This is a genomic window from Janibacter cremeus (assembly GCF_029395675.1).
Classification (GTDB): domain Bacteria; phylum Actinomycetota; class Actinomycetes; order Actinomycetales; family Dermatophilaceae; genus Janibacter; species Janibacter cremeus_A.
Window position 1 is genome coordinate 2,104,243 of record NZ_CP115184.1, and the last position, 57,671, is coordinate 2,161,913.

Here is a 57,671-nt window from a genome sequence, read left to right on the forward strand (position 1 = left end):
GGATGGCGTGCCAGCATCACCTGCAGGTGCTCGGCCACCTTGTTCTCCCCCTGGTGGAGCTTGGTCAGGGCGTACTCGAGACCGGCCTTCATGACGTCACCTTCTCGATGCGTGCGACTCCCAGCTTGAACATGGGCTGCTTGGACACCGGGTCCCAGTCGGTCACCGTCGTCTCGTTGGCCGCGCGCCCGTCGGCCTCCGACGGTGGCCCGGTGGGGTGGTCGGTGTCCCAGTAGCCGTAGTGGAACGGCACGAAGGCGACGCCGGGACGGCAGTCGCCGAGCCGCACCTCTCCGCGCATCGCGCCGCGCGGCGTGCTGACCTGCACCCGGTCCCCTTCCGCGACACCGATCTCGGTGGCGTCGGTCTCGGACAGCTCCACCCACACCCGTGGGGCGGCGTCGTTGAGCTCCGGCGCCCGGCCGGTCTTGGTGCGGGTGTGGAAGTGGTAGATCGTGCGCCCGGTGGTCAGGTACATCGGGTACTCGTCGTCAGGCTCCTCGTGCGGCGGCAGGTAGGTCGCCCCCTTGAGCACGGCCTTCCCGTGGGGATTGAGCGCCTTGTAGTCGGTCGGCTGGACCGAGGCGCCGGTGACCAGGTCACGCCCGTAGGTCTCGCACAGCGCCGGGGCGGCCCAGAAGCCGCCGTCCTCGTAGAGGCGCTCGGTCCCGTCCGGACGCTCCTCCGTGCACGGCCACTGGATGCCGCCGCGCTCACGCAGCAGGTCGTAGGACATCCCGCTGTAGTCGCAGGGACGACCGGCGCTGCACCGCTTCCACGCCTCGAAGGCCGACTCGGGGTCGTGCCAGGTGACCAGCGGGCCGCCGTCGCGGTCGGTCAGCTCCATCCGGGCGGCGAAGTCGAGGAAGATGTCCAGGTCCGGGCGGGCCTGCCCGGGCGGGTCCACCGCACGCTCGGTCAGGTGGACCGTGCGGTCGGTGTTGGTGAAGGTCCCGGTCTTCTCACCCCACCCGGCGGCCGGCAAGACGACATCGGCGAGCGCGGTGGTCTCGGTGGGGAAGATGTCCTGGACGACGACGAAGAGGTTCTCGTCCGAGAGGATCGAGCGGATCCGGGCGAGCTCGGGCAGCGAGACCGCCGGGTTGGTCGCCGAGATCCACAGGAAGGTGATCGTCCCCTCCTGCATGTGGTGGAACATCTCCATCACGTGCGTCGGCGGGCTGTGGTGCGGCACCTGCATCATGTCGACGTTCCAGATCTCGGCCAGCTGCCGGATGTGCTCGTCGTTCTGCCAGTTGCGGAAGGCGGGCAGATCACCGTCGGCGCCGCACTCCCGGGTGTTCTCCGCAGTCGGCTGCCCGTTCATCTGCAGCACCCCGCAGCCGGGACGAGCGAGCATCCCCCGCAGGAGCACGAGGTTGTTCACCTGCACCGCGGTCGCCGTGGCCTGGTGCGACTGGTACACGCCCTGCAGGACGGTCGCGAGCAGCCTCTCGGCACCACCCACCAGCTCGGCCGCGGCGACGATGTCGGTGGCCTCCAGGCCACACACCTGCGCCGCCCACTCGGGGGTGCAGTCGGCGACCTCGTCGGCGAGGGTGCCGTACCCGACGGTGTGCTCCTCCACGAACGCGTGGTCGACGTGGTCGCGCTCGATCACCTCGTGCAGCAGGGCGTTGAGCAGCGCGAGGTTGGTGCCCGGCCGCGGCGCGAGGTGGACCGTCGCGTGCTCGGCGACGACCGTGCGACGCGGGTCGACGACGAGCAGCCTCGGTGGGTCCTCGCCGGCCAGGCGGTCCAGGATGCGCATCCACAGCACGGGCTGGGTCTCGGCGACGTTGTGCCCGAAGAGGGCGATGACGTCGGCGTGGTCGATGTCGGCGTAGCTCGCCGGCTGGCCGTCGCTGCCGAAGGTCTCCTTCAGCGCCTCCCCCGCGGTCGCCGTGCACAACCGGGTGTTGCCGTCCAGGTGGTCGGTCCCGATCCCGGCACGGGCGATCGTGGTCAGCGTGTAGTACTCCTCGGCGAAGAGCTGACCGCTGGTGTAGAAGCTGATCGCCCGGGGCCCCTTCGACTCCAGCTCCCGGCGGCAGCGCTCCACCACGCGCCCCATGGCCGTGTCCCAGTCGGTCGGGACGAGCTCACCCCCTTCGCGCACCATCGGCGTGGTGAGCCGGTCACGGGAGCTGCCCGACTCCCAGCCGTGCAGGGACTTGATGTCCAGCCGACCCCGGTTGACGCGGTCCGTGGCCCTGCCGCGCACGCCGACCATGCGCCCGTCCATCACCGCGATGTCCATCGCGTCCCCGTTGGAGTCCAGGATCGAGGCGGCGGGCACCCACTCCTGCACGTCCTCCGCTCGTACGCCGTCCGTGAAGTACTCGTCCACCCGTTCGGGCCACATGTGCCCCCTGGCGAAGGGGGTCCGTCGACCCCATGGGTCCTCGATCCGTGTCCGGTCCATCACGCGGCTCCCTCCGACTGGCCTGCACTGACCTCGTCGGCCCTACCCCGTGGGCGCCGTTTGATGCCTGCTTCGGTGCTCAGAGGTCCGTGCGGTGGAAGTTGGCGAAGGAACGGCTCGCGGTCGGGCCGCGCTGTCCCTGGTAGTGCGAGCCGTAGGCCGCGGAGCCGTACGGGTTCTCTGCCGGGCTGGACAGGCGGAAGAAGCACAGCTGGCCGATCTTCATCCCCGGCCACAGCCGGATCGGCAGGGTCGCGACGTTGCTCAGCTCGAGAGTGACGTGCCCGGAGAAGCCGGGGTCGACGAAGCCGGCGGTCGCGTGGGTGAGCAGGCCGAGTCGGCCGAGCGAGGACTTGCCCTCCACGCGTGCCGCGAGATCGTCGGGCAGGGTGACCGTCTCCAGGGTCGAGCCGAGGACGAACTCCCCCGGGTGCAGCACGAAACCCTCGGCCGGATCGACCTCGATCAGGCGGGTCAGGTCCGACTGGTCCTGCGCCGGGTCGATGACGGGGTACTTGTGGTTGTCGAAGAGGCGGAACCACTTGTCCATGCGCACGTCGACGCTGCTGGGCTGGACCATGGCGGGGTCCCAGGGGTCGAGCGCGACCCGTCCACCATCGATCTCGGCGCGGATGTCCCGGTCGGAGAGCAGCATGTGGCGACCCTAGCGCCAGTGTGTCGGCGCGGGCCGCGCGGGGATCGAGGGCACGGTCAGCAGCGACCGGGTGGACGATGGGTCCATGACAGAGCCCGCGCTGCTCGAGCGCACGTCCCGCCGCGGACTGCTCGCCCTGACCGCCGTGACACTCGGCTCCGGGATCGCCCTGCTCGACGCGACGATCGTGGGGATCGCCCTGCCGACGATCGGACGTGACCTGGACGCGGGCCTCAGCGGGCTGCAGTGGATCAACAACGGCTACGTGCTCACCCTCGCCTCGCTGATCCTCGTCGGCGGCGGACTCGGTGACCGGTGGGGTCGGCGCCGGATGTACCTCGTCGGGATGGTCTGGTTCGCCCTCGCCTCGCTGGGGTGCGCCCTGGCACCGAGCACGGAGTGGCTGGTCGCCGCGCGGATGCTGCAGGGGGTCGGCGCGGCACTGCTGACCCCCGGCGGGCTGGCGATCATCCAGAGCTCCTTCCGGCCGAAGGACCGGCCCTGGGCCATCGGCACCTGGGCGGGGGTCTCGGGTATCGCGACGGCCATCGGGCCCTTCCTCGGCGGCTGGATCCTCGATCACCTCACCTGGCACTGGATCTTCGCGGTCAATGTGCCCCTGTGCGCTCTCGTCATCGGCCTCGCGCTCGTCGCGGTGCCGGAGTCGCGTGACGTCGAGTCGGCCGGTTCCTTCGACCTCGCCGGGGCGGGGACCACGGTGGTCGCGCTGGGGGCCCTCACCTGGTTGCTCACCAGCGGGTCGGGGGCGAAGGGGGCCTCCCTCGCCGTCGCGGGCACGGCCCTCCTCCTCGCGGTGATCGGCTTCGTCGTTGCCGAGACCCGGGCCCGCCGTCCCCTCGTGCCCTTCTCCCTGTTCACCTCGAGGGTGTTCGCCGCGGCCAACCTGATGACCTTCCTCGTCTACGGGGCGCTCGGGGCGATCCTCTTCGTCCTCGTCATCCAGCTGCAGACCTCGTCGGGGTGGTCGCCGCTGGCCTCTGGCCTGGCGACCCTGCCGGTCACCGGGCTGCTCCTGCTGCTCTCCCCTCGCATGGCCGAGCTGGCCGACCGCACCGGGCCGCGGCTGCCGATGAGCGTCGGCCCCCTGACGTGCGCCGTCGGGGTGCTCGTCCTCGCGGGTGTCGGCCCGGGGACCGGCTGGGGGCTCGTGCTGACGGGGACGACGGTCTTCGCCCTCGGCCTGGCCGCGTTGGTCTCACCGCTGACCGCGGCGGTCCTCGCGGCCGCACCGGACCGTCTGGCGGGCTCGGCCAGCGGGATCAACAACGCCGTCGCCCGCACCGGCACCCTGCTGGCGGTCGCGGCGATCCCACCGCTGGTCGGGCTGACGGGGGACGACTACACCGACCCGGCCGCGCTGACGGAGGGGTACCGGTTGGCGACCTTCGTCATCGCGGGTCTGCTGCTGCTCGGTGGCGGCGTCAGCTGGGTCGGCCTGCGCCCGACCCGGCCGTGACCGTCGCCAGACAGTCACCATGGCCATGAAATCGAGGGAGGACGCAGGAATTCCTGCGTCCTCCCTCGATAACTGCGTCGGGAGTGCCGGGGACGCGGTCGCCCCACCCCCAACCGACGGTGGGCAACGGGAGCCGGCCCGGGGCCGAGGGCTACGACCGGTTGCGTCGCGCGATCGCCGTCGAGAGCACGGCGGCGAAGCCCGTCCACGCCGCGTAGGGCACCAGGGCCCAGCCGGTCCGTCGCCCGGATGCCGCCGCGCGGCGGGCCAGGTCGGCCGAACTGGCCGCGAGCGCGCCGGCCTCCGCGGCCGCCAGGGCGGGCCTGCGCACACGCCAGAAGAGCACGCTCCACCCGGTGTTGAGCACCAGGTTCAGCCACAGCGCCCGTCGGTAGCGCGCCGCCTCGGCCACCTTCCCCTCCTCCTCGAGGCGGGTCACGGTGGCGACCGAGGTCACGGCGATGCTGCCGTACAGCGGGGTCCACACCAGGGGGAAGGCGAGGGCCGGCGGCTGCCACGGCGGCAGGTCCAACGACCGGTACCAGCGGCTGCCCGGCTGGGTCGCCGCGGCACCCACGGCCGCGCTGGCGACGGTGGCTGCGGTGATCGTGAGCGCGTCGCGCAGCGCGTGGTCGGGCCGCGCCCCGCGCATCGCCATGCGCACCGCCTCGTCGAAGCCGATGAGTCCCTCGGCCGGCTCCCCCACGTACTCGTCGAGGTCCCACTCCCGTCGCACGACCTCGTGGATCAGGCTGCCGACGAGCGGCTTGGCGACGTCGGCCTCGACGGGGGTGATCAGTCCGACCCAGTGGCTGGCGAGCCACGGGGTGAGCACCGGCACCCCGACGACGAGGCGCCGCCGCAGCCCGTTGACCGCGGCGAAGCGCTGGATCATCTGCTCGTAGGTGAGCACCTCCGGTCCACCGATGTCGAAGGTCCGGTTCACGTCGGCCGGCAGCCGAGCGGCCCCGACGAGGTAGTGCAGGGCATCGTCGACGGCGATCGGCTGGATCCGGTTGCGCAACCACTGCGGGGCGACCATCGCCGGCAGCCGCTCGGTGAGGTACCGCAGCATGTCGAAGGAGACGGACCCGTCACCGAGCACGACCGCGGCCTGCAGCACCGCCGTCGGGACCGGTCCGCTCAGCAGCACCTCACCGACCTCGACCCGGGAGGCGAGGTGCAGCGAGAGGTCGGCGCCCTCGGGGTGCAGACCACCGAGGTAGACGATGCGACCGACCTGCTCGTCGGCCGCCGCCGAGGCGAACCCCGCGGCCATCTCGCGGTCGCGCCGGGCGAGGTCACCCCCGCCGTCCATGGAGTGCACCAGGTAGTAGGCGACGTCGACCCCGGACAGCGCGGCGCGCAGGTCCTCACCGGAGGTGACATCACCCTCGACGACCTCGACCCGGTCGGCCCACTCCTTGGCGCGCAGCCGCTCCGCGGACCGGGTGAGCACGCGCACCGTCCAACCGTCGTCGAGCAGCCGGGGCACGAGCAGGCCGCCGATGTAGCCGGTGGCTCCGGTGACGAGCACCGTGCCCCGGGCGAAGGGGGTGGGATCGGACTGGTTCATGGGTTCACCTCAGGAGGTCGAGGGCGGGCGGGAGGAGCAGGAGCATCGAGCTGGACCAGATGACGTGCGTGATGATCGGGGCGAGCACCCCACCGGTCACCCGGCGCTGGGCGGCGGTGATCACCCCGAGCACGAGCGCGGCGACGGCCAGCATGAGGTTGCCGGTGGCTGCCGTGGCGAGCCCGTAGACCACCGTCGTGATGGCGATCGGGTGGCGGCGTCCGACGGAGGCGAAGAGCGCGCCGCGGAAGAACAGCTCCTCGCCGACACCGTTGACGACCGTGATCGCCCAGACGAGCCAAACCGACCCGTAGCGAGCGTGGGCCAGCACGGCGTCGACCCGATCGGCCAGCCAGGGGACCTGACCGACGACGACCGCCCCCGCGAGGAAGATCGCGACGGCGAGCAGGGCCAGGGCGACCGGCTGCACCAGGGGCCGCGCGAAGCCGCCCTCGCGGGTGCGTGCCCACCCCACGTGCAACCGGCCGGCCGACAGGCCCCCGACGATCCAGACAGCGGCCAGGGCCAGGGCTGCGATGTAGAAGGAATCGTCTCCCGGCGGGATGCGCAGCGCCACGGCGAGGATGACGGATCCGACCACGAGGGTCACCGCGGTCACGACCCGTCGCCGCCGCACGAGTGCGGGCGGCTCGTGGTGGTCCCGGGGCACGGGCGCGACGAGCGCCGCCGCCGCGAAGGCCCGCAACTCACGGATGGGACGCGTCATGACTCCACCCTCTCACCGGCCCGCACCTCAGTGAGGGTGAGCGATCACGACGAGCGTGCCATGCGCGCCGTGATCGCCGCCCACACCCGCACCGGCAGGACCCGGGCGATCTTCATCGTCACGGCCATCCGTCGGGGGAAGACGATCTCGGGCTTGTCCGCCTCCAACCCGTCGGCGATCTCCGTGGCGGCCTCGTCGGCGTCGATGATGAAGGGCATCGGGAAGGAGTTGGTCGCGGTCATGTCCGTGCGCACGAAGCCGGGGCACACGGTGGTGACCCGCACCCCCTTCGTCGACAGCGATGCGCGCATCGACTCGAGCAGGTTGATCTGGGCCGCCTTGGTGGAGGCGTAGGCCTCCGCCCCCGACAGTCCGCGGTAGCCGGCGACCGAGGCGATGCCCACGAGGTGCCCGCTGCGCCGCGCGACCATCTCCGGCACGGTCGCGTCGATGACGTTGTTCAGCCCTAGGAGGTTGATCTCGACGTGCTTGGCGAACTCGTCGGCCTGCCAGTCGGTCGCCGTGAAGGTCTGCCAGTGCCCCACGCTCCAGATGACCGTGTCGATCCGGCCCAGGGCATGGCGCACGTCCACCGCGGCCGCGTGCGTCGACTCGCGGTCGGTCGCGTCGAGCGCCACCGTGGGGAAGCGGCTCCGGGCGACCTCGTCGAGCTGCTCGGGGCGTCGGGCGCTGATGGCGACCAGCGCACCGCGGCGGTGGAGCTCCTCGGCCAGGGCGGCGCCGATGCCGCTAGAGGCACCGACCAGCCAGATGCGCTGGCCCACGAGGCTGCTCATCGGGTCTCCTGTCGTTCGAGTCGGATCTGGGCGACGTCGATGTAGTCGGCGGCGAAGCCGGCCTCGCAGTAGGCGAGGTAGAACTCCCACTTGCGCCGGAAGGTCTCGTCGAAACCGCTTGCGGCGATGGTCGGCCACTCCTGCAGGAACGTCCGACGCCATCGTCGCAGCGTCTCCGCGTAGTCGCGACCGAACCGGTGGGTGTCCGTGATCCGCAGCGAGGTGTGCTCCCTCGTCGTCTCCTCGATGGCCCGCTCGGAGGGGATGAGCCCCCCGGGGAAGATGTGCTTCTGGATCCAGCCGTAGGAGTGGCGCGTCGCCCGGTAGCGCTCGTGCGACATGAGGATCGCCTGGATCGCTGCGACCCCGCCGGGGGCCAGGAGGTCGTCGATCGCGCGGAAGTACGTCGGCCAGTACTCCTCCCCGACCGCCTCGATCATCTCGACGCTGACGATGGCGTCGAACTCGCCGGTGACCTCGCGGTAGTCCTGCAGGCGCACCTCGATGCGCTCGGTCAGCCCCGGCTCGTCCCCGTCGGCGGCAGCGATGCGCTCGCGGGCGAGGGCGGCCTGCTCGTGGGAGAGGGTGATCGAGGTGACGGTGGCCCCGCGACGGGCCGCGGCGATCGCGAGGGACCCCCAGCCGGTACCGATCTCCAGCACGCGTGAGCCGGCGGCGACGTCGGCCGCGTCGAGCACGGCCTCGATCTTCGCCCGCTGCGCCTCCGCGAGGGTCTGCTCGGCCAGCGGGCGGCTCCGGTCGAAGAGGGCCGAGCTGTAGCTGAGGGTCTCGTCGAGGAAGGCCTCGAAGAGGTCGTTGCTGAGGTCGTAGTGCGCCTCGATGTTCTTCCGCGAGCCGACGAGGGTGTTGCGCGTGCCGGTCGGGATGCGGCGGTCGACGACGCGGCGCATCCGGTGCAGCACCGGCGGCACGAGGCTCGTCACCCGCTGCGCGAAGGGCAGGAGGGCGTCGGCCAGGTCGGTGCCCGGAGCCGCGTCCCAGTCCCCGGCCATGTACCCCTCCCCGAAACCGATCTTCGGGTGGTGGGCCATCCGCTCGAAGAGGGCCGTGGGGTGCAGGATCCGCAGCGTCGGGGCATCGACGTCGCGTCCTCCGCCGAGGGTGGTGCCGTCGGGCATGGTCACCCGCACGGGCGCGCGGTCGAGCACGGCGGTGACGACCGGCCGCGCGATGTGGGCCCGCAGGCACCACGGGCGAAGGGCGGGACGGCGCAGGCAGATCGGTTGGTTGACGGTGGGCACGACTGCAGTCATCGGACGTACTCCTGGGAGTGGGGGCGGCGGGGCTGGATCGGGAGTCTGCGGGCCCACAGCCGGATGCCGTGGGCGCGGATCAGGGCGCTGACGCGCCAGGTCATGAGCAGGTGCCGCGTTGCCGTGCGCACGACGGCGGCGTCGGTGGCCGGGAGAGGGACACCCGTGGTGGTGGCGGTGAGGACCCGCTCGCCGTCCCGGTCGAGGCCGACGGTGACGGCCACCCGGTCGGGGCCGAGCGTCAGGCTGACCGCGTACTCCCCACTGGTGTCGTTGAAGGGTGAGACGTAGAAGGCCTTGTCCGTGCGCGCCCGACCGGCGGTGTCGACGTCGAGCAGGTACGCGTGCCGCTCGCCGTAGGTGTTGTGCACCTCGAAGATGCAGGCCCGCAGACCGCCGTCCGGCGCGAGGCACCAGAAGACGGTGAGCGGGTCGAACACGTGCCCGAGCACGCGGGCGTTGGCGAGCATGACGACCCGGTCACCGGCCTCGAGCGTCACGCCCCGGCGGGCCAGGAAGCGCTCGACGTCGCCGCGGATCCCGCCACCCAGCCGGCCCCCGTCGAGATGGTCCCGCGCCTCGATCCGGGTCAGCGCGCGCAACGGCCACCCGTGCCGCGGTAGGTCGTCGACGTCGACGAGCCACTGGTACTGCCGGTTGGTGAAGGCGTGCCTCAGCGGTGTGCGACGGGTGTGGCTCACCGTCCCGATGACGAGGCTCGGCAGGGTCGGCAGCCCCCTTCGCACGTGCTTGGGCTCCTGCGACATCACCACGTCACCCCGAGCCGCTGCGCCGCCTCGACCCCGGAGCGGCAGCCGTCCTCGTGGAAGCCCCACCCGAGGTGCGCGCCGGCGAAGGCGAGCCGGTCGCCGCCGGCGCCGCGCAGTCGGGTGGCGGCCGCGACCGCCTCCCGGGTGAAGACGGGGTGGGCGTAGTTCATCCGGGCGACCACGTCCCCTTCGTCGATGGGGGTCGGGGAGTTGAGCGTGACGATTAACTGGTCCCCCTCCTCGTCGTGGCCGTGGAGGCGGTTCATCCAGTAGCTCACCCGCGGCTCGGTGGCGCCGCCGCAGGTGGCGCTGCGGTAGTTCCAGGAGGCGCGCGCCCGTCGGGCGGTCGGCAGGTGGCGGGTGTCGCGGTGCAGCACGGTCGCGTTGCGGGTGTAGCGGATGGCGGCGAGGTCCTCCTTCTCCTGCGGTGTCGCGTCGGCGAGGAGGGCCAGCGCCTGGTCGGCGTGGGTGGCCAGGACGACTTTGTCGAAGGCGGTGTGCCCGGCGGCGGTGCGCACGTCGACCCCGTCGGCGTGCCGGGTCACGGACGTCACGGTCGCGTTGGTCCGCACGTCACCCAGGCGCGCAGCGAGCGCGTCGACGTAGGTGGCCGACCCGCCGGTGACGGTGCGCCACGTCGGGGACCCGGTGATGCTGAGCATGCCGTGGTGCTCGAGGAAGGCGAAGAGGTGCCGGGCCGGGTAGTCCAGGGAGTCGTCGTCCCCGGACGACCACACGCACGAGACGAGCGGGAGCGCGAAGTGGGCGATGAAGTGGTCCGAGAAGCCGCCCCGCTGCAGGAACTCGCCCCACGTCGGGTCGTCGGCGTCGTCCGTGGACGCCCCCTCCCCCGGTCCGGCCAGGAGCGCCCGGGCGGCCCGATGGAAGCGCGGGATCTCCAGGAGCATCCGCAGGAACCTCGGATCGAGCAACCGTCGCGGCTGGGCGAGGACGGCGCCGGCCCCGCGCCCTCCGGCCCAGGACAGTCCGCACCCGTCGCACGTGATGGACATGCTCATCTCGGTGGGCTGCGTCGGGACGTCGAGCTCGCGGAAGAGGCGCAGCAGGTGCGGGTACGTCCGCTCGTTGTGGACGATGAAGCCGCTGTCGACACGCACCTCCGTCCCCGCACTCGTGGGCACGGTGTGGGTGTGCGCATGGCCCCCCAGACGCGTGTCGGACTCGTAGAGGGTGACCTCGTGGGTCCGGGAGAGCACGTACGCCGCGGTGAGCCCGGAGACCCCGGCGCCGATGACGGCCGCGGTCGGCCGCGCACCGCTGGACCGGGTGGAGGTGTCGTGGAGATCGGTCACGTCGGGTGCTCCTGCACTGGGTGCCTGCTGGGACGGAAGGGGGTTTCACCAGTGGTTCGGCGCCCGTCCCGTCAAAGGATTGTTTAACCTTTGTCCAAACGTTAGAGTCGTTCCTGCACCTCTGTCAAACGTTTGTCTAAGGATGGCCAGCATGAGGATCACCCGAACGATCACCGTCGACGGCACGGACCCGGCGGCCGTGTACGCCTACCTCAAGGACTTCACGAACAGCGAGCAGTGGGACCCCGGCACCGTGGAGACGACCCTGGTCGAGGGCGACGGCGGGGTGGGCAGCAGGTACCACAACCGCTCGGTCTTCCGGGGCAAGGAGACCGAGTTGACCTACGAGACCGTCGACCTCCAGCCCGATCGCCTCGTCGTCATGCGGGGAGAGAACCGGACGGTCGTCGCCGTGGACACCATGTCCATCAGCCCCGGACCCGACGGGACGGGTACCGTGCTCGTCTACGAGGCGAACTTCACGTTCAAGGGCCTCGCCAAGCTGGCCACCCCCTTCCTGCGCGGCCAGCTGACGACGCTCGGTGATGACGCCGAGGCCGCTCTCGACCGAGAGCTGCCACAGCTCTGAGAGGCCCGAGGACCACCCGGATGTACACGATCAAGCGCGCAGCCGAGCTCACCGGTGTGCCGGCAGCCACGCTGCGCGCCTGGGAGCGGCGCTACGACATCGTCGAGCCCCGGCGCACCGACGCCGGGTACCGGATCTACGACGAGGAGTCCCTCGACCGCATCCGCGAGATGGCCGCCCTCCTCGCCGACGGGTGGAGCGCGAGCAACGCTGCGGCAGAGGTGTCCCGCCGACGCTCGACCGCCGGCACGTCGGCGGCGGCACGACCCCCTTCGCCCGCTGTCCCGTCGTCCGCCGGCGCGGACACACCACCCCCGGCCCCGACCGACGGACCGACCGCGACGGCCCGCCTGATCGAGGCGGCGACCTCGCTGGACCCGGCAGCGGTCGCCCGGGTGCTGGACGAGCGGTTCTCGCGCACCTCCTTCGAGCTCGTCGTCGACGACTGGCTCATGCCGGCCCTCGAGGAGGTGGGGCGCGCGTGGTCCGAGGGGCGGATCTCGGTCGCCGGTGAGCACCTCGTCTCGCACGCGGTGCTGCGACGCCTGGCCGCCGCCTATGACGCGGCAGGGAGCCGCCCCGGCAGCCCGTCGGTCATCATCGGCCTGCCCGCCGGGGTGCACCACGAGCTGGGTGTCTTCGCCTTCGCCGTGGCGCTGCGTCGCCTCGGGGTCAACACCGTCCACCTCGGTCCCGACCTCCCGTCACCGGCGTGGAGCACGGCCCTGGAGGCCCACGCCGCGCGGCACGCGGTGCTCAGCGTGCCCCGGCCGGAGGATGTGCCGGCCACCCGGGAGCTGATCGAGACGCTGCGCTCGTCCCACGACGACGTGTCCGTCTTCGTCGGTGGTGGACGGCAGGACGACCTCGACGTGCCCGGCGTCATCCGGCTGGGCCACGCCATCGCACCTGCCGCGGCGCAGGTCGCCGCCGCCCTGACCTGACGGAGGAGGAGGCGACCGACGGGGTGCGGGTCAGCGAACCGCTGCGCCGTCGCGGATCGCCCGTGCAGGCGGTCGGGCCCGGGCGAGCCGACGCGATGGAAGCGCTGCAAGGGGTCTGGCCCTCGGCACCAACGTCACCGTAAACTGTGCGACCTGTCTCCACGGTCAGAAGCGGTTGGGCTCCGACAGGACTGAGGAATCGCGATGTCGCCATCTCCCACTGCAACGGACGACCTGACGTTTCGGCGACAGTTCTACTTGGGCCCGGACTTCCCGGACCTTCTTGCCGGGTGGACCCGACACCGAGTCAACGACCGTCTCGGGCTGTCCGTGCATCCGGATCTGACCTGGACTCGGGCCGACCTCGACGGCCGCACGCTGATCCTGCTCGGCTATGCGTTGGACCCACGCCGGACCGACCACGATGATCAGGCCATCATCGATGAAGCGATCCGTCAGGGCGCGACACTGGACCGGTTGATCAGCGCCTTCCACCCGATCGCCGGGCGCTGGGCGGCGATCTACGTCGACCACGAGCGCCTTGTCGCATTCCACGACGCGACCGGGTCCCGGCAGGTGTTCCACTGCCGGGACGCCGACGGGACCGTCCACCTGGGGTCTAGCGCGGGCCTGCTGGCACGTATCACTCGGCGCCCCAAGGACACGCAAGCCCTGCAGCAGCTGGAGCGTGAGGGGGTTTTCCGGGCGGGATTCACTCACTTCTGGCCGGGGAGCGGGTCCGCGTTCGTGGGCATCAACCGCTTGTTGCCCAATCACCATCTGGATGTGGTCACCGGTGACGTAGAGCGGTTCTGGCCGTGCTCCCCCATACCGACCATGGACCCCGACGAAGCAGCCGCTCTCAGCATCAGCACACTCAGCGGCGTGATCTCAGCGGCTTCAACCCGTTACCCCCTGGCGCTGTCACTCTCCGCCGGTTTCGACTCGCGCCTCCTGCTGGCGGCCTGCCGCACGATCGCGACCGAGCTCACCTACTACTCCTACAAGAGGCAGGGCAAGAACTTCTTGAGCCCCGATGTGCGGCTGCCACAGCGGATCTGTCGAGACCTCGGGCTGCGACACAAGGTCATCGATGCGCGACCCCAGGCGGACGGCTCCCTGGCAGATGCCATCGCTGCGTCAGTCGTCCCGTTCCACCAACCCGTCGTCGACCAAGCATCCGCACTGCGCCGGGATCCGCCGAGGCCGGATGGCCGCTGGGTCACAGTGAACGGCAATGTGGCCGAAGTCGCGCAACGGCGCTTGCGCCGTCTCCCCGTGACGCCCGAAAACCTTGCCCGTAATGCGCGCATGTCCGGCAGCGCATTCGCCATGGAGCACCTCTCGGCGTGGCACAGCAGTAGTTCACAAGCCTTCAGTGCGGCAGGTGCCGACCCGTGGGACCTGCTGTACTGGGAACACAAGATGGGCGGCTGGTACGCAACGATTCGCACCGAGTTCGACGTCAGCGAGGAGGTCGTCACGCCGTACAACTCCCGCGCGTGGCTCGCGGCCATGCTGGGAGTTGACCCCACCCTTCGCAGCGCACCGGACTGGCCGTTCTTCAGAGATCTGATCGGAGATCTCTGGCCACGTCTTCTGGACTACCCCTTCAACCCACCGGACAGGGTGGACGTGGTGCACAAACGTGCGCGGTCGCTGGCCAAAGGGGTCGTCACAGCCGGGCGGTCACGCAAGGAGGCCCCAGAGGCCCCACCGTGACGCCCGACGACGTCTGCGGCCCGGGCTTGCGAGATCGCTTCCACTGCAAGCGCTGTACCTCGGTCAACCGCGCCACCCGGCATAGTGACGATCCATCAGGTCACCGCAGATCTCGTCGAATGTTCGGTTCTGGGCATCGCTCCACGGGAGGACCGAGACGGCCGCACTACCGCGGTTCGAGTGGGGCAACTGCCTGTCCCCGGCCACCAACCCGACTGCCTCGTTGAACTCCCGTAGGCTCTCACCTCCCAGGACGAGGTCCTCCAGACGGAAGATGCGGTCGGCGAGGGCGGCGGCGTTGGCGTTGCACTCGACCCAGAGACGGCAACTGCTCTCGAACTGACCCAGCCCGTAATCAGGCTTGATGCGGTCCCAACGAATCTCCCGCGTGTACCAACCCCTGTTCAGGCCGGACTGCACCACCTTCCGGCCGTCCCGGATCACCATGATGGTCTTCTCCGCGCACACGACATCGGGGTAGATGCTGTAGTAGGGCGCCGACTCGACATTGTGCAGTGCTCCGCGTTGCTCCAGCTTGACGAAGGCCGTGTCCTTCGCGAGGAATGCATCGAGCATCCAGTCATCGAGGGGTTGGTGCCTCGCGTGGGCGAGCGTGCCGTCGGTGAAATGCTGACCATCGAGGTAGTGCGCAAGGGTCTGCGTGCCGGATCTGCCCGTTCCGGTGATGAGCACACGCAGATCGTGCGTCTGCGGCCGGACCGTGAACCAGCGGTCGGGATGGCGGCACCGCTCCCACAACCGGGCGCGTCGCACTCGCACTCGATAAATCGACTGCGGGTCCAGGCCCTCGATCGTCGTCCGGTCGACGTCCATCGGCAGCGAAACCGATCCGACTCGTCGGCCCTCTGGGTCATCGACGTCCACCAACAGGTGCCGACGACCGCTACGCCTCATCTTCAGCACGTGGATCCGACCGTCGTCCGCGAGACATTCTGTGTGCTCCGGCATGGCAACTCCTGAGTTCGCCCCCCACCGGATGACCAAACGTGTCCGGTCAACTCGAGGCAGATGCCGCCGAGCCGCGGTGCCACCGACAGGGAAAGCGTACTCCGACGACCGGCCGAAGCACACCCTCGCTCGAGGTCGGCGGCCGGGCGCGGCCGAGTGCAGACCCTTCCCTCTTGCACACAGCCGGAGGATGCTTGGAGATGGAGACAGGGGGGCGCGATGTACGAGTATGTCGCGGACAGCGATCCCGCCGAGGGGCGCCGGCGGGTCTACCGGATGAATCGCGTGGAGATCGAGCGGCACGGCCGCTGGCGGTCCTTCAGCCAGACCCTGGCCGTCGTGGTGGCCCTCTTCGTGCTGCAGTACCCGATCAACGAGGCGGCCACGGGTGACTGGACCGCGGTCGGACCGGTCTCCTCGGGCACCTCCGCACGGTTGGGCCTGCTCGTGGACCTGGCGATGATCGTGTCCTACCTGACTCTGGCCTGGCGGGCGCTGGAGCTGACGTTGGCGTGGAAGCGACAGACGCCGTTGCGGTTCATCGTCTACGTCGCCCTGGGGCTGGTCGTCCTCGGCGCGGTCCTCGACCTGGCCGAGAACGTCGTGCTGTGGCGCGAGACGACAGCAGGGTGGCAAGGGGATCTGGTCGTTGCGTGGTCCCTGCCGATGCGGTGGCTCGTCGTCACCGGCCTCGCCGCACTCCTGCTCGTCGCTGTCTTCGCCTGGTGGCGATGGGGCCGGCGCCCGCCGGCTCCCGAGACCGTGCCCGAGCACATGTCCCAGCCGGGCCGGGTGATCTGCTGCTCCGGGGGCGGCGTGCGCTCGGCGTCATTCTGCCTCGGGGGGCTGCAGGAGCTGACCGACAAGGGTCTCTACGACGACACCGAGTTCGTGATCGGCGTCAGTGGTGGTGGATACATCGCCGCGGCCTACCACACCGTGCGCTGGCACTCGGGCACCACGGAGGAGGATGCGAAGTGGGGTGAGCTGGACCCGACGGCGTTCGCACCGGACACCCCCGAGGTGCAGCGGCTGCGACGCAACAGCCGCTACCTCCTCGACTCCGGGGCCAGCGCGCTGCAGGGCCTGCTGTCGCTGCTGTTCGGCGTCGTCATCAACCTCGTGCTGCTGACGGCCGCCCTCTGCGCCGCCGCATGGCTGCTCGGGTGGTATCTCGTCGCGTCGGGCGGACTGTCCGGCTGGGACACGGAGAGCGCCGCGAGTCTGGACTTCCCGCACGCGCCCTGGGACGGCGTGCTGCTCGTGTGGCTCGTGCCGGCCGCCGGTGTGGTGGTCTTCGTCTTCGAGAAGCTTCTGGACAAGTACTGGGCCGCACCCTTCGAGGGGCGGATGTGGTTGCGACGTCGCAGTCGGGAGCTCGTGACCTGGGGAAGCTTGCTCGTGGTGCTGCTGCTGGGCACGCCGGTCCTCCTCGCGTCGATGCACAACTTCGCTGCCGGTAGCGGCTCGTCATTGGCCAACCTGCTGCACGTCCTCGGGTTCGTGCCCGACGCCGTGTGCCTCGACCGGCTCACCGACGGAAGGACCGCCTGCGGGGTGACTCCCGCCGATCCGCTCACCCAGAAGCAGGCGGCTGGAGCAGCCGGTGGCAGCGCCTCGGTGGTCGGGCTCTCGACCGGGGGTGCAGCAGCGGTGGTGGCTGCGGTGCTGGCCGTGATCAAGTCCGCAGGCAGTGCGCTGGGCGGTGACACGAGCTCCCCGAAGGGAGGGTCACGCCTCGGTGGCCTGCTCACTGCGGTCTGGTCGAAGGTCAAGACCATCGCGCTCCCCTGGGCAGCCGCCATCCTCGTCGCCTCGGTGCTCGTGGTCGTGCTGCTGCGCTGGACGGCGGGGCTCGCCGCCGCTCCGGAGAGGCTGACGTCATGGAACATCGTCCTCACGTATCTCGGCGCCGTCATCGGCATCCGGCTGCTCATCGACGCCAACCGCACCTCGCTGCACCACTTCTACCGGGAGCGGTTGTCCTTCGCGTTCATCGTGCGACGCACCCGGAAGGGGGCTGGCCCCCTCCCGTACAAGGAGGCCCTGCGGTTCTCCGAGTCACGGCCTCCGCACCGAAAGGGGCCGCGGCTCGTGGCCTGCGCGGTGGCCAACATCAATGATCCCGGCCTGGTGCCGGCTGGTCGCGGCTGCGCCCCTTTCGTCTTCGACGATGCCCGGATCGGACTGACGGACCAGCAGCTGCCGTCCGGAGCGGCCATGACACGCAGCCAGCTCTTCGAGTTCACCGCCGACCGCCGGTTCCGCGACGCCACGATCCCGGCGGCGATGGCCATGAGCGGCGCCGCCGTCTCGCCACTGGCCGGCCGGCACAACGCCAGGCTGAATCCGTACCGACTGGTGCTGGCGCTCGCGAATGCGCGGCTCGGCGTGTGGCTGCCGAACCCACTGTGGATCGACGACCTCGCGACGGTGCGGCGGCTGGTGAGGACGAGGGAGGAACACGAGACGCTGCGGGCGTGGACGGTGCTCTCCGCCGGCGAACGCGGCCGGCTGGTCACGCACTACCTGAACAGGGCGGACCAAGCATGGTTGTGGGACCTCCTGCCCGAGGCGTCCGCCCGCCCTCCGGGATGGGAGCGACCGGACGCCGGCAGCGGAAGGCTGCGGGTGCTCGGCTACCGGTGCGCCAGCGCAGTGGTCAGCGCGCAGTCCAAACCCGGTCCCGGACGGCTGCTCTCCGAGGCCGTCGGCAGGACCTCCGTCTACGACCGGCGGCTCTACATCACCGACGGCGGCCACTACGACAACCTGGGTCTCGTCGAGGCACTGCGCCGACGCCCGAAGGAGATCTTCGTGCTCGACGCATCCGCCGATCCCGAGGACACCTTCGAGACCCTCGGCCACGCGATCGCCACCGCTCGGATGGATCTGGGCTGCGAGGTCACCTTCGACCCACGATCCATGCGGCGGCTGAAGGCAGAGCGGTCGACGGCGGCCTGGGGGAACGGTCGCTACACGTTCGCGGACGGCACCGAGGGCGTCATCCGGATGGTCAAGGTGATCATGGTGGAGGGCCTGCCGTGGGACGTGGAGGCCTACTCCGCGAGCCACCCGACGTTTCCCCGGACCGGCACCGGCGACCAGCTGTACGACGAGTTCGACCTCGAGGCCTATCGGGTGCTGGGTCGTGAGGCCACCCGGACGCTGATCGCCAACCCACCGGCGGAACGCGCGCAGCCGCCCCGAGGCCTGAGATTTGCGCTCCGAAAAGCCATGAGTTGACGTCCGCACATCCCACTCACGAGTTGTGGGGACGGGATGGATGGGCGATGCAATGGAGCCGGTGACGGGAATCGAACCCGCGTGTCCAGCTTGGGAAGCTGGCGCTCTACCATTGAGCTACACCGGCGCGCGTCCGCAGACGTGCAGCCGACATCGTAACCCACCCCGACGCTCTCACCCCGCACAGGGTCTCGAGGCTCGCTCGCGGCGCGAACTCACCTCGACCACCGTGCGAGCAGGTCCCCCCGAAGCGCGAACTCGCCCCTCGACCGACGTGTGTCATCACTGTGCGTCACGTCACCAGCCCCTTGCTTGCTCCCGCAAGCGTCTACAGGTGAAGATGTGAAGGATCGTCGGTAAGCGAACGCTTAGCGACGCCTCCAGAGCCGGCCACACCGGCACTCGATCGACATGACCAGGAGCCATCATGGGTCACTACAAGAGCAACCTCCGCGACCTGGAGTTCAACCTCTTCGAGGTCTTCGGTCGCGGTGAGGTCCTGGGCCAGGGCCCATACGAGGCCGTGGACGCCGACACCGCGCGCGAGATGCTCAAGGAGTACGCGCGCCTGGCGGAGAACGAGCTCGCCGAGTCCTTTGCCGACGCCGACCGTAACCCGCCGGTCTTCGACCCGCAGACCCACTCGGTCACCATGCCCGAGTCCTTCAAGAAGTCCTTCCAGGTCTACAAGGACTCCGGCTTCTGGTCCCTGGACCTCCCGGAGGAGCTCGACGGCACCGTCGCTCCCCCGTCGCTGCGCTGGGCGATGAACGAGCTCGTCCTCGGTGCCAACCCGGCCATCGGGATGTTCGGCGCCAGCTACTCCTTCGCCAACCTGCTCTACCTGCTCGGCACCCCCGACCAGAAGAAGCTGGCCAAGTGGATCGTCGACAACCACTGGCACTGCACCATGGTCCTCACCGAGCCCGACGCCGGCTCCGACGTGGGCGCGGGCCGCACCAGGGCCACCGACAACGGCGACGGCACGTGGAACATCGAGGGCGTCAAGCGTTTCATCACCTCGGCCGAGTCCGACATGAGCGACAACATCGTCCACTTCGTTCTCGCCCGCCCCGAGGGCGCCGGCCCGGGCACCAAGGGTCTGAGCCTCTACATCGTCTCCAAGTACGACGTCGACCTCGAGACCGGTGAGCTCGGTGAGCGCAACGGGGCCTATGTCACCAACGTCGAGCACAAGATGGGCCTGAAGGTCTCCACGACCTGCGAGGTGACCTTCGGCGAGAAGCACGCCGCCGTCGGCACCCTCTTCGGCGGGGTCCACGACGGCATCGCACAGATGTTCCGCGTCATCGAGAACGCCCGCATGCTCGTCGGCACCAAGGCCATTGCCACCCTCTCGACCGGGTACCTCAACGCGCTCGAGTACGCCAAGGAGCGTGTCCAGGGAGCCGATCTGACCACGCCCGCCAAGGACGCCCCGCGCGTGACCATCACCCACCACCCGGACGTGCGCCGCAGTCTGATGCTGCAGAAGTCCTACGCGGAGGGCCTGCGCGCGCTCATCGCCTTCACCTCCAGCCAGCAGGACACCGTCGATGTCCAGCAGCGCGAGACCAGCTCGGAGGAGATCGCGGACGAGAGCCCCGCCGCAATGGCCAACCGGGTCAACGACCTGCTGCTGCCGATCGTCAAGGGCCTGGGCTCCGAGCGCGCCTGGACGCTGCTGGGCACCGAGTCGCTGCAGACGTTCGGCGGCTCCGGCTTCCTGCAGGAGTACCCGATCGAGCAGTACGTCCGCGACGCGAAGATCGACACCCTCTACGAGGGCACGACCGCGATCCAGGGCATGGACTTCTTCTTCCGCAAGATCGTGCGTGACAACGGCCAGGCGCTGGGTCACCTCGCGATGCAGATCCAGGAGTTCGCCCAGGACGTCGACGCACAGGACGGTGCCCTCACGGCCGAGCGCCAGCTGCTGGCCAAGGGCCTCGAGGACGTCCAGGGCATCCTCGGTGCGATGTTCCAGGCGCTGATGACCTCCGATCCTAAGCAGGAGGGCTCGGACATCACCAACATCTACAAGGTCGGGCAGAACACCTCTCGTCTGCTGCTCGGCGCCGGCGACCTCGTCGTCGGCTGGCTGCTCCTGCGCCAGGCCGCCGTCGCGACCGAGGCCCTGCAGGGCGAGGTCTCCGCGGCGGACAGGGACTTCTACACCGGCAAGATCGCCGCGGCGAGCTTCTTCGCCAAGAACGTCCTGCCCCGCCTGGCCTCCGAGAGGGCCATCGCCGAGGCGACCGACAACAGCCTCATGGACGTGCCCGAGTCCGCCTTCTGATCGAGCCGTCCCCTGATGCGCACGGCATCCTGAGGCATTTCGGGCGCTGCCCGGCCGGCCGAGGCACCTCGAAGGGCCCCCGCTTGTTGACGGGGGCCCTTCGCGTGTCGCGTTCCGGACAATCCAACGCGCTGCCGATGTTGCCCAATCGCCCCGCGTGCCATGCGAATTCGCTCCGCCGCGGGGGCTCACTCAGCCCGTCGTCCGGGACGGTCGACCGAGGCAGTGAGCGTTCAAGATGAAGGTCGCCTGCAACTGTCCTAGCATGGGGGCGCCCATCGAGGTCACGTGCCGGTCGTGGTGTTGCACCACGCGGCCCAACCAACACGCCACTGGTTGCGAGCACCCCTGCGCCCGAACGTGATTCGACAGTAACAAAGCGGACGCCATTCCAGTCGATGGCGCCTGAACAAGGAGATCAAGACGTGACTTTCCGAGCACATGCCATCCGAAACAGCAGAGGCCGAAGACGAGCCCTCACCGTCACTGCCGCGCTGACGGCTGCCGTGACGCTGAGCGCCTGCCAGCCCTACGGCCCCCGCAGTCTCGATGACTTCGGAAACACCGGTGCTATCGGCACCCCCGCCGAGACCACTCCCGGAACCACCCCGGAGATCGGGTTCGAGCCCGAGCAGAAGCCCACGCCCGAGCAGAAGCCCGAGCCCGAGGAGAAGCCCGAGCCCGAGCAGAAGCCCGAGGAGAAGCCCGAGCCCGAGCAGAAGCCCGAGGAGAAGCCCGAGCCCGAGCAGAAGCCCACGCCGGAGCCGACGCCGGAGCCCACGCCCGAGCCGACGGAGCCCACGCCGGAGCCCACTCCCGAGCCGACTCCGGAGCCCACGCCGGAGCCCACTCCCGAGCCCACGCCGGAGCCCACTCCCGAGCCCACGCCGGAGCCCACGCCGGAGCCCACTCCCGAGCCCACGCCGGAGCCCACTCCCGAGCCCACGCCGGAGCCCACTCCCGAGCCCACGCCGGAGCCCACTCCCGAGCCCACGCCGGAGCCCACTCCCGAGCCCGAGCCCGAGACGAACGCCTTCCCGAACGCAGAGAGCACGGGAGTTCCTGCCGGGGTCGAGCTGGAGCCGTCGGGAGCCCTGACGGTCACCGAGGACGGCGCCGTCATCGACGGCCTGCACGTCAATGGGACGATCACCGTCGAGGCCGACAACGTGACCATCCGCAACACCCTCGTCCAGACCGGCACCAGCCTCTACCCCATCAGGGTGAACAACGACTCCACCGGCACCCTCATCGAGAACGTCGAGATCGACAACGAGGGCGGCACCGGTATCGGCATCTACCTCCAGGGAACCGCTACGGTCCGAAACGCGGACATCCACTCCGCCGAGGACGGCATCCGGATCCAGGCCGACGACGTGCTCATCGAGGACTCCTACATCCACGACCTGCAGCGCTTCGAGGGAGGTCACCACGACTCGATCCAGATCCGCAGCGGGGACGACGTCACGATCCGCGGGAACAACCTGCAGGCCTACGTCGCCTCCGAGGACGACCCGATGAACGCCGCCATCCAGATCGGGTCGCTGTCCGGGGACGACCCCATCAGCAACTTCCTGGTCATCGGCAACCTGATGAATGGTGGCAACTACACCATCAACGGCGGCCGCAGCGGCGACACCGACAGCGCCCGTTACGCGGACAACCACTTCGGTGACGATTACCGGTACGGTGCGGCCGGCAACCTCCAGGACGGCAGTGTCTGGGAGGACTCCAACGTCTGGCACGACACCGGCGAGCCAGTTCGCTAGGACCGGTCACGGGCGACCCGTGAGGCGATGACCGCACACGGGCACCAGATGACAGTCGAAGGGGGACCCCCCCGGGTGGTGGGGTCCCCCTTCGACGTGCGTCGGCTCAGTAGCGGTCGACCGTGCGGCGGCGCCGGTCGACGACGAAGCTGAGGATGATCGCCAGCACACCCAGGACGATGGCGATCCAGCCGATGGCTGCCAGGTCGAGGCCCGCGATCATCATGTCGCCGCTGTAGGCGAAGACGATGACGAGGCCGATGAGCAGGAGGAAGATCCCGAGTCCGATGTACATGCGCCACTCCGTTCCCCGGCCGCGCGGCCGGTGTCGGTCTCCGCGGGGTCGCGCGGAGCGGGTCCCGGCCCTACTGGACCGTCATGTCCAGACTATCGGCGAACGTCCACAATCCGGGGATCCGGCACGGGGCAGCGGTCCTGCCTCACTCGCTGTCGCGCCGGGCCAGGCTCGCCAGGTGGGCGTTGTAGGCCGCCAGCTCGGCGTCCCCGTCGCGGTCGGCGCGCCGGTCGGTGCGTGCGCTCTCCTTGTCGTCCGACTTCATCCACTGCCAGGTGACGGCGATCGCGAGGATGATCGTCGGCACCTCGCCGACGCCCCAGGCGATGGCGCCACCGGTGCGCTGGTCGGCGAGCGGATCGGTCATCCATGACAGGTCCAACCGACCGAAGTAGTTGGCCGCCAGTAGCTCGGTGGACTGGGTGATGAGCACGCCGAAGAACGCGTGGAAACTGATCGTGACGAAGAGGACCACGAGCAGCGCGATGGGCGACCAGCGCTTCGGGCCGGGGTCGACGCCGATGAGCACCCAGGTGAAGAGATAGCCGCTCATGACGAAGTGCAGCATCATCAGCACGTGCCCGGTGTGGGTGCGCATGGCCAGCTCGAAGAGCGGGCTGTGGTAGAAGATCGCCAGGCTGAAGAAGAACAGCGCCGCGGCGACGGCGGGGTTGGCGAGCACGCGCAGGTACGTCGAGTGCACGACCGTGAGGATGAACTCCCGCGGCCCCAGGGTCTTGTCCTTGCGCGCCGGCAGCGCGCGCAGCGCCAGGGTGATCGGGGCACCCGGGACCATCAGCAGCGGTGCGATCATCGCCACACCCATGTGCTCGACCATGTGCCAGGAGAAGAGGACCCGGCCGTAGACCCCCGGACCGCCGGAGGTGAAGTAGACGAAGACGAGCCAGCCGAGCACCCAGCTGATCGTGCGCAGGAGCGGCCAGTGGTCACCGCGGGCGCGCAGGCGCAACACCCAGCGCACATAGACGAAGATCGCGATCGCGGCGACCGTCACCCACAGCCAGTCGGTCTGCCACGCGGTGATCCAGCTCGTGGAGTCCGGCGGGCCCGGGTCGAGGTAGCCGGAGAGGTCGTAGACGATCGAGGTCTCGGGGCGCTCCTCGGCGGTCGGCGGGGTCGGGGTCCGGCCGACCGCGGCGCCCAGGCCGAAGGCCACGGCCATCACCGCGACCTCACCGAGGGCGAGACGGGTGAAGGCGGTGCCCCCCTTCGTCAGGTCGCCGAGGGCGGCGATGGCGCGGTGACGGTGCCACCAGCCGGCGACGCCGAGGAGGACCGCGGCGATCGTCTTGAGGATGAGCAGGACGCCGTAGCGGGAGGCCAGACCGGACAGCGCCCCCATGTTGATCCACGCGGCGAGCAGGCCCGAGCCCACGAGCAGGACGAAGCACCAGCCGGCCACCACCGAGTAGCGCCGCACGGTCACCTGCAGGTGCGAACCCAGCGACGGGCGGATGACCACGAGGGCGATGAGGCCACCGACCCACACTGTCGCCGTGAGGAGGTGGAACGCGAGGGCGTTGACCCCGCCCATGTGGTCCAGGCTCGCTGCGGAGTGGCCGGACAGGGCCAGCGGAAGGAGCGCGAGCAGGCTGGCGGCGGACAGCCAGCCGAGGGCGGCCTTCGACTCCGCGAGCGGCGCACTCAGCGCCACGACCGCGACGATGATCGAGGAGATGGTGGCGGTGCGGGTGGCGTCGAGCTCCCAGATGAAGGCGGCCAGCTGCGTCAGATAGCCCGGGTCGGTCAACCGGATGCCGGCCAGCGACGCGAAGTTGGTGAGCAGTCCCCCGACCCCCGCGAGGAACCAGACGATCGCCGCTCCCCCGGCCAGTTGGGCCAGCGTTCGCCGACGGGCGGTGCGGGTGGTCTCCGGGACGATGAACGCCGCGAGGACGAGCGCGCCGATGGTCACCGCGGCCGCGCCGTCGTGGATGGCGCGCAGGGTGGGAAGGGACCAGCGCACGAAGGGGCCGGGGTCACCGAGCTGAAGGGGTGCCGCTCCCCCACCGAACGCGGTGGCGGCCACCACGACGAGGACCGTGAGGACGCCGAAGAGGGCCACGGGGCGCGAGGTGGTGCGGGGGGAACTCGCGGAGGGGGGCATGACGTCTAATCTAGGCAACGCACCTGAAGTGTCCCTCCCCGGTGCGCTTGCAGCACCCCTCACCAACCGTCAGGAGGCACCGCGTGTCCGCGTCTGCCGGCCAGCTCAGCGTCAGCATCATCCGGATGCTGCGCATGCTGCACGCCACCCGCGCCCGGGCTCCCCGCGTGCACCCCGGCCTCGAGCCGAGCCACCACGCGGTGCTCGTCGCGCTGCGCGACAACCCGGCCCGGGTCGGCGACATCGCCGAGCGCAACATCTCCGACGCCTCCACCGTCAGCCGTCAGGTCAGCCACCTGACCGCGCTCGGCCTCGTCGAGAAGGTCCCGGACCCACAGGACGGGCGCGCCCAGCTCGTCGCGCTCTCCGACGAGGGGCAGGCCGTCCTCGGTGAGCTGGTCGCCCGCCGGGAGGCGTGGTTCGAGGAGCTGCTCGCGGACTGGCCCGACGAGGACGTGGCGAGCTTCATCCACTACATCAACCGGTTCTGCGACAGCGTCGCCGCGGACGAGCGCCACCGTCGCTGACAGGCCGGCGTGATCGCTCGCTCCGCCCGCGGGCACGGCTCCTGCGCGGGACCCGAGCCGCGCACTACCGGTGATCGGCCGTCACCAGCGTGCGGGCCGGCCGGCCAGGCGGGTCAGCCGGCGGCGGATCGAGCGTCGCTTGGCCCGCCAGCCGGAGTACGCACGGGGGTCGAGGGAGGCGGACTGCAGGACGAAAGCGCTCTGCCGCAGTTGCTCGGTCCACTCGGCGACGGTCGTCACGCCGTTGACCTGGGCCGACAGGGGCATCCGGTCGGCGAAGTCGTCATCGGTGTGGATCAGGGTGTGCGGCGATCGCGGGTCGTCCATGTGATCCTCCGGCACGAAGGGGTAGTAGAACCCGTTGACCGCTCCACCGCGAGCAGCTCGCAGGCAGTAGTCGGTGAAGGACTCCTTGACGCCGATCAGCCCGTTGCGATCCACCAGTGTCCGCGGCATGAGGTAGCCACTTCCCTGGACCCAGAGATTGCGCATGAGCTGGTGTCCTTCGGCAAAGGTCTGGATCTTGCGCTTGGCCAGCTCCGCGCGGAAGTCCTCCGGCGGATGTCGCCAGCTACCGATGATGCCGAACTCCGGGTTCGCGTCGTGGGCCGCCGTGAAGGTGTCGAGCCAGCCGTGGCTGACGAGGCAGTCGTCGTCGACCTTGGAGACGAAGCGTGCCGTGGACTCCCGCCAGAGCCATGACGTCGGCTCGCGCAGCTTCACGTTCTCCCGACTGTGGTGGTACCGGTGGACCCGGCTGTCCTGCCGAAAGGGTCGCAGCGCCTCGATGGTGGCCTCGTCGTCCCCGTTGTGCCACAGCCACACCCGATCACCGTCGCCCAGCGTCTCCAGCAGACGGGGCAGACTCAGGTGCAGGTAGCCGGCACTGCGGTAGGTGATCATGATGATGTCGGCACGGGGGGCCATCAGCCGATCTCCTTCCATGTGGGGGCCGCGACGGTCACTCCCGACCACCCTGACGGGTCCATCGCGGACGGTGCGGCCGTCACGCGATCGACCCCACGCGGGCGGCGCCGTCGCGCCACTGCAAGACGCTCTCGAGCATGCTGCTCAGCTGATCGCGTGATTGCTCGACGGTGGTGGGTACCCGGGCAGTCAGCTGGGCGCGGATCGACTGGCGGTCGTGGAACGAGGCGAGGATGGCCTCGACGGCCTCGACGCCGTGACTGCGTCGAGCGTCCACGACCTGGCTCCCCGCGCCACACGTCTCGAAGACGCCCAACGTCTTGTCGCTGTAGGCATAAGCCGCAGCCGGCGTGCAGGTGGAGAGCGCAGCGATCGTGGCGTGCATGCGGCTGCCGACGAACCAGTCGAGCTGGGTCACCGCCCACTTGATCTCAGCGGCGTCCAGGTGCGGGGGCAGCACCATCACCCGGTCTCTCTCCGCTGCGGTGAGGCGCTCGCGTACGCGGGCGATGGCCGCCACATCGCTCTCGCCCACACCGCCCGGGTCGTGCACGTGCGGGACGAAGAGCACACGCGCACCGGCCGAGAGCAGACCACGAACGGCAGCGGTCATGGTCGCGATGTAGTCACCCGCGAGCCCGAACTGCGCGTGAGCGGCGTCCTCGCGCAGGAGCCCGCTGACGTTCACGCCCACGGTGAGGTCGAGAGCCCACTCCTCCACCCGGTCCGCCACCTGCGCCTCCGGCCGTCGCGGCACCAGGGCGAAGGCGACGTCCACCCCCTGCCGCAGTCGCGGACGGTCGGCGTCCGGGCCGGCGAGCGCGAGGAGCTGCTCGTGGCTCCGGGCGTCGCGAGCATAGGCCAAGGAGGCCGACCGGATGATGCGTTCCGCCGCGGCACGGCCCGAGCGCGTGGTGAAGGGACCGTAGGTCTGGGGCAGGAGCACGAGGGGTCGATCCGCCCTGATCGCAGCCCTCTTCGGCGCCGAGACGGCAGCGAGTCGCGCGGGGCCGTAGAGATCGGTGAAGCTGTCGCCGCCACTGAGGTCGAGGACGGCATCGGCATCCGCGATCCGCGCAGCCGCACGGTTGTGGTGCGACCCCAGAGCCTGCGCCAGACGGATCCGGGCCCAGCTCTCCTGCCGGTGCCAGCGCCGGGACCAGCGCACACCGAGGTACTCGAGGTCGAGGTGCTCGTACCCGAGATCCGAATCCGAGCGCACACCCCAACCATCGTCCAGGAGGGTCATGACGGCACGGTGCTCATGACGGTCCACGCCGTCCATGACGGAGCGAGCCAGCGCCTCGACACCTCGATTGCCGTTCCCGATCGCTGCGCCGGCAAGCACCAAACGGAGTCCCGTCACCCTCGCTAGTATGGTCCAATTGACGGTGTCATGGGGGTTACGTCCTCGTCGGACGCGCTACTGGCACACGCGGGGAGGCATGAATGGACGTATGGCGCATCACGGTGGCGGTCGTGCGCCGCTGGTACGTGTTCCTGCCCCTGCTCGCGCTGACGCTCCTGGCCGCCCTGCAGGTCGGCGCGGCAACCCCGACGCAGCACCAGGTCTCGGCGACCGCAATCCTCGTCGCCGGTGACGCCTCGTCCGAGGAGCAGACCAGTGCCTACGGAGGTAGGAGCGCCACGGCCGAGGTCCTGGTCGTCGTGCTCGACGCCCCCGAGGTGCGCGAGGCCATCGAGGCGGAGGGGCTGGTCCGTGACTACGAGGTTCGCGCTGAAGACGACCTGTCCATCATCGACTTCGTCGCGCTCGGCGACACCCGCGCGGAGGGCCTGGCAACGGTGACCGCGGTCGTCGACCTGGCTCGTCAGGAACTCGCCGAGCGGCAGACCGCCGCAGACATCCCCCCCGGCGACCGACTCGAGATGCAGGTGCTGCAGCCACCGCACGTCGCAGAGGTGGTGGCCGAAGGCAAGTTGCGCAACATGGCGATCGTCGGCGTCCTCGGTGCTGCGCTGTCGCTGCTCGCAGCCATCCTCTTCGACGACATCGTGGGGCTGCTCAAACACTGGAAGCGCCACCCGCGCAGGCGCGCCACCACCGGCAAGGATGACGTCGACGCAGTGCCCAATAGTCCCGACTCCGGGGACGAGGCGACCACCGACCCACGCGACGGCTCGCGGGGGCGCACGGAGTCCGGGCCGGACGAACAGGAGACCGCGTCGATCCTCACCAGCGCGGCCGACGACACACCGCCCGCGACACCCGTGCAGGGGTCCCGTACCGACCCCGTCCAGGTCGGCAACTCCAGCGACGGCCACCCATGACCACGACGTGGTGAGTCACCGTGTCCGACCACCCCACTCGTCCCGACGCGGGAGCATGGCAACCCCTGCTGCTGCGTGCACCACCCGGCTGGAGGCGCGCGCGCCAGGGCTGGAGGCCCGTGCTCGTCCACGGCAGGGTTGTCACCACCCTCGGGCTGCTGATGGTCTTCCTGGCGTTGCAGTTCCTGGTCCCTGCCCGGCTCGTGATCGGGGGCATGGGCGCGGCCGGGCGGCCTTCCGTGGCCGTGGGGGTCCTGCTCGCCTTCCTCTGGTTGGTATCGGCGATCTTCACCAACAACCTGCCGAGGAGCCGGCAGCCCATCCGTTGGGCCGTCGGCCTGTTCCTCCTGGCACAGCTGGTGGGCAACGTCGTGGGCTTCGATCGCCTCCCGTCATCAGCCCAGGCGAGCTCGGCCGACCGCTGGCTCATCGCCACGATCGGATTCGTCGGGGTCTGCCTGGCCACGGCCGACGGCATCTCGACGCGTGAGGAGCTCGATCGTCTGCTGCGGGCCGTCGTCGCTCTCGCCGGTCTCATGTCGGTGGTCGGGGCGCTGCAGTTCTTCGGTGTCGTCGATCTGACGCAGTACATCCGGATCCCGGGGCTGAGCCTCAACTCCGACTTGATCGGAGTGTCCAGTCGCGGTAATGGCGCCGTGCCTCGCGTCGCGGGGACTGCCAATCACTACATCGAGTTCGGCGTCGTACTCGCTCTCGTCCTGCCCGTGGCCCTGCACTATGCCCTGTTCTCACCGCCGGGCCACACACGATGGGTGCGGTGGTGCGCCGTCGGGCTCGTGGCGGTGGGCATCCCGCTGTCGATCTCGAGGTCGGCGATGTTGGCAGTCGCGGTGGCGATGACACTCATTGCGGTCGTCTGGCCGTGGCGACAGCGCTACAACGCGATGGTGATCGCGGTCATGGCCGTCGCCGTCTTCCACGTGCTCAACCGCGGGGTCCTCGGCACCATCAGGGCCCTGTTCACCAACGCCGAGAACGACCCCAGCGTGACCGCCCGAATCGAACGCACGGCGACCGTCGTGGAGCTGTGGGAGCAGCGGCCGGTGCTCGGCTGGGGCGCGGGAATGGTAACGCCGGAGGAATTCCTGCTCCTCGACAACCAGATCTACGTATTCCTCATCGCCGGCGGCATCGTCGGGGTCATGGCCTTCCTGTCCCTCTTCATGATTCCGTATGTGGTCGCTCGCAGCGTCAGGCTCCGCGGGCGTGACCAGGAGACACGACATCTCGGCCAAACCCTCGCCGTGACCATGCCGACCGCGGTGATGGCCAGCGCCACCTTCGACTCGTTCTCGTTCGCCACCTTCGTCGGCGTGACCGCCATCCTGATCGGCGCCATCGGCGCCCTATTGCGTCTCGACGGCACCACCGTCAGGCGTCCGCTGCAGCCCGCCGCCCCGGGGGACAGCTTCGTGACGACCCCGCTGACGGCAAACCTGCGTCAGCGGCTCCGTGCGGCCCGACCGGTGCGGGGGCCGCGCACCTGAGGGTCCGTGCCGTTGGGAGCATGCGTGACAGCGAGGATCCCGGGCGCGATGTTCATCGTCAGCGGTCCGGGTAGACGGCCGGTGAGGAGCGACCCGTGAGGAGCTGCCTGGGCCAGGCGGATCAGCCAGCACATCGGTTCGCACCACCACGAGACCTTGGTCCGACCGCAGGCTTTGTGCAGAGGTGGTCCAAGCTGACCTGGCACCGCGACGGTCCCGTCTCGGAGCCTGCCGACGGCGCGGGGCCCCGCTTGGCCGAGGCGGCCCGCGAGCTGGTCACAGTCGTGTTATCGAGGGGGGCGGTGATGAGTTCGTCGTCGGATGCCCGAAGCACCCTGCGGCACCCTCGACACGAACCTCTTGGCCATCGCTGCGGGGCTGCCGCGCCGGTGCCGCCGGGACGGTGGAAAGCCACCTTCCGCAGTTCTTGGCGTACCACCGGATCGCGCTCCGAGTCCCTTGGGGAGAACACGGCCGCGGAGCAGCGTCGTTCGTGGTTCTCGCCCTTCACGACGTACGAGCGACCATCGACTGCTGGCGGTGGGTGCCGCAACGCGCGCCATCTGTCCCAACAGCGAGCAACGGGGCGACCCCCTTCGCGACGTGCTCGTGGAAGACCTGTCGTCTTGGCTCCCGACAACCTGCTCGAGCGGAGCGACCGCATGTCGATGGCCGCGTCGCTCGAACGGCGGCCGCCGCTGCTGGATCATCGACTCGTCGAATTGGCCATCCGGCTCCCCTCCCAGCACCAAGTCCATCGCACAACCACCCGTTGGCCCTGAAGGAGACCGCACGCTCCTGCCCGACGCAGGAAGGTGGGCTTCGGGGTCCCGCTCGATAGGTGGTTCGAGGCGCCCTGCGCGACTTCGTTAGCGACCGCCTCACCGACCCCCACTCGTTCCTCGCCATCACGTCCACCGTGCTGCCATCACCTCACTGCTCGAGCGGCACGAGAGCGGCCGACTCAACGAGGACGACCGTATCTTCACCCTGGTGTCCCTCGCGGTGGGGCACGCGACCTTCTTCGCCTAGCCAAGGGGCGACGTGTACGCCAGAATCCATTCATGGAGGGGATCCGCTTGCGCGCCATCCGCACAGCGAGAGGGATCGCGGCGTCGCTGCGCTCTCCCGCGTACGCGCCGCCCGGGCACTACCCTCCGGCGACGGCGGTGCCCGATCGTGAGCGCGCCGTCTGTTGGCGACGGTCGGCGCCCGCCGGGGTCGAGCCGAAAGAGAGTGGTCAGGAGCGGACGATGCTCGGTCTCGCCACCCTCATTGTCGAGCTGCCTGAGGACCGGTGGCAGCCGCGCAACGGGATGTACGGTCGCGCCGACGCCGCGGTGCTGCGTGGCATGGTGCGCCACCATCGACCGACGCGCGCGCTGGAGATCGGGTCAGGCTACTCGACAGCGGTCACCCTCGACGCCGCCGCGAGGCACCTGCCGGGGCTGCGGATCACGTGCGTCGAGTCCAACAGGCAGCGGCTGCGGTATCGGCTGAGGCCCGGTGACGACATGGCCATCATCAAGGCAAATGCTCAAGACGTACCGCTGGAGTCATTCACCCAGCTCGAGGCCAGGGACGTTCTGTTCATCGACTCCTCCCACGTGCTCAAGCACGGCTCCGAGGTGGTCTGGCTCTACCTGCACGTCCTGCCCGTGCTCGCTCCAGGCGTCATCGTCCACGTTCACAACGTCCACTGTCCGTTCAAGTATCCCGAGCGATGGCTGCGTGAGGGACGCGACTCGACGGAGGCGCATCTCCTGCGCGCGCTCCTGACCCACAACGACGTGTGGAAGGTCCGACCGATGATGGGGTCGATGCGGATGGACCTCGGGCGCGAGTTTCTTTGTCACGAGCCGACGGATGCGCTGTGGATGCAGTGCGCCTGAGGTACGCGCCGAACGAGGACCCGATCATGATCGACTGCCTGCTGATCGTCGTCTCCTACAAAAGCGCCAACGACATCACGAGCCTGCTGTCCACGGTTCCGGCCGCCATGGGCGATCTCTCTTGGTGCACCCTCGTGGTCAACAACGACCCTGCCGAGGACTTGAGGCACATCGTCGCCGCACACCCGGGCACCGACCTCGTGGAGTCCGGCGCCAACCTGGGCTATGCGGGCGGGATCAACCGCGGACTGGCCGATGCGCCACCCTCACGGTGGGTCGTCTTCCTCAACCCCGACCTCCGCCTCGGACCCGGCGCAATCGCCTTGATGGCGGCGGCCTCCGGCGGCCGGGACGCTGTCGTGCCCACTCTCGTGGACGACGCCGGGCTCCTGCAGTACTCCCTGCGGCGGGAGCCGAGCGTCCTCGGCGCGCTCGGCGATGCGCTGCTGGGCGGACGATGGCCAGGACGCCCGCCGGCCCTGGGAGAGGTGATCACTCGATCCCCGGCCTACGCCTCCCCGGGTATCGTCGACTGGGCCACGGGAGCTGCACTCCTGGTGCCAAGCGCCCTCGTCCGGCGCGTCGGTCCGTGGGACGCGGACCGCTTCTTCCTCTACTCCGAGGAGACGGACTACTGCCGACGACTGCGCCGGACGGGTGCGGCGATCCGCTTCATCCCGGATGCCCTCGTCAGCCACCGCGGTGGCGGCTCTGGGAGATCAGAGGCGCTGCATGCACTGCAGGAGGTCAACCGCGTGCGCTATTTCCACAAATGGCACGGCCCCTACATCACCACCGTCTTCGCGGGGGTCGTGACACTCAACAACCTGCTTCGCTGTCACAGGTCCCGCAGTCGAGTGGCGCTGCGAGCGCTGCTCGGCACGCACGCGCGCAGGGCACTGCCTGGCGGCACTCGATGAGCACCCCCGAAGGCAGCATCGTCATCGCAGCCCACGACGAGGAAGCAGTTATCGCACGCACGCTGCGGCCACTGTCCGACATCGTCCGGCAAGGACGGCTCGACGTCATCGTGGTCTGCAACGGTTGCCGGGACCGAACTGCGGACGTGGCTCGCGGCTTCCCGGGGGTACGGGTGCTGGAGCTGCCCCAACCGTCGAAGACCGCGGCACTGCGGGAAGGCGACCGCCTAGCCGTGGCGGGACCGCGCATATACTTGGACGCCGACATCACCATGACCGGCAAGGCAGCCGTGGAGACGATGCGCGCGCTCACAGGCGGTGTGGTCGCCGGACGCCCACCCCACATGTTCGACACGACCGGGGCCAGCTGGGTGGTCCGCCGCTGGTACGGCGTCCGGTCACAGCTGCCATCGATCTCCGGGCCACTCTGGGGCGCCGGCTGCTACGCACTCTCTGTTGAGGGTCGGTCGCGTTTCGACGCGTTCCCCGAAATTATCGCCGACGACCTCTTCATCGACAGGTTGTTCGCCCCGCCGGAGATCGAAATCGTCGACACCGACCCGCTGGTCGTCCGCACACCTCGCCGCCTTGCCGACCTCTTCCGGGTGCTACGGCGCAGATACCGGACCCAGAGTGATGTGGCCACCATCCACACCAGCGGTCTCACGACTGCCGCGCAGCGTCACCATCTGCACGATCTCCGCGACCTGATACGACGCGATCCGCGACGGATGGTCGACGTGGCGATCTACCTCGGGATCATTGCCGGAGCCCGACTTCGCGCACGGTGGGGGCCGGCGCCCCGGTGGGAGCGAGATGCCAGCTCGCGTCGGTGACGGCCGCGCGATGCTGTGCCATGCTTTGGCCACCGGGCTCTCCAGGGGAGATGGGGTTGACGGATGACCGCTGATCAGGATCAGGTACTGGCAGAGTTGCCACTTCCACTCTCGCCCGATGCCGATCCTCATGCTGCCCTGGAGCTGGCCATCGCGATCGAGGACGGTTGCGGGGTGATCCTCCCGGACGAGGCGATCACGGTGGCCCACCTCGGCACCCACAGGTCGATCACCGCGCTGCTGCGCAGTCTCGCCGAGCGCGCCTGATGTGCGGCATCGCCGGGGTCCTGTCCTTCGACTACCCGCCCGAGACCGACCTCGTCGCCCGCATGCTCACGCGACTGCCCCATCGTGGGCCCGATGGCAGCGGCATCTTCCGTGACGAGCGGGTGGCGCTGGGCCACGTGCGGCTGGCGATCATCGACGTGGCCGGCGGTCAGCAACCCATGTCCGTCGATGACGAGTCGTTGTGGATCACCTTCAACGGGGAGATCTTCAACTACCTCGAGCTGCGCGAGGAGCTTGCGACCCTCGGCCACCGGTTCCGTACCGACAGCGACACGGAGGTCATCCTCCATGCCTGGCAGCAGTGGCAGGAGGGGTGCTTCTCCCGATTCAACGGTCAGTGGGCCCTGGCGATCTGGGAGCGGCGCAACCAGCGTCTGATCCTCTCCCGGGACCGCTTGGGGGTCCGGCCGCTCTACCTGACCCGGCACGGTGGCCGCCTCGTCTTCGCATCGGAGGTCAAGGCGATCTTCGCCGATCCGAGGATCCCGAGGACGTTCGACCGTGTGGGTCTTGCCGAGACGATGACCTTCTGGAGTGCCGTCGCACCCCGCACCGTCTTCGCCGGGGTCGAGCAGCTGCCGCCCGGACACGTGGCCATCATCACCGAGCGGACGGAGCGCATCCTCCCCTTCTGGCAACCGCAGTTCCCACACCGCGGGGCCGAGGAGAGCCAGGACCTGGCGCGCAACGCCGGTGACCTGCGCGATCGTCTGATCGAGGCGGTGCGGTTGCGGTTCCTGCGCAGCGATGTGCCGGTCGGGGCCTACCTGTCCGGCGGCATCGACTCCGCCGTCACCGCGGCTGTCATCACGCGGTACACCGACGTACCCCTGCAGACCTTCTCCCTGCGGTTCGCCGACGCGGACTTCGACGAAGGCAGCTTCCAGCTCGCGATGGCGCGACGTCTGGGCACCGAGCACCACCAGATCACGGTCGACGCGCGGGACATCGGCAGGATCTTCCCCGAGGCCGTGCGGCACGCGGAGACACCGATCCTGCGCGCGGCCCCCGCGCCGATGCTCCTGCTGTCCCGGCTGGCCCGGGAGCACGGCTACCGGGTCGTGGTCACCGGTGAGGGCGCCGACGAGGTGCTCGCCGGCTACGACGTCTTCCGCGAGGCACGTCTGCGCGAGTTCATCGCGCGGGACCCCGACTCGGCGCTGCGCGCCAAGGCGCTCGACCTGCTGTACCCGTGGATGGCCCGGTCCCCGGGTCGGGCACCCGCCTTCGCGCGCGAGTTCTTCGGCCGCGGTCTCGATGTCACCGACCCGGCGTTCTCGCATCGACCACGGTGGGACTCCACGTCGGCGCTGCTGGGCATGACCGCGCCGCACCCGGACTGGGCCACCGACGTGGCCACTGCCCTGACGGGGACGATGCCGAGCGCGCACGAGGCCTGGGACCCGCTCAGTCGCGCCCAGTGGCTGGAGATGACGACGCTGCTCCCCGGGTACATCCTTGCCTCGCAAGGCGACCGCATGCTCATGGCCAACTCCGTCGAGGGACGGTTCCCGTTCCTCGACAAGGACGTGGTGGACCTCGCAAATCGCCTACCGAGTCGCCACAAGCTGCTCGGCCTGGACGAGAAGCACATCCTCAAGAAGGCATTCGCCGACCTGCTTCCCGACGAGATCCTCACCCGGCCCAAGCAGCCGTACCGGTCACCGGACGCCGCGTCGTTCTTCGTCGACGGCAGCAGCCCCTGGGTGGATGAGGTGACCGCGCCCGATGCGGTGGCTGCGGCAGGGATCTTCGAGTCGGGTGTGGTCGCAGCACTCATGGCGAAGGTCCGGCGCACGGGCGGGGTCCGGATGAGCAACACCGACAACATGAGAGTTCTCGCGGTGCTGTCGACACAGCTCATCCACCACCAGTTCATCGCCGGTGACGGCTCATCGCCGGCCGACCGACCACCGGCCGAGCCGATGACACTGATCGATCGAGCAGCTCACAGTTAGGGAAATGGACATGGCATCGACATTCGGACCGCACACGCTGCAGATCGACCTGCCCGCAGAGGCCCAGCGGATCGGGGAGCACATCCGGGAGTACCTCGCACGCACCCGCCGCAAGGGGGTGGTGGTGGCCCTCTCCGGCGGGATCGACTCGAGCGTGGTCGCGGCGCTGGCCGTCGACGCACTCGGGCCCGAGCGGGTCTTCGGCATCCACATGCCGGAGAAGGAGTCCTCGGCGCAGACCCTGTCGGTCAGCACCGGCCTCTCGGACGCGCTGGGCATCGCCTCGTCGGTGGAGGACATCACTGCGATCCTCGAGGCCTTCGGCGCGTACGAGCGCAGGGACCAGGCCATCCGCATCGTCTGTCCCGAGTATGGGCCCGGGTACCGCTCGAAGATCGTGCTGCCGTCGGTCATCGACACCGACAGCTACCGGCTCTACTCGATCGTCGTGATGGATCCGGACGGCGGGCAGCAGACCTACCGCCTGACGTCGGAGGCCTACCTCGGGATCGTTGCCGCGACCAACTTCAAGCAGCGGGCACGCAAGGCGCTGGAGTACTACCACGCAGACCGACTGAACTACGTGGTCGCGGGCACCCCCAACCGACTCGAGTTCGACCAGGGATTCTTCGTCAAGCTCGGCGACGGTGCTGCGGACGTCAAACCCATCGCCCACCTCTACAAGTGCCAGGTCTACGCACTCGCCGAGCACCTGGGCGTCCCGGAGGAGATCCGCAGCCGCCCCTCGACCACCGACACCTACTCCCTGCCCCAGTCGCAGGAGGAGTTCTACTTCTCCCTGCCGCACGACCGGATGGATCTGTGCCTCTACGGCAAGAACAACGAGGTGCCGAGGGAGCAGGTGGCTGCGGCCGCCGGGTTGACACCCGAGCAGGTCGACCGGGTCTACCGGGACATCGAGCAGAAGCGTCGCGCGACCGAGTACCTCCACCTGCCCCCCGCCCTGGTCGAGGAAGTGGGGCAGGTGTGATGCGGTCGTCCGTGCGGCGAATCCGGCACTCCCGCCCGGATCGGCTCAGGGGCGCCGCACGGCGCCCAGCGACTCGTGGAGGTGATGGCACCACAGTGCTCGCCGGGCGGTGGCTCCGTTCCCGTCGAGGTGGGCGATGATCGAGGTCAGGATGGAGCGGACGCACTTCAGCTCCATGGCCACGCGCACGAGATCCCGCTCCACCGGCATGCGGCTCGCCTCCTCGTAGGCGGACACGAACTCCTCGACCGTCCGGGGATCCGTGCCCACGAGGACCACTGCGGCGGCTCCGACCTCGAGCACCCAGGGCGCGACCGTGGCGTTGTCGAAGTCCAGCAGCGCGCGCACCCGGAAGGCCTCGTCGAAGACGAGGTTCTCCCAGTTGAGGTCGTCGTGGATCAGCCCCAGGTCAGCCCGACCGACACGGCGGGCGATCGACTGCCCGGCCAGCCACTCGGCCCGGCTCGCCATCTCGGGCAGGACACTGATGATCCATCGCTCGAACGCGGACTTGGCGGGATTGAGCCGCAGGGCATGCAACCTGCGGAACAGTCGCCGGCCCGGCCTGCGGATCTCGGCGAGGCTCAGCCGTGGCAGGGTGAGCAGCCGGTCGGCCTCCCCCCTTCGCGAGCCCGCTGCACCGAGCTCCTGCTGAGCGCTGACGAGGTGCATCCTCCCGACCAGCATGGCCAGCTCGCTGGCGACTCCGGGATGGCGAGCAAGCAGCTCGTCCCGCTCGCCGATCGCGATCTGGCGACCGTCGACCCAACCGTGGAGGGCGTACTGCACGGCGCCGTCCTCGACGAGCGTCGCCCCCGTGAGCGCGCGGCACAGGGGGGCCACCGGGAACCCGACCTCGGCCAGGCGCAGCTCCAGCGGGTGGGACAGTGCGAGCCGCTCGATGCTCCGTGCCGAGGTGTGGCCCTTGAGCACCCACTCACGGCCATCGGCACGCACCCGAAGACCGGCATGCCGGCCGGCGCCCGAGACCACGGGGGCGATCGACTCCAGCGATGCCGGCGGGAGCCCGAACCGTGCAAGGACCCGATGGATCTCGGCCTGGGGCGCCTCCTGGCTCCAGAACGACCGGGGAACCGTCATGCCGCAGTCTAGGCACGTCATCACGTGTCGGGGCGATACCCGCACGGCCAGCCCGGGAGGACCCGCCGCGTGCCGCGCCGTGTGCGCCCACCCCCTGCGGCTCGGGCCTTCCGCGGGGTGTCCCGGTGCTCTAACCTTGGGTCAATACTCGGGATCCGTCGACTTCTCGACGCATCCTCGGATCGACTGGGTCGAGCGGGGGCGACATGGTCTCCATCGTGCACGGGGCCTGCGCCCCGCACATCGTGATCATCATCCAGAACCTGCCCTTTCGTCTGGACCGACGGGTGCGTACCGAGTGCCGGGCGCTGCACGAGGCCGGCTACACGGTGAGCGTGATCTGCCCGAAGGAGGAGCCCCATGAGGCCGACCTGCACCGGATCGACCAGGTCGACGTGCACTCGTACCGGGCCTTCGAGAGTGGTGGAGGCACCTTCTCCTACGTGTGGGAGTTCGCCAGCAGCTTCCTCCACACGTCGCGGTTGAGCCTGCGCATCCACCGCACCAAGCCCTTCCGGGTGGTGCAGGCCTGCAACCCTCCCGACACCTACTGGCTCCTGGGCGCCCTGTGGCAACTGCGTGGGCGTGCCTTCGTCTACGACCAGCACGACCTGTGCCCGGAGGTCTTCGAGGCCCGCTTCGGCCGCCGTGGACCCATGCACTCGGCACTGCTCTGGCTGGAACGACAGACGTACCGCGTCGCCGACCGGGTGATCTCACCGAATCCCGCCTACCGGGAGATCGCCGTGCAGCGGGGTCGTGTCCCCGAGCACCGCACGAGCGTCGTCATGAGCACTCCCGATCCGGATCAGATGCGCCGTGGGGACCCCCACCCGCAGCTGCGCGGCTCGCTCGAGCACCTGGTGTGCTACGTGGGGATCATGGGGCCGCAGGACGGCGTCGATCACCTGCTCGAAGCCATCGATGTCTTCGTCCACGACCTCGGCCGGAAGGACACCCGCTTCGCCTTGCTGGGGTTCGGGGACAGCCACGAGGCACTGCGCGCGGAGTGCACGGCCCGGGGACTCGATGCCTGGGTGACCTTCACCGGACGGGTGGACCACGAGGAGATCGGTAGGTGGCTCTCGACCGCGGACGTGGGTGTCACGCCGGACCCGCCGAGCGAGTTCAACCATCGATCGACGATGAACAAGACCCTCGAGTACATGGCCCACGAAGTGGCAGTCGTCGCCGTGGACCTGCGGGAGACCCGACGATGCGCGGGCGAGGCCGCCGTGTACGTCTCGGGGACGGACCCCCGGGAGGCAGCGCAGGCGATCTCGGACCTGCTCGACGACCCTGCGCGCCGGGGGGACATGGGGCGCATCGGTCGAGCCCGGATCGAGCACGAGCTCGCGTGGGCCCTGCAGGCGGAGGCATACGTCCGGGTCTTCGACGACCTGACGGCGGCCCGGCACGGCCACGACGCGGCCGACCGACCTCGAGGGGCGCTGCGCCCATGAGAGCAGCGCCGGCGCCGCGCCGCGGTGGTGCGGCCGGGACACGGCCGATGGCTCTCGTCGTGGCCCTAACGTCCGCCTGCCTCGCGGTCAGTGGCTGCACGGAGGCGGGCCCCGGGACCGGCGAGGGAACCACGACCGACCCATCGAAGACGGCTGCGTCCCCGGAAGAGCCCGAGTTCCCCACCGCGAGGACGACGGGAGTGCCCCAGGGAGTGAGGTTGACGAGGACCGACACCCTGACCATCACCAAGGACGGCACCGTGGTCGACGGCCGCCGCGTCGACGGCCGCATCCTCATCGAGGCGGACGACGTGACGATCCGCAACACCTTGGTCAGGACGCGAACCAGTCTCTACCCCATCCACGTCGCCAACGACACGACCGGCGCCCTCATCGAGGACGTCGAGGTCGACAACCGGGGTGGTACCGGCATCGGTGTCTACTTCCAGGGCAGCGGCACGCTGCGTGGCGCGGACGTCCACTCCGCCAGCGACGGCATCCGGATCGAGGCCGACGACGTGACCATCGCCGACTCCTTCATCCACGACCTGCGCCGCCAGCCCGATGGCCACCACGACACGATCCAGCTGCGCAGCGGTGACGACGTCACGATCACGGGCAACACCCTCCAGCCCTACGAGGAGGCGACGGACGACCCGATGAACGCCGCGATCCAGATCGGTTCGCTCTCCGGCGACGACCGGATCACCAATCTGGTGGTGAGCAAGAACCTGATGAACGGCGGAAACCACACCATCAACGGGGGTGGGCGGGGCGAGGTCGAGAGTGCCCGCTACAGCGGCAACGAGTTCGGTCGCGACTGCCGCTACGGCCCCGCCGGCAACATCGAGAACAGTGTCTGGGAGGACACCAACGTCTGGCACGACACCGGCGAGCCGGTGCGTTAGGTCCTCAGCCGCACGATGCGGTCGTCCGAGGGCGCGGGGTCGCCTCGGCCGTCGGTGTTCGAGGTCACCACCCACAGGCCCCCGTCGGGAGGGATGACGACGGCACGCAGGCGTCCGAGGTCAAGCTGGTGCGCGCGGGGCTCACCCACCTCTCCGTCCGGTCCCAGCGGGACGTACCAGAGCCGCTCCCCCATGAGGGCGCTCAGCCACACCCCTTCGTCGGTGACCGCGATCCCGGAGGGTGAGGCCTCGCTCGTGGACCACGTCACCAGCGGGTCGATGTACTCGTCCTCCCCCGACCAGCCCTCGATGTGGGGCCAGCCGTAGTTGCCGCCCTTGGTGATGCGATTGAGCTCGTCGAACTCGCTGCTGCCGAACTCGGAGGCGTACATCGTCCCGTCGCTGGTCCACCCGATGCCCTGGACATTGCGGTGCCCGTAGCTCCACACCTCGTTGTCGAAGGGGTTCCCCGGCGCCGGCTCCCCGGCGGTCGTCACGCGCAGGATCTTCCCCGCGAGACTCGAGGTGTCCTGCGGCAGGTCGAGGTTGCGGGCGTCCCCGGTCGTCACGTACAGGTAGCCGTCCGGACCGAACGCGAGTCGTCCCCCGGCGTGCTGCTCGTACCGCGGGATACCCTCCACGATGACCTCCGGTGCGACGAGGGAGTCGCCCTCGAGGTCGTACCGCACCACACGATGGTCCTTGTCCGTGGTCATGTAGAGATAGACGCCGTCGTCAGGGCCGACGGCCAGGCCCAGCAGCCCGTCCTCGCTCTCGTGCTGCACGCCCGGCACCTTCCCCCCGGTGCCGCCGGCATCGAGCGTGACGGTGCGGTCGCCGTCGAGGCGGATCACCTCGGCGGGGTCCCGGAGGGTCACCAGGGCGGACCCGTCGTCGAGGAAGTCCACGTCCCACGGTGTCTGCAGCCCGGAGGCAACGGCCTTGCCGACCACCACCTCGTGCGCACCCTGGGACGAGCTCGACGAGTCGCCGTCCGTGGGCTTGGTGGTGTCGACGCTCTCGCTGGTGGAGCTGGTCCGTTCCGGAGCCGGTCCCCCGCGTGGTTCCTCGTCCGAGGAGAACTGGGTGCAGCCGGCGGCGAGCGCCACCACGAGGACACCGATCACACCGCGTCGGGCTCGGCTCAGGCGGTTGACTCGTCGCATCATGACCTCCCCCTGGACTGGAGGCAATCGCACCGCATCCCCGCGACAAAGTCAACGTTTGGTCAGGTCACGGTGCCCCCGCCCCACCGGGGTCGTCTGACTGATCGTGCTCGAGGGCCCTGCGGTCAGGTCCGCGACGCCGCAGCCAAGCCACGAGGTCGTCGACGAGGACGGTCAGGAGCAGCGACAGGGCCACCCCGATGGCCCCGACCATCACCGCGTTGCGCCGTGCGCCCTCGACCACGTCCCAATCAGACGGCGTCTGCAGGATCTGCATCACCGTCCGTGCTCTGGGTGACACGCCCGCGGCCGCCTGTCGCTGCGCCAGCTCCTGCCGGGCCATCGCCAGGACCGCCTCACCGGTGGCCACGCTTCGCTCCCGGGAGTCATCCACGACCGCGACGTTCAACAGGTCGCTGTTGTCACGGGCCTCGATCAGGTAGTCGGGGTTCAGGCCCAGCCGGGCGATCGCAGCGCGGCTGCGCCCGTTCGCGAGCACGATCGACAAGGCCTGGGTCGTGTCCTCGATGCTTCCGTACGGCCGGTCGGTGGGCGGATCGCCCGGCACAAGAATGGCTGTGGCCGACGTCTCGTACTGCGGGCGCACCCCCTCCTCGACCCGCAACGCGGCCATGACGGTCAGGATGACCAGGGGCAGAAAGACGTACCAGCGACGCAGGACGGCGCCGGCACCACGTCCGACATCCATGCCCGCCCCCTTCGCTCACCTCTGCGTCGCGCCGGCGCGCTTCCGGGTCACGAAGCCAGTGATGTTCTCGATGCTGTCGAGATTCGCCGGGACCGTCTCGTGGTCGGCAACCGGCACGTCGAGGTCGCTCTCCAGGAACTCCACCAGCTCCAGGATGCCGGTCGAGTCGACCACCCCGCTCTGCAGGAGGGACTCGGAGTCTCCGGGCATCTTGGAGGTGTCACCGAAGAGGAAGTTCGCCACAATGAACTCCCGGACCCTGATCTGCACCGCTTCGTCCATGCCAACCTCCAGCGCTCTCCCCCTCGGCCCCCTGCCGCTGGCGGGATAGTCACGCTACCCTAAAGAACCACGCTCGGACGGGGACGGGCACGTGCTTTCGGGGGAGGATCGACAGTGACCCAGAGCGGGGCCAACGTCAGCCAGTATCTCCTGGGGACCGGTCGGCCGGAAGACACCGCCGTCATCGATCGCAACGGCGCGCACACCTACGCCACGCTGCGGCAGGCAACGGCCGCGCTGGCCCGGGTCATCGCCTCCTGGGAGCTGGCTCCCGGCTCGCGGATCGGGCTGCTCAGCCGCAACTCGCTGTTCTGGGCGGCCTCGTACCTGGCCATCATGCGCGCCGGACACGTCGCGGTGCCCTTCACCACCTCGCTCACACCGCAGGACGTGCTCGTCAAGGCGCGTTTCGTCGACTGCGACTGCTTCCTCGTCGACTCGGGGCTGTGGCGGACCTTCGGACCGGTCCTGGAGTCGGCCACCCACCTGGCCGACGACACCGTGCTGCACGAGCCGGCCCGTCCCGGCGGCGAGGCGGTGAGTGCGGTTGATCCGGACGATGATGCCGTCCTGATGTTCACGTCAGGTACCACGTCCGCACCCCGCGCAGTGCGCGTGAGTCACCGCAACATCCGAGCCAACACGGACTCGATCATCGAGTACCTGGCGCTCACGGCGCAGGACCGGATCCTCGTCGTCCTGCCGTTCTCGTACTGCTACGGGGCGTCGCTGCTGCACACGCACCTGCGGGCCGGGGCCAGTGTGTCGATCTGCGACACCTTCGCCTTCCCCGAGACGGTCATCGAGGCCATTCGCCGTGACCACTGCACCGGCTTCGCGGGGGTGCCCTCCAGCTACCAGCTGCTGCTGCGTGCCAGCTCCTTCGAGAGTGCCCCCCTGCCGTCCCTGAGGTACCTGCAGCAGGCCGGCGGGCGCCTGCCGCAGCCCCAGATCGATGCCGTGGCCGCGGCCCAGCCGCACGCCCAGCTGTTCGTGATGTACGGCGCGACGGAGGCTACCTCGCGAATGTCGTATCTCCCTCCCGATGTGCGCCAGGAGCGCCGGGGCTCGATCGGTCGGGGGATCCCGGGTGTCAGCCTGACCGTCGTCGACGACGAAGGAAAGGCCGTGGCCCCCGGCGTGGTCGGGGAGATCTTCGCGCGCGGGGAGAACGTGACCAAGGGGTACTGGAAGGATCCCGAGGGGACGGCCCGGACCTTCGTCGACGGCGGGCTGCGCACCGGCGACCTGGCCCGTGCCGACGCCGACGGGTTCATCTACGTCGTCGACCGCAAGTCGGACTTCATCAAGTCGTGGGGCATCCGCGTCTCCAGCCGGGAGGTCGAGGACGCCGTGGTCGCCCTGCCCGGGGTGGCCGCGGCCGCAGCGGTCGGCCGGCCGGACGACGCGGCCGGCGAAGCCATCGTCGTGTTCTACGCGTGCCCCGAGGGCGTCGACCTGACGCCCGAGCAGGTTCTCGCCCACTGCCGTTCGACCCTGGCCAAGCACCTCGTCCCCCACGACGTGCGACGGATCCCACAGCTCCCACTCAACACGAACGGCAAGATCCTCAAGTCGCAGCTGAAGTCATTGGCCGCCACCCCATGAGCGCGCCCTCGTCCGCGGAACTGCTCGCAGTGGGTCGGGCACGGGTGTTCTTCGCCCACCAGTCGGTCGGCGAAAACATCCTCGCTGCCATCCCCCGGGTCTACCGGATGCGGCAACTGTCACCCCCGAAGGTCAGCGAGCTCGCCGACTCCGGGCCCGAGGACCGTCTGGTGCACACCCGGATCGGACACAATGGCGACCCGCTCGGCAAGATCGCGGAGTTCGACCGCCTGATCCGCCAGGGCCTCGGCGACAGCGCGGACGCCACCCTCCTGAAGCTCTGCTATGCGGACGTGCGCGACACCACCGACGTCCGCGGATCCTTCACGGCCTACCACGAGACCATGGCCGCGCTGCAGGTGGCGTACCCGGAGGTCAGCGTCCTCGTGGCGACGGTCCCCCTCACGACACCGCGCAGCGCGAGGGGGAAGGTCAAGCAGTGGCTCGGCCGGGGGGACCGGCACGGACCGGAGCACAACGTCGCCAGGGAGCAGTTCAACTCGCTCCTGCGTGCGGCGTATGCCGGGACCGGACGCCTCGTCGACATCGCCGCGATCGAGTCCACCGGCCCACGCGGCCGACGTGTCACCAGCCGGCACCGGGGTCGGACCTGCCCCGCTCTCGCGCGCGAGTACGCCAGTGACCACGGGCACCTCAACGAGGCCGGCGGTCTGGCAGTCGCCGGCGGCATGCTCGGCGTGCTGGCCAGCGCCGTGCGGGCATGAGCCGATGCCCATCGTCGGGGTCGGCACGGACGTCGTCGACGTGCACCGCATTGCTCGTCTGGTCGACCGGGACGGCCATCGCTTCCTCTCGCGATGGTTCCGACCGACGGAGGTGGGCCCCCCTTCGCCGGTAAGGGTCCCCGCCCACCACATCGCCGCCCTCCTCGCAGCGAAGGAGGCCACCTTCAAGTCCCTGCGGGTGTCGGGCTCCGGTCCGGTGCCGTGGCACGACATCGAGATCATCCACCACCCCGGGCACCGAGGAGCGACGGTCCGCCTCCACGCGAGCTTGCACGGGCTCGCGGCTGCTGCCGGCATCTCGGGCTTCCACGTCTCGATGTCGCACACCAGCGACTACGCCACCGCGTCGGTCCTGGCCGTCGCAGGTGAGGGTCACGACTCCGTCTGACGCTGGGTGATCTCGTTGACCTCCCGGAAGAAGGCGCTCTCCTCCATGAGGTCGGCCTGGGTGCCCAGGGCCGAGACGCGCCCGTCGACCATCACCACGATGCGGTCGCACACTGTCAGCGTCGAGAGTCGGTGCGCGACCAGGATGGTGATCGTGTCCCGCTTGATCTCCCGCAGCGACTGCTGGACCAGCTCCTCCGAGCGCACGTCGAGGGCACTCGTCGGTTCGTCCAGGACGAGCACCTCCGGGTCCTCCGCGAGAGCCCGTGCCAGACAGATCCGCTGGCGCTGGCCACCGGAGACCGCGCTGGCCCGTTGACCGATGACCGTGTCGTACCCCAGCGGCCACGACATGATGTCGTCGTGGATGTGCGCCCGACGTGCCGCCACCACCACCTCCTCGTCGGTGATCCAGTCACGGTGGAAGACGATGTTCTCCCGGACCGTCCCCCAGATCACCTGCGAGGACTGGGGTACGTAGGCCACACGTCTCTGCCAGTCCGCGCGCCTGACCGCGCGCACGTCCCGGCCGTTGACCACCACGGCCCCGGCCCGTGGGTCGCGCAACCGGAGCAGGACCTGCACGATCGAGGACTTGCCGGCTCCCGAGGGACCGACGATGCCGATGGCCTCGCCCCGCCGGAGCTCGAAGCTCACGTCATGGAGGACGTCGGTGTCCCGCTCGTACCCGAAACAGACGTGCGCCAGCCCGAGACTGTGGATCTCCTCGAGCCCCTCGGGGCCATCCTGCTGGGGACGACGGCGATAGCGTTCAAGGGCATCGGCGATCTGGTTCATGAAGGGCACGCGCTCGTCGATGGTGGTGATGGCCGACTGGATCTGCTGGGCGTAGGTGAGCGCGCGGATCAGCAGCAGGATGACCGCCGCGAGGGCAGCGAGCTCGGCGGTACCCACCAGCCCGACTGCGATGAGCGCCACCACGAGCAGCAGCAGCGCGACGCTCTGGTAGAGGCCGGGGAGGCCGACTGCCATGAACCGCGTGCGGATGTACGGACGGCGCACCGCCTCCACCTGGTCCCGGAACGCGTCGCGGAACCGGGGCGTCGACCCGAAGACCTCGGTCTCCTCAGCGACCTGGACCACTTCCTGGACGGTGTTCGTGAAGGACATCACCTCCCTGCTCAACCGTTTCGCGTGCTTGCGCAGGCGACGCGAGAGCGGACGGAGCGCGACGAACAGCGCCAGCGAGGCCGCCATGAACACCGCCGCCGCCACGAAGTTCTGCAGGAAGGCACCGACGGTCATCGTGACGAACATGATGGTCGCGGTGATACCGAGTCCCAGGTTGATCGCCGTCAGGCCCGTGTACGAGGCGTTCTGCATCATGAGGTTCTGGAATGCGCCGTCACGTTCCCGCGACTTCACCGACCAGGCCGTCGACGTGAAGGACTCGAACAGCTGGATGCGCAGGTCGGCCAGTACCTGGGCGCTCATCCGTGCCGGGATGTAGGCGAGCACCAGCTGCAGGCCCGCACGCAGCAGGGCCATCCCCACGGCGACGGCAAAGACCGTCGAGCGCCCCATGTCCACGGACAACGGCCCGAACTGCTGGGTGATACCCCCGCCACCCTCGGCAAGACCGACGGCCATCGACGCGATGAGCATCAGCAGGCCGGCCTCCACGAAGCCGGCCAGGATCGACACGACGACGATCGATGCGAGGAGGGGCGTGGATGAGCGGAAGAACGGAGAGAGGCGGCGCCATGCGCGGCGCAGGCGCACCACGCTGTGGACGGGCCAGATGCGCTGCCACCCCGCGCGTGAGGCGGTCTCACCCACCGTCGCCCCCCGTCTGTGCTGATCCCTCGTGTGAGCGGTCACCGGAGCCGTCTCAGGCTCCGGCGTCGTACGCGTCGATGAATCCCTGGATGTCCTCGGACATCATCAGATCCAGTGACGCCACGATGCGCTCGTCGCTCCAGTCCCACCACCTGATGCGCAGGAGCGCCTCGATCTGCTCGGGGGTGAACCTGAATCCCGCCACTCGCGCCGGGTTCCCGAGCACGATGGCGTAGGCGGGCACGTTCTGTCGGACGACGCTGCCGGCCCCGACGATGACACCGTCGCCGATGGTCACGCCCGACAAGATCACCGATTCGTGGCCGATCCACACGTCATTGCCGATGATCACGTCCCCGCGCGCCACCGTGTCGCCGCGGACGGGTTCGTACCACTCGTTGAACGGCGGGTACTTCCCGAACCGGTACGTGGTGACGAAGTCGGCGCGGTGCTCTCCGCCGAGCAGGACCTCGGTGCCGAAGGCGAAGGAGCAGAACTGTCCGACCTCGAGCACGCACCCCGGTGAGCGATTGGCGATCCGCAGGTGCCCCCACGAGTAGCGTCCGATCTCGAACTGCGCCAGGTCGGGTCGCTGGTCGAGTCGTCTGGCCGGCGGGTAGAAGAACTGCCGTCTGATGCGACCGAGCCGTTCTCGCGCTCCCCCACGAAGATTCATCGGTTCCCCGTCCATCCGCGCAGGTCTGGTGACACCTGCGCTCTTGTGCGTCCCCACCATGGCCCGTTCACGGCACGGGGCCGCTGCGAGTTCAGCGCAGTCTAGCGGCGCGTGTGGTCGGCGTCACGTGCCCGGCCCCGGCCATGGGGACGTCGAGTCCGCAGAGCCAGGGCAAGGACGTACCAGGCGGCGGCATACCGGTGGTAGACCTCCCCCACGACGAATGCCGCCCGTGCCCGCGGCGTCAACAGCTGCGGGGCGCGCGCCCGCCGGAGCGCTCCCAGGGGCGGGACGAGCGACCGCGGAGACGGCCAGGGGGCCGCACCGGTGGCGCCGTCGAGACGGTCCCGCTCGTGTCGTCCGACGATCACCCGTCGCAGCTTGGAGTTGAGCGCCTGGTACGAGTCGCGCGCGGGATGGTGGACCACGGCAGCCTCGCAGTACACGGTGCGGGCGCCGCGCACGTTCGCTCGCTGTGACCACTCGATGTCGGCACCGGAGTACAGCTCCGGGCGAAAGGGGCCGGTGGCCTCGAACACTGCTCTGGTGGTGGCCATGTTGGCCGTCACGCAGGCGCCCCCACGGTCGACGTACACCGCTTGGGGGAAGGCGTGCACCAGCTCGTGGGCCTCGACCGGGTGCGGCCGGCGGTCATCCTTTGCGTACACCGCCACCAAGCCGGCGACGACCCCCGCTCCCGTCCCGATCGCTGCCACGACCTCCTGCAGCCAGGTCGGCTCGGGGACACAGTCCGCATCGGTGAAGGCGAGGACCGTGCCGCGGCTGGCGAGGACGGCGGCGTTGCGGGCTGCGTAGGACCCCCCGGAGGGTTGGCTCACGACGCGCACCTCGGGCCACGGCGCGCAGAGGTCCTCCACCGATGCCGCGCTGCCGTTGTCCGCCACGAGGATCTCCACGCGGTCCGCGGGGTAGGTCTGTCGCCCGAGCGCCTCGAGGCACCGGGCCAGCCGCGGGTCGTCACGGACGGGGATGATCACCGAGACGCGCGGCTGGTTGTCCATCCGACCATCTTGGGGCCGGGGGACGCCGTCTTCAACCAACGTGCTCATGTCACGCTCCGGTCACATGCGGTTAAGTGGTCGAGCGGCGCCCCTCGCGTCCGTCGGCGGTCAGGCCCAGAGGAAGGCCGTCCCCGGATCGTTCAGCAGTGCGGCGACATCGGCGAGCAGCTTGCTGCCCAGCTCACCGTCGGCGAGCCGGTGGTCGAAGGAGAGCGCGAGCTGGGTGACCCAGCGCGGCTCGATCGACTCGCTGCCATCGGCACCAGTGACCACCCACGGCGCGCGCCGGACCGCACCGAAGGCGAGGACGGCGGCCTCGCCCGGGTTGAGAATAGGGGTGCCCGACGAGATCGGCCGGATAGGCTGAGGCTGAACGCCGATGAGGCGCTGCACCATTCGGGCACCTCAAGTTCTCCATGCCCGACCACGTCAAGGGACGACTCCGAGGCTGTAGCGTGCCAATCGTGAATGGGTTCTCGTCCCCGCCCCGGATGACGACGCAGTCTTTCCCGTTCCGCTGGGCGATCTTGGGCACCGGAGGGGTGTCGCGCAAATTCGTGCTGGGCCTGCGCTCCCTCGACGGTCGAGCCCGACCCGAAGTCGTTGCCTCGCGCAATCCCGAGAATGCGCGACGTTTCGCTGCTACCTTCGACGTCCCCCGCGTGGCGAGCTACGCCGAGGCGTCTGCGCACCCCGAGGTTGATTTCGTCTACGTCGCCACCCCACCAGTGACACACGAAGAGCACGCCATGATGGCGATCGACGCCGGAAAGCCTGTGTTGATCGAGAAGCCGTTTGCCCTCGACGCGGCCGCCGCCCGACGGATCGTGGAGCGGTCTCGGGATGAGGGTGTGTTCTGCATGGAGGGGATGTGGACACGCTTTTTGCCCCTGACCGTGCAGATTCGGAGACTGATCGAGTCAGGAGAGCTTGGCGAACCCCGAGCGTTCGAAGGAGGGTTCGTTGGTAACAACGAGCCCGATGGCTCGGTCGGTCTCTTCGATCCGGGACAAGGTGGTGGCGCGTTGATGCACCGGGGGATCTACCCCCTGTCACTGGCGCGGCACTTCTTGGGCCCAGTGGCGACCGTGCGCTCCTCTGGTCGGATCGGCGCCACCGGGGTGGACGAGGACTGCAGTCTCGTGCTCGAGCACGAGACTGGTGCCATTTCGACCGTGCGTGCCGGATTGCGGGCAGCAGGCACGAACCGCGCGACGGTGTACGGCTCACGGGCCACCGTGGAGATCGGCGCTCCGATCTATCGCCCATCCCATGCACGCATGATCTCCGCGCCACCGAGCCGGGACGGGACCTCTCCCCGAGGACGCGGGAGGTTTGACGCCCTTCGCGAAGGTGGGCTCGCCCAGGGCACGAACCAACGGCTCGGTCGATGGAAGGAGCTCGTCCTACCGACCGGTCGAGGGATCTCTGCACGGTTCTCCGGCAACGGTTACGGCCATGAGGCCCACGCAGTTGCCCACGCTGTGACCCAAGGGTGGATCGAGCACCCAGTCATGCCCCTCGCCGAAAGCATCGAACTCATGGAGACGATCGATCGAGCACGCGCGCAGTGGTGGAAAAAGGGGGATGGATGATGAAGATAGGCGTCGTCGGTTGCGGCTATGTGTTCGACCATTACATGGCGACGTTGGACCGCCATCCCGATCTCGAAATTGGTGGAATCGCCGACCGTGACGCGGTGAGGCTGAAGCGCGCGACCGGCTTCTATGGGCTGCCCGCCTACCCGAGCGTGGCGGCCCTGCTGGACGATCCGTCCATTTCCATCATCGCGAATTTCACCTCGATCGAAAGCCACTATCTCGTCACCAAGGCCGCACTGCAGGCAGGTAAACACGTCTACTCCGAGAAGCCGCTTACAACAGACCTTGCGCAGGCGGAGGAGCTCATGCGGCTGGCCGACGAGGCAGGACTGCATCTGAGTTGTGCGCCGTCTAATGCACTCTCGGACACATCACTGACCATGTGGAAGGCAGTGGTGGACGGGGCCGTCGGGGACGTGCGAATGGTCTACGCCGAGTTCGACGACAACCCGATCTACCTCATGAGCCCTGACGGGTGGCGCTCACGCTCGGGCGCACCGTGGCCCTACTTGCACGAATACGAGATGGGTTGCACGTGGGAGCACATCGGCTACCACCTGGCGTGGATGTGCTCCATATTCGGACCCGTCCGATCGGTCACAGCCTTCTCCAAGGTAACGGTCCCAGACAAGACCGACCAGCCCCTGGACCCCGCTGACACACCCGACTTCTCGGTCGCTTGCCTCGACTTCGAGAGCGGGGTGGTCGGTCGTGTGACCTGCTCGATCGCGGCCCCGTACGACCACCGCATGCGAATCATCGGGAACAAGGGGATGATCCACGCCAACACCTATAGACATTATGAGTGCCCCGTCTACTTGGAGCCCTTTACGAAACTAAGCCTGAATGCTCGAAAGTCCCGTTCCGTGCGTACGAAAAGTTGGGTGCAGGCGCCCTTCGGGGTCGGTGGCCGGCGGGTACCGCTGGCCTCTGCATCTGACGGGGACGCTCCCGGGTCCCGCGGCTGGAAGGGACGGTGGCGGCCCCGCGGTGCTCTCCAACGGTGGAAGCGCCGTGAGCTCGGACAGCAGGACAAGATGGTCGGGATCGCCGAACTGGCAGACGCTGTGCGGAGCGGGCGCACGCCCTTCCCCGGGCCCGATTTTATCGTTCACCTCACCGAGTTGACGTTGGCGGTCCAGCGCGCGGGTCCCGATGGTGCCAGTCAGACCCTGAAGAGCCGATTCACGCCCGTGGAGCTCCCGGCAAAGGTGACCCAGACGGCTCCCGATTACACCCGGTACGCCCAGCCCGGTCCCATGGCTCGTCACGCAGGCGCGCTCCTTGACCGGATGCACCAGCACTGAAGCAATCGGTCGAGCGGCGCCCCTCGCGTCCCCGTCGGCGGTCGGGCCCAGAGGAACGCGGTACCCGGGTCATTCAGTAGCGCGGCGACGTCGGAGAGACCGCTCCTGATCCAGAGCGCATCTCACTACGGCCCGGTGTCCGACGGGCCGTACCTCCCGGGGGCGGCGGTCGGGGTGAGCCGAGTCGCCACAGGCTGCGTGTCCCGTTCCGTGCCGGGCCACACCCGTTGACAACGTGAATAGTCTGGTTGTTCTCGGGGGGAGTTCGGTGGGGGCATCCTCGCCCACGGAGTGGGGGCACGATGAACAGAACTTTGAGGGCCCGTCTCGGCGTCACCGTCGCCGTCCTCGCTGTGGGCTCGCTGCTCCTGGTGTGGATGTTCCAACGTCAGGACCACGGCCAGTACTCGGCCGCGGACATCTCCGCGGCAGCAGACGGCACCGCGGTGCAGCGTGCTGCCGACCTTCGCGTGTTCTTCGCCCACCAGTCGGTCGGCGACGATCTGGTGAGCGAGATCCCGGCCGTCTACGCCGCGGCAGAGGTCACCTCGCCGGAGGTCATCGAGGTGTCCGGAGACCCTCGTGAGGGATCTGCCGTGCCGTCCTCGGACGAAGGCTTCTTCGCTCACACCCGGATCGGTGAGAACGGCGACCCGATCGGCAAGCTGGAGGAGTTCGATGCCTGGATGAGGGCCGGGATGGCCGACCGTGTCGACGTCGCCTTCATCAAGCTGTGCTACGTCGACCTCACCGGCGACACCGACGCCGATGCTGTCTTCAAGCGGTACAACCAGACCCTGGCCAGCCTCGAACGTGACTATCCCGACGTGACCTTTGTCGTCGTCACCACGCCCCTGTCCACCGAGCCAGAGCTCAAGACGAGGATCAAGGGCCTGCTGGGCAGGGATCATCCGGCTCCGAAGTCCAACGCGGTGCGGCAACGTTTCAACGAACTCCTACGCGAGCAGTACGGGACGCGGGTGTTCGACGTGGCCGCCTTCCAGTCGACTGCGCCCGACGGCTCCAGGATCCGCGGCACCGTCGATGGACAGGAGTACTTCGCGCTCTACGACGGCCACGCGCGCGACCAGGGACACCTCAACGACACAGCATCAGCGGTGGCGGCAGCGCGACTGATGACCTTCCTCGCCGACGCCACCGCCCCCGACTGAGCACGCAGGCGCAGCGCATCAGGCCCAGAGGAAGGCCGTGCCCGGGTCGTTCAGCAGTGCGGCGACGTCGGCGAGCAGCTTGCTGCCCAGCTCACCGTCGACGAGCCGGTGGTCGAAGGAGAGCGCGAGCTGGGTGACCCAGCGCGGCTCGATCGACTCGCTGCCGTCGGCACCGGTGACCACCCACGGCGTGCGCCGGACCGCACCGAAGGCGAGGATGGCGGCCTCGCCCGGATTGAGGATCGGGGTGCCCGTGTCGACGCCGAAGACGCCGACGTTGGTGATCGTCGCGGTCCCACCGGACAGGTCGGCCGGCTGCGTCTTGCCCTCACGGGCCGTGGCGACGAGGTCACCCAGCGCGCCGGCGAGGTCGTGCATGGAGAGCCGGTCTGCGGCCTTGATGTTGGGCACGAGCAGCCCGCGCGGCGTGGCCGCGGCGATGCCCAGGTTGACGTCGCGGTGGTAGACGATCTCCTGCGTGGCGTCGTCCCAGCTGGCGTTGGCCTCCGCGTGCCGGCGCAGCGCCAGGGTGAAGGCCTTGGCGACGACGAGCAGCGGCGTGACCTTCACGTCCCGGAAGGACCGATCGCCCTTGAGCCGCTCGACCATGTCCATCATCGCCGTGACGTCGACGGTGACGAACTCGGTCACGTGCGGCGCCGTGAACGCCGAGGAGACCATCGCCTGTGCGGTGGCCTTGCGCACGCCCTTGATCGGCAGGCGGGTTTCCGCAGGGCCATCGGCGAAGGGGGTGACACCAGTGGCGGAAGCAGCGGCAGCGCCGCCGGTCGCACCGGCCGCACCCGTGGACCCGGAGGCCGCCGACTCCACGTCGGCGCGGGTGACGATGCCCCCTTCGCCCGTGGGGGTGACCGACTGCAGGTCGACGCCGAGGTCCTTGGCGAGCTTGCGCACCGGCGGCTTGGCCAGGGCCCGGGTCGCCTGCGGGCTCAGCGGCTCGGTCGGAGCAGCCGGGGCCGGGGCTTCCGGGGCCGGCGCGGGCTCGGGCGACACCGGTGCGGCAGCTGCGGGGTCAGCGGCTACCGGCGCTGCACCCTTGCGGGCGCGACGGCGGGTGCTGCCGGCCTTGGCGCCGTAGCCGACGAGGTTGGGGCCGGCCGACTCGTCGGCCTCGCCCGCGCCTTCCGCCGGGGCCTCACCCGCCGGGGCGGCCTCGGGCGCGCTGCCCTCGACCTCGACGGCGATGATCGGGGCGCCCACGTCGACGGTGTCGCCCTCGGCCACGAGCAGCTCGGTGATGGTGCCCGCGAAGGGGATCGGCAGCTCGACGAGGGACTTGGCGGTCTCGACCTCGATGATGATCTGGTTGACGGTGACGGTGTCACCGGGCTGGACCTTCCAGGAGACGACATCGGCCTCCGTGAGGCCCTCGCCGGGGTCGGGCAGGGTGAAGTGCTGTACGGCCACGGTGGTCCTCCTGGTCAGTGGGCGAGCGAGCGGTCGACGGCGTCGAGGACGCGGTCGAGGGTCGGGAGGAACTCCTCCTCGAAACGGCTCGGCGGGTAGGGGATGTTGTAGCCCCCGACCCGCAGCACCGGCGCCTCGAGGTGGTAGAAGCACTCCTCCTGGATCCGGGCCGCGATCTCCGCCCCCATCCCGACGAAGGTCTGCGCCTCGTGGACGATGACCGCACGCCGGGTCTTCTTCACCGACTCCATGATCGTCGGCAGGTCCAGCGGGCTGAGCGTGCGCAGGTCGACGACCTCGAGGTTGCACCCCTCCTCCGCCGCGGCCTCGGCCGCCTGCAGGCAGGTCTTGACCATCGGGCCGTAGCACAGCAGCGTCGCGTCGCTGCCCTCACGGACCACGCGGGCGTCGTACAGACCGAGCTCGGGGGTGCCCCCTTCGTCGATCTCGGTCTCGCCGCGCTCGTGGTACCGGCGCTTGGGCTCGAAGAAGATCACCGGGTCGTCGGACTCGATCGCCTGCTGCATCATCCAGTAGCCGTCCGCCGCGTTGCTGCAGGTGACCACCCGCAGGCCGGCGGTGTGCGCGAAGTAGGCCTCGTTGGACTCGCTGTGGTGCTCGACCGCGCCGATGCCACCACCGCAGGGGATGCGGATGACCAGCGGCAGCTTGAGGTGCCCGAGCGAGCGGGCGTGCATCTTGGCGACCTGCGAGACGATCTGGTCGAAGGCCGGGTAGACGAAGCCGTCGAACTGGATCTCCACGACGGGCCGGTACCCGCGCAGGGCCAGACCGACCGCGGCCCCGACGATGCCGGACTCGGCGAGCGGAGTGTCCATGACGCGGTGGTCGCCGAAGTCCTTCTGCAGGCCCTCGGTGATGCGGAAGACGCCGCCGAGCTTGCCGACGTCCTCCCCCATGAGCACGACCTTGGGGTCCTTCTCCATCGCGCGCCGCAGTCCGGCGTTCAGGCCCTTGGCGAGGCTGAGGCGGGTGCCGCTCATGCCTGGCCCCCTTCCTCGGCGAAGCCGGCGTGGTAGGCGAGGAACTCCTCGCGCTCGGCCTCCACCAGCGGGTGGTACTCGGTGTACTGGTGGTCGAACATCGTCGGCAGCTCCGGGTCGGGCATCTCCTGGCAGGCCTTGCGCACGCGCGCGGCGATCTCGTCGGCCTCCGCGTCGACGGCGGCGAAGAACTCCTCGTCAGCGTGGTTGCGCTCGGCCATGAAGCCGCGCATCCGCTTGATCGGGTCCTTCTCCTTCCAGATCTCGACCTCGGCGCTGCTGCGGTACTTGCTCGGGTCGTCGGAGGTCGTGTGCGCGCCCATCCGATAGGTGTAGGCCTCGATGAGGGTGGGGCCCTGACCGGAGCGGGCCTTGTCGAGCGCGTCCTTGGCGACCGCGTAGGTGGCCAGCGGGTCGTTGCCGTCGACGAGCACGCCGGGGAAGCCGAAGCCGCGGGCGCGCTGGTACGGCGGGATGATGAACTGCTTCTCGTTCGGCTCGGAGATGGCCCACTGGTTGTTCTGCACGAAGAACACGGTCGGCGCGTTGGTCACGGCCGCGAAGACGAGCGCCTCGTTGAAGTCGCCCTGGCTCGTGCCGCCGTCACCGGTGAAGGCCATCACGGCCGCGTCCCGGTCCGGGTCGCCGGTGCCCATGTCGCCGTCGGCGGCGATGCCCATGGCGTAGCCGACCGCGTGCAGCATCTGGTTGCCGATGACGATCGTGTAGAGGTGGAAGTTGTTCTCGTTGGAGTCCCACCCGCCGTGGTTGACCCCGCGGAACATCCCCAGCAGGTTTTCCGGCGGCACGCCGCGGCACCAGGCGACGCCGTGCTCGCGGTAGCCCGGGAAGGCGTAGTCGTGGTCGCGCAGCGCGCGGCCGGCGCCCACCTGTGCGGCCTCCTGGCCGAGGAGACTGGGCCACAGGCCGAGCTCACCCTGGCGCTGGAGCGCGAAGCCCTCGGCGTCGATGCGGCGCACGAGGACGAGGTCGCGGTAGATGATCCGCGCGTCCTCGCTCGTCATCTCCTCGACGATCTGCGCGTAGGGGGCGTTGGTCTCGTTGGTCTCCAGCCGGTTGCCGTCCGCGTCGACGAACTGGACCATCTCCGGGTTCTCGTCGGAGAAGTGCCCGTAGATCTGCGACGGGGGCGTCGGCCCCGACTCGGGTGAGGGCTGGAAGGCCCCCTCCATGCGGGACCGGGCGTGCCCGGCGACCTCGTTGTCGCTCAACTGATGCTCCCTTCGCTCCACGTCCCGGGGGATCGCCCCGTGCCGCGGCAGTGAGGTGCGCCGCCAACGGCGCAACGTTCGGCTGCGGCCGGCTTGTGACCGGGACCACAGATCTCATGGTGTCGACCCAACCTAGCGTCTCACTGGCTGGACACCCAAACGCCCCCTGTCGGCCCCCCTTCGCCCTCGTCCACCCGGCGACACGGCCCACGCTCAGGTGGTTAAGGTGCGCTCCATGGACTCCCCCCGGATGCGCTCCGCCCTCGACCAGGTCCCGGCCTACGTCGCCGGCAAACCTCCGACGCCGCGTGAGGGGCTGACGGTCTACAAGGTCTCCTCGAACGAGAACCCGTACCCGCCGCTGCCCTCGGTGCTCGAGGTCGTGCGCGAGCGCGCCGCCGAGATCAACCGCTACCCCGACATGGGCGTGGGCGCCCTCACCGACGCCCTCGCCGCGCACCTCGACGTGCCCCGCGAGCAGGTCGCGACCGGTACCGGGTCGGTCGGTGTGCTCGGGCAGATCATCCAGGCGATGTGCGATGCCGGGGACGAGGTGGTCTTCGCCTGGCGCTCCTTCGAGGCGTACCCGATCGTCACGCGGATCGCCGGGGCGACGCCGGTCATGGTGCCGCTGACCGACGAGCACCGCCACGACCTCGACGCGATGGCCGCCGCGATCACCGACCGCACCAAGGTCGTGCTCGTGTGCACCCCCAACAACCCGACCGGCCCCTCGGTGACCCACACCGAGCTGGTCGACTTCATCGCGAAGGTCCCCTCGCACGTGCTCGTCGTCGTCGACGAGGCGTACCTGGAGTTCGTCGACGACGAGGACGCCGTCGACGGGCTGGCGCTGCGGCGCGAGCACCGCAACGTCGTCGTGCTGCGCACCTTCTCCAAGGCGTACGGCCTGGCCGGCCTGCGCGTCGGGTACGCGGTGGCGGA

At 69.5% G+C, this 57,671-nt stretch carries 50 protein-coding genes, 1 tRNA gene and 1 pseudogene (2 of these 52 only partly in view); 26 read left to right on the forward strand and 26 right to left on the reverse strand.

What is annotated here, in order from left to right; translation table 11 throughout:
• The 3 genes from O9K63_RS09900 to dcd all read right to left on the reverse strand — a co-directional run.
• Positions 1–92, reverse strand: the 5' portion of a protein-coding gene (locus O9K63_RS09900) for a hypothetical protein (protein WP_277237474.1). The gene continues 388 nt to the left of window position 1, outside the view; only the first 92 of its 480 coding nucleotides appear in the window; it begins with the start codon at positions 90–92; its stop codon lies beyond the left edge, outside the window.
• Positions 89–2,425 (reverse strand): molybdopterin oxidoreductase family protein, encoded by a 2,337-nt coding sequence (locus O9K63_RS09905; RefSeq protein WP_277237475.1) that lies wholly within the window; start codon positions 2,423–2,425, stop codon positions 89–91. Before O9K63_RS09905 ends, O9K63_RS09900 begins: the two co-directional genes overlap by 4 nt.
• 79 nt (positions 2,426–2,504) lie before the next feature.
• Positions 2,505–3,080 (reverse strand): dCTP deaminase, encoded by a 576-nt coding sequence (gene dcd, locus O9K63_RS09910; RefSeq protein WP_277237476.1) that lies wholly within the window; start codon positions 3,078–3,080, stop codon positions 2,505–2,507.
• A gap of 85 nt (positions 3,081–3,165) precedes the next feature.
• On the opposite strand from dcd, the gene O9K63_RS09915 reads away from it, so the two are divergent.
• Complete coding sequence (locus tag O9K63_RS09915) at positions 3,166–4,557, forward strand: MFS transporter (protein WP_277237478.1); 1,392 nt, start codon at positions 3,166–3,168, stop codon at positions 4,555–4,557.
• Between the two features lie 151 nt (positions 4,558–4,708).
• Here the strand turns inward: O9K63_RS09915 and O9K63_RS09920 are convergent, their stop codons facing one another.
• Genes O9K63_RS09920 through O9K63_RS09945 form a run of 6 tightly spaced genes read right to left on the reverse strand, consistent with a single transcriptional unit; the run spans position 4,709 to position 11,014 of the window.
• Positions 4,709–6,133, reverse strand: coding sequence for a tryptophan-rich sensory protein (locus O9K63_RS09920; protein ID WP_277237480.1), 1,425 nt, complete (start codon positions 6,131–6,133; stop codon positions 4,709–4,711).
• Between the two features lie 4 nt (positions 6,134–6,137).
• Positions 6,138–6,860, reverse strand: coding sequence for a CPBP family intramembrane glutamic endopeptidase (locus O9K63_RS09925; RefSeq protein WP_277237482.1), 723 nt, complete (start codon positions 6,858–6,860; stop codon positions 6,138–6,140).
• Positions 6,861–6,904: 44 nt separating this feature from the next.
• Positions 6,905–7,657, reverse strand: coding sequence for an SDR family NAD(P)-dependent oxidoreductase (locus O9K63_RS09930; protein ID WP_277237484.1), 753 nt, complete (start codon positions 7,655–7,657; stop codon positions 6,905–6,907).
• Positions 7,654–8,931 (reverse strand): SAM-dependent methyltransferase, encoded by a 1,278-nt coding sequence (locus O9K63_RS09935; protein ID WP_277237486.1) that lies wholly within the window; start codon positions 8,929–8,931, stop codon positions 7,654–7,656. Before O9K63_RS09935 ends, O9K63_RS09930 begins: the two co-directional genes overlap by 4 nt.
• Entirely contained in the window at positions 8,928–9,698 is a 771-nt protein-coding gene (locus O9K63_RS09940; protein ID WP_277237488.1) for a DUF1365 domain-containing protein, read from the reverse strand. Before O9K63_RS09940 ends, O9K63_RS09935 begins: the two co-directional genes overlap by 4 nt.
• The gene (locus O9K63_RS09945) at positions 9,698–11,014 is read right to left on the reverse strand and encodes an NAD(P)/FAD-dependent oxidoreductase (RefSeq protein ID WP_277237490.1); all 1,317 of its coding nucleotides are present in this window, start codon (positions 11,012–11,014) and stop codon (positions 9,698–9,700) included. The genes O9K63_RS09940 and O9K63_RS09945 overlap by 1 nt, the downstream gene beginning before the upstream one ends.
• Before the next feature lie 151 nt (positions 11,015–11,165).
• On the opposite strand from O9K63_RS09945, the gene O9K63_RS09950 reads away from it, so the two are divergent.
• From O9K63_RS09950 to O9K63_RS09960, 3 genes are all read left to right on the forward strand, one after another.
• The gene (locus O9K63_RS09950) at positions 11,166–11,603 is read left to right on the forward strand and encodes an SRPBCC family protein (RefSeq protein WP_277237492.1); all 438 of its coding nucleotides are present in this window, start codon (positions 11,166–11,168) and stop codon (positions 11,601–11,603) included.
• A gap of 20 nt (positions 11,604–11,623) precedes the next feature.
• Positions 11,624–12,547, forward strand: a complete 924-nt coding sequence (locus O9K63_RS09955) for a MerR family transcriptional regulator (RefSeq protein WP_277237494.1) — start codon at positions 11,624–11,626, stop codon at positions 12,545–12,547.
• 204 nt (positions 12,548–12,751) lie between these two features.
• Positions 12,752–14,269 (forward strand): hypothetical protein, encoded by a 1,518-nt coding sequence (locus O9K63_RS09960; RefSeq protein WP_277237495.1) that lies wholly within the window; start codon positions 12,752–12,754, stop codon positions 14,267–14,269.
• A 63-nt stretch (positions 14,270–14,332) separates the two neighbouring features.
• Here the strand turns inward: O9K63_RS09960 and O9K63_RS09965 are convergent, their stop codons facing one another.
• Positions 14,333–15,238, reverse strand: a complete 906-nt coding sequence (locus O9K63_RS09965; protein WP_277237497.1) for a hypothetical protein — start codon at positions 15,236–15,238, stop codon at positions 14,333–14,335.
• Between the two features lie 219 nt (positions 15,239–15,457).
• On the opposite strand from O9K63_RS09965, the gene O9K63_RS09970 reads away from it, so the two are divergent.
• On the forward strand, positions 15,458–18,484 hold the full coding sequence (locus tag O9K63_RS09970) for a hypothetical protein (protein ID WP_277237498.1): 3,027 nt from the start codon (positions 15,458–15,460) through the stop codon (positions 18,482–18,484).
• Positions 18,485–18,537: 53 nt separating this feature from the next.
• Here O9K63_RS09970 and O9K63_RS09975 read toward each other — a convergent pair.
• Positions 18,538–18,611, reverse strand: a tRNA-Gly gene (locus tag O9K63_RS09975).
• Positions 18,612–18,911: 300 nt separating this feature from the next.
• Between O9K63_RS09975 and O9K63_RS09980 the strand changes: the two genes are divergently transcribed.
• Complete coding sequence (locus tag O9K63_RS09980; RefSeq protein ID WP_277237500.1) at positions 18,912–20,783, forward strand: acyl-CoA dehydrogenase; 1,872 nt, start codon at positions 18,912–18,914, stop codon at positions 20,781–20,783.
• A 506-nt stretch (positions 20,784–21,289) separates the two neighbouring features.
• A complete protein-coding gene (locus O9K63_RS09985; RefSeq protein WP_277237502.1) occupies positions 21,290–22,552 on the forward strand; it encodes a right-handed parallel beta-helix repeat-containing protein in 1,263 nt (420 codons plus the stop codon).
• Between the two features lie 106 nt (positions 22,553–22,658).
• On the opposite strand, the gene O9K63_RS09990 is transcribed toward O9K63_RS09985, so the two are convergent.
• Complete coding sequence (locus O9K63_RS09990; protein ID WP_277237503.1) at positions 22,659–22,847, reverse strand: DUF6458 family protein; 189 nt, start codon at positions 22,845–22,847, stop codon at positions 22,659–22,661.
• Between the two features lie 145 nt (positions 22,848–22,992).
• Positions 22,993–24,975, reverse strand: coding sequence for a cytochrome c oxidase assembly protein (locus O9K63_RS09995; RefSeq protein WP_277237505.1), 1,983 nt, complete (start codon positions 24,973–24,975; stop codon positions 22,993–22,995).
• Between the two features lie 83 nt (positions 24,976–25,058).
• Here O9K63_RS09995 and O9K63_RS10000 point away from each other — a divergent pair, with 83 nt between their 5' ends.
• A complete protein-coding gene (locus O9K63_RS10000; RefSeq protein WP_277237507.1) occupies positions 25,059–25,502 on the forward strand; it encodes a MarR family winged helix-turn-helix transcriptional regulator in 444 nt (147 codons plus the stop codon).
• An 81-nt stretch (positions 25,503–25,583) separates the two neighbouring features.
• Here the strand turns inward: O9K63_RS10000 and O9K63_RS10005 are convergent, their stop codons facing one another.
• Both O9K63_RS10005 and O9K63_RS10010 read right to left on the reverse strand, forming a co-directional pair.
• A complete protein-coding gene (locus O9K63_RS10005; RefSeq protein WP_277237509.1) occupies positions 25,584–26,429 on the reverse strand; it encodes a glycosyltransferase in 846 nt (281 codons plus the stop codon).
• A gap of 79 nt (positions 26,430–26,508) precedes the next feature.
• Positions 26,509–27,678 carry a polysaccharide pyruvyl transferase family protein gene (locus O9K63_RS10010; protein ID WP_277237511.1) on the reverse strand — a complete coding sequence of 390 codons (1,170 nt, stop codon included), beginning with the start codon at positions 27,676–27,678 and terminating at the stop codon, positions 26,509–26,511.
• A 200-nt stretch (positions 27,679–27,878) separates the two neighbouring features.
• On the opposite strand from O9K63_RS10010, the gene O9K63_RS10015 reads away from it, so the two are divergent.
• From O9K63_RS10015 to nadE, 9 genes are all read left to right on the forward strand, one after another.
• On the forward strand, positions 27,879–28,721 hold the full coding sequence (locus O9K63_RS10015) for a hypothetical protein (protein WP_277237513.1): 843 nt from the start codon (positions 27,879–27,881) through the stop codon (positions 28,719–28,721).
• A 119-nt stretch (positions 28,722–28,840) separates the two neighbouring features.
• Entirely contained in the window at positions 28,841–30,229 is a 1,389-nt protein-coding gene (locus O9K63_RS10020) for an O-antigen ligase family protein (protein ID WP_277237515.1), read from the forward strand.
• A gap of 176 nt (positions 30,230–30,405) precedes the next feature.
• Positions 30,406–31,011 (forward strand): asparagine synthase-related protein, encoded by a 606-nt coding sequence (locus O9K63_RS16860; protein ID WP_431190390.1) that lies wholly within the window; start codon positions 30,406–30,408, stop codon positions 31,009–31,011.
• A 471-nt stretch (positions 31,012–31,482) separates the two neighbouring features.
• Positions 31,483–32,121 (forward strand): class I SAM-dependent methyltransferase, encoded by a 639-nt coding sequence (locus tag O9K63_RS10025; protein ID WP_277237517.1) that lies wholly within the window; start codon positions 31,483–31,485, stop codon positions 32,119–32,121.
• Entirely contained in the window at positions 32,103–33,041 is a 939-nt protein-coding gene (locus tag O9K63_RS10030; RefSeq protein ID WP_277237518.1) for a glycosyltransferase family 2 protein, read from the forward strand. Before O9K63_RS10025 ends, O9K63_RS10030 begins: the two co-directional genes overlap by 19 nt.
• On the forward strand, positions 33,038–33,877 hold the full coding sequence (locus O9K63_RS10035; RefSeq protein WP_277237520.1) for a glycosyltransferase family 2 protein: 840 nt from the start codon (positions 33,038–33,040) through the stop codon (positions 33,875–33,877). The genes O9K63_RS10030 and O9K63_RS10035 overlap by 4 nt, the downstream gene beginning before the upstream one ends.
• A gap of 63 nt (positions 33,878–33,940) precedes the next feature.
• A complete protein-coding gene (locus O9K63_RS10040; RefSeq protein ID WP_277237521.1) occupies positions 33,941–34,144 on the forward strand; it encodes a hypothetical protein in 204 nt (67 codons plus the stop codon).
• Positions 34,144–36,123: an asparagine synthase (glutamine-hydrolyzing) gene (gene asnB / locus O9K63_RS10045; protein ID WP_277237523.1), complete on the forward strand. Its 1,980-nt coding sequence runs from the start codon at positions 34,144–34,146 to the stop codon at positions 36,121–36,123. The genes O9K63_RS10040 and asnB overlap by 1 nt, the downstream gene beginning before the upstream one ends.
• 10 nt (positions 36,124–36,133) lie before the next feature.
• On the forward strand, positions 36,134–37,114 hold the full coding sequence (nadE, locus tag O9K63_RS10050; protein WP_277237525.1) for an NAD(+) synthase: 981 nt from the start codon (positions 36,134–36,136) through the stop codon (positions 37,112–37,114).
• Between the two features lie 45 nt (positions 37,115–37,159).
• Here nadE and O9K63_RS10055 read toward each other — a convergent pair whose 3' ends face one another.
• Positions 37,160–38,215 (reverse strand): phosphotransferase, encoded by a 1,056-nt coding sequence (locus O9K63_RS10055; protein WP_277237527.1) that lies wholly within the window; start codon positions 38,213–38,215, stop codon positions 37,160–37,162.
• Positions 38,216–38,421: 206 nt separating this feature from the next.
• Here O9K63_RS10055 and O9K63_RS10060 point away from each other — a divergent pair, with 206 nt between their 5' ends.
• Positions 38,422–39,678 carry a glycosyltransferase family 4 protein gene (locus tag O9K63_RS10060; protein ID WP_277237529.1) on the forward strand — a complete coding sequence of 419 codons (1,257 nt, stop codon included), beginning with the start codon at positions 38,422–38,424 and terminating at the stop codon, positions 39,676–39,678.
• 218 nt (positions 39,679–39,896) lie between these two features.
• Entirely contained in the window at positions 39,897–40,586 is a 690-nt protein-coding gene (locus O9K63_RS10065; protein WP_277237530.1) for a right-handed parallel beta-helix repeat-containing protein, read from the forward strand.
• Here O9K63_RS10065 and O9K63_RS10070 read toward each other — a convergent pair.
• The 3 genes from O9K63_RS10070 to O9K63_RS10080 all read right to left on the reverse strand — a co-directional run bounded on the left by O9K63_RS10070 (position 40,583) and on the right by O9K63_RS10080 (position 42,743).
• On the reverse strand, positions 40,583–41,755 hold the full coding sequence (locus O9K63_RS10070; protein ID WP_277237532.1) for a PQQ-dependent sugar dehydrogenase: 1,173 nt from the start codon (positions 41,753–41,755) through the stop codon (positions 40,583–40,585). The two genes, O9K63_RS10065 and O9K63_RS10070, sit on opposite strands and share 4 nt — an antisense overlap.
• A 64-nt stretch (positions 41,756–41,819) precedes the next feature.
• Complete coding sequence (locus O9K63_RS10075) at positions 41,820–42,461, reverse strand: hypothetical protein (protein ID WP_277237534.1); 642 nt, start codon at positions 42,459–42,461, stop codon at positions 41,820–41,822.
• A gap of 15 nt (positions 42,462–42,476) precedes the next feature.
• Positions 42,477–42,743 (reverse strand): hypothetical protein, encoded by a 267-nt coding sequence (locus tag O9K63_RS10080; RefSeq protein WP_277237536.1) that lies wholly within the window; start codon positions 42,741–42,743, stop codon positions 42,477–42,479.
• 114 nt (positions 42,744–42,857) lie between these two features.
• Here O9K63_RS10080 and O9K63_RS10085 point away from each other — a divergent pair, with 114 nt between their 5' ends.
• Genes O9K63_RS10085 through O9K63_RS10095 form a run of 3 tightly spaced genes read left to right on the forward strand, consistent with a single transcriptional unit; the run spans position 42,858 to position 45,485 of the window.
• Positions 42,858–44,351 (forward strand): class I adenylate-forming enzyme family protein, encoded by a 1,494-nt coding sequence (locus O9K63_RS10085; protein ID WP_277237538.1) that lies wholly within the window; start codon positions 42,858–42,860, stop codon positions 44,349–44,351.
• Complete coding sequence (locus O9K63_RS10090) at positions 44,348–45,076, forward strand: hypothetical protein (RefSeq protein ID WP_277237540.1); 729 nt, start codon at positions 44,348–44,350, stop codon at positions 45,074–45,076. Before O9K63_RS10085 ends, O9K63_RS10090 begins: the two co-directional genes overlap by 4 nt.
• Before the next feature lie 4 nt (positions 45,077–45,080).
• A complete protein-coding gene (locus tag O9K63_RS10095) occupies positions 45,081–45,485 on the forward strand; it encodes a holo-ACP synthase (protein ID WP_277237541.1) in 405 nt (134 codons plus the stop codon).
• Here O9K63_RS10095 and O9K63_RS10100 read toward each other — a convergent pair.
• The 4 genes and pseudogenes from O9K63_RS10100 to O9K63_RS10115 form a co-directional block, all read right to left on the reverse strand.
• Positions 45,470–47,284: an ABC transporter ATP-binding protein gene (locus O9K63_RS10100; RefSeq protein ID WP_277237543.1), complete on the reverse strand. Its 1,815-nt coding sequence runs from the start codon at positions 47,282–47,284 to the stop codon at positions 45,470–45,472. The genes O9K63_RS10095 and O9K63_RS10100 overlap by 16 nt on opposite strands.
• Positions 47,285–47,336: 52 nt before the next feature.
• Positions 47,337–47,960 (reverse strand): CatB-related O-acetyltransferase, encoded by a 624-nt coding sequence (locus O9K63_RS10105; RefSeq protein WP_277237544.1) that lies wholly within the window; start codon positions 47,958–47,960, stop codon positions 47,337–47,339.
• A gap of 101 nt (positions 47,961–48,061) precedes the next feature.
• Positions 48,062–48,982 (reverse strand): glycosyltransferase, encoded by a 921-nt coding sequence (locus O9K63_RS10110; protein WP_277237546.1) that lies wholly within the window; start codon positions 48,980–48,982, stop codon positions 48,062–48,064.
• Positions 48,983–49,090: 108 nt separating this feature from the next.
• A pseudogene (locus O9K63_RS10115) lies at positions 49,091–49,333 on the reverse strand (2-oxo acid dehydrogenase subunit E2); the annotation flags it as partial.
• Positions 49,334–49,446: 113 nt separating this feature from the next.
• Between O9K63_RS10115 and O9K63_RS10120 the strand changes: the two are divergent.
• The 3 genes from O9K63_RS10120 to O9K63_RS10130 all read left to right on the forward strand — a co-directional run bounded on the left by O9K63_RS10120 (position 49,447) and on the right by O9K63_RS10130 (position 53,062).
• On the forward strand, positions 49,447–50,577 hold the full coding sequence (locus O9K63_RS10120) for a Gfo/Idh/MocA family protein (protein WP_277237547.1): 1,131 nt from the start codon (positions 49,447–49,449) through the stop codon (positions 50,575–50,577).
• Positions 50,574–51,890, forward strand: a complete 1,317-nt coding sequence (locus O9K63_RS10125; protein ID WP_277237549.1) for a Gfo/Idh/MocA family protein — start codon at positions 50,574–50,576, stop codon at positions 51,888–51,890. The genes O9K63_RS10120 and O9K63_RS10125 overlap by 4 nt, the downstream gene beginning before the upstream one ends.
• Before the next feature lie 302 nt (positions 51,891–52,192).
• Positions 52,193–53,062 (forward strand): hypothetical protein, encoded by an 870-nt coding sequence (locus tag O9K63_RS10130; RefSeq protein WP_277237551.1) that lies wholly within the window; start codon positions 52,193–52,195, stop codon positions 53,060–53,062.
• 18 nt (positions 53,063–53,080) lie between these two features.
• On the opposite strand, the gene O9K63_RS10135 is transcribed toward O9K63_RS10130, so the two are convergent.
• The 3 genes from O9K63_RS10135 to pdhA are packed head-to-tail and all read right to left on the reverse strand — an operon-like array spanning position 53,081 to position 56,726.
• The gene (locus O9K63_RS10135) at positions 53,081–54,490 is read right to left on the reverse strand and encodes a dihydrolipoamide acetyltransferase family protein (RefSeq protein WP_277237553.1); all 1,410 of its coding nucleotides are present in this window, start codon (positions 54,488–54,490) and stop codon (positions 53,081–53,083) included.
• A gap of 14 nt (positions 54,491–54,504) precedes the next feature.
• Entirely contained in the window at positions 54,505–55,494 is a 990-nt protein-coding gene (locus O9K63_RS10140) for an alpha-ketoacid dehydrogenase subunit beta (RefSeq protein ID WP_277237555.1), read from the reverse strand.
• Positions 55,491–56,726, reverse strand: coding sequence for a pyruvate dehydrogenase (acetyl-transferring) E1 component subunit alpha (pdhA, locus tag O9K63_RS10145; RefSeq protein ID WP_277237556.1), 1,236 nt, complete (start codon positions 56,724–56,726; stop codon positions 55,491–55,493). The genes O9K63_RS10140 and pdhA overlap by 4 nt, the downstream gene beginning before the upstream one ends.
• A 235-nt stretch (positions 56,727–56,961) precedes the next feature.
• On the opposite strand from pdhA, the gene hisC reads away from it, so the two are divergent.
• Positions 56,962–57,671: the 5' portion of a histidinol-phosphate transaminase gene (hisC, locus tag O9K63_RS10150; protein WP_277237558.1), read on the forward strand. 367 nt of this gene lie beyond the right edge of the window; only the first 710 of its 1,077 coding nucleotides appear in the window; it begins with the start codon at positions 56,962–56,964; the stop codon falls past the right edge of the window.

Coding starts and splice junctions, on each gene's coding strand:
- O9K63_RS09905 (WP_277237475.1), bottom strand. CDS start 2,425: ATGGACCGGACACGGATCGAGGACCCATGGGGTCGACGGACCCCCTTC.
- dcd (WP_277237476.1), bottom strand. CDS start 3,080: ATGCTGCTCTCCGACCGGGACATCCGCGCCGAGATCGATGGTGGACGG.
- O9K63_RS09915 (WP_277237478.1), top strand. CDS start 3,166: ATGACAGAGCCCGCGCTGCTCGAGCGCACGTCCCGCCGCGGACTGCTC.
- O9K63_RS09920 (WP_277237480.1), bottom strand. CDS start 6,133: ATGAACCAGTCCGATCCCACCCCCTTCGCCCGGGGCACGGTGCTCGTC.
- O9K63_RS09925 (WP_277237482.1), bottom strand. CDS start 6,860: ATGACGCGTCCCATCCGTGAGTTGCGGGCCTTCGCGGCGGCGGCGCTC.
- O9K63_RS09930 (WP_277237484.1), bottom strand. CDS start 7,657: ATGAGCAGCCTCGTGGGCCAGCGCATCTGGCTGGTCGGTGCCTCTAGC.
- O9K63_RS09935 (WP_277237486.1), bottom strand. CDS start 8,931: ATGACTGCAGTCGTGCCCACCGTCAACCAACCGATCTGCCTGCGCCGT.
- O9K63_RS09940 (WP_277237488.1), bottom strand. CDS start 9,698: ATGTCGCAGGAGCCCAAGCACGTGCGAAGGGGGCTGCCGACCCTGCCG.
- O9K63_RS09950 (WP_277237492.1), top strand. CDS start 11,166: ATGAGGATCACCCGAACGATCACCGTCGACGGCACGGACCCGGCGGCC.
- O9K63_RS09955 (WP_277237494.1), top strand. CDS start 11,624: ATGTACACGATCAAGCGCGCAGCCGAGCTCACCGGTGTGCCGGCAGCC.
- O9K63_RS09960 (WP_277237495.1), top strand. CDS start 12,752: ATGTCGCCATCTCCCACTGCAACGGACGACCTGACGTTTCGGCGACAG.
- O9K63_RS09965 (WP_277237497.1), bottom strand. CDS start 15,238: ATGCCGGAGCACACAGAATGTCTCGCGGACGACGGTCGGATCCACGTG.
- O9K63_RS09970 (WP_277237498.1), top strand. CDS start 15,458: ATGTACGAGTATGTCGCGGACAGCGATCCCGCCGAGGGGCGCCGGCGG.
- O9K63_RS09980 (WP_277237500.1), top strand. CDS start 18,912: ATGGGTCACTACAAGAGCAACCTCCGCGACCTGGAGTTCAACCTCTTC.
- O9K63_RS09990 (WP_277237503.1), bottom strand. CDS start 22,847: ATGTACATCGGACTCGGGATCTTCCTCCTGCTCATCGGCCTCGTCATC.
- O9K63_RS09995 (WP_277237505.1), bottom strand. CDS start 24,975: ATGCCCCCCTCCGCGAGTTCCCCCCGCACCACCTCGCGCCCCGTGGCC.
- O9K63_RS10005 (WP_277237509.1), bottom strand. CDS start 26,429: ATGGCCCCCCGTGCCGACATCATCATGATCACCTACCGCAGTGCCGGC.
- O9K63_RS10010 (WP_277237511.1), bottom strand. CDS start 27,678: ATGACCCTCCTGGACGATGGTTGGGGTGTGCGCTCGGATTCGGATCTC.
- O9K63_RS10015 (WP_277237513.1), top strand. CDS start 27,879: ATGGACGTATGGCGCATCACGGTGGCGGTCGTGCGCCGCTGGTACGTG.
- O9K63_RS10025 (WP_277237517.1), top strand. CDS start 31,483: ATGCTCGGTCTCGCCACCCTCATTGTCGAGCTGCCTGAGGACCGGTGG.
- O9K63_RS10035 (WP_277237520.1), top strand. CDS start 33,038: ATGAGCACCCCCGAAGGCAGCATCGTCATCGCAGCCCACGACGAGGAA.
- O9K63_RS10040 (WP_277237521.1), top strand. CDS start 33,941: ATGACCGCTGATCAGGATCAGGTACTGGCAGAGTTGCCACTTCCACTC.
- asnB (WP_277237523.1), top strand. CDS start 34,144: ATGTGCGGCATCGCCGGGGTCCTGTCCTTCGACTACCCGCCCGAGACC.
- nadE (WP_277237525.1), top strand. CDS start 36,134: ATGGCATCGACATTCGGACCGCACACGCTGCAGATCGACCTGCCCGCA.
- O9K63_RS10055 (WP_277237527.1), bottom strand. CDS start 38,215: ATGACGGTTCCCCGGTCGTTCTGGAGCCAGGAGGCGCCCCAGGCCGAG.
- O9K63_RS10060 (WP_277237529.1), top strand. CDS start 38,422: ATGGTCTCCATCGTGCACGGGGCCTGCGCCCCGCACATCGTGATCATC.
- O9K63_RS10070 (WP_277237532.1), bottom strand. CDS start 41,755: ATGATGCGACGAGTCAACCGCCTGAGCCGAGCCCGACGCGGTGTGATC.
- O9K63_RS10075 (WP_277237534.1), bottom strand. CDS start 42,461: ATGGATGTCGGACGTGGTGCCGGCGCCGTCCTGCGTCGCTGGTACGTC.
- O9K63_RS10080 (WP_277237536.1), bottom strand. CDS start 42,743: ATGGACGAAGCGGTGCAGATCAGGGTCCGGGAGTTCATTGTGGCGAAC.
- O9K63_RS10090 (WP_277237540.1), top strand. CDS start 44,348: ATGAGCGCGCCCTCGTCCGCGGAACTGCTCGCAGTGGGTCGGGCACGG.
- O9K63_RS10095 (WP_277237541.1), top strand. CDS start 45,081: ATGCCCATCGTCGGGGTCGGCACGGACGTCGTCGACGTGCACCGCATT.
- O9K63_RS10105 (WP_277237544.1), bottom strand. CDS start 47,960: ATGAATCTTCGTGGGGGAGCGCGAGAACGGCTCGGTCGCATCAGACGG.
- O9K63_RS10110 (WP_277237546.1), bottom strand. CDS start 48,982: ATGGACAACCAGCCGCGCGTCTCGGTGATCATCCCCGTCCGTGACGAC.
- O9K63_RS10125 (WP_277237549.1), top strand. CDS start 50,574: ATGATGAAGATAGGCGTCGTCGGTTGCGGCTATGTGTTCGACCATTAC.
- O9K63_RS10130 (WP_277237551.1), top strand. CDS start 52,193: ATGAACAGAACTTTGAGGGCCCGTCTCGGCGTCACCGTCGCCGTCCTC.
- O9K63_RS10140 (WP_277237555.1), bottom strand. CDS start 55,494: ATGAGCGGCACCCGCCTCAGCCTCGCCAAGGGCCTGAACGCCGGACTG.